The organism is Candidatus Tisiphia endosymbiont of Melanophora roralis (assembly GCF_964026575.1).
GTDB lineage: Bacteria > Pseudomonadota > Alphaproteobacteria > Rickettsiales > Rickettsiaceae > Tisiphia.
Genome location: NZ_OZ032161.1, coordinates 461,371 through 519,041 on the forward strand (window position 1 = coordinate 461,371; position 57,671 = coordinate 519,041).

Here is a 57,671-nt window from a genome sequence, read left to right on the forward strand (position 1 = left end):
TCCTGATATTTGCTTATATAATTTACCCTAATCAGGAGTTTTATCATCCAAATGCTGAGCAGGTAGAACATTTAGTATCATTGTATCCTAATTTTCGATGGTTTATCAAGATAATGGGTAAGTGGAGTTATGCTCTCATGTATATCTGTTCAGAATTATGGAGTGCAGTAATTATTAATCTAATGTTTTGGCAATTTGCTAATAATATTTTTGATACCAGTAAAGCGAAACGTTTCTATCCAATTTTAGGAATGGTAGGTAATGTTGGTCTGATTTTAGCTGGCAATGTATTAGTAGCTTTCTCAAATGTACGAGGGGTAGTCGATGCTCAAGTTATAATAAATGAAGATTTGCAATATAAATCAGAACTAATGCTACAACCTGTTATTTCTATAATAGTGTTTGCCGGTATAATTTCCATGGTATTATTTAGGTTAATTAATTATTTTATTTTGAATGACAAGGTGCTAAAGGCTGATTTCCAAATAGTTCAAATACAGGCAAAAACTTCCTTATCACTTATGGATAGTATAAGGTTGGTTATTAACTCAAAATATATTGGACGCATTGCTTTATTGATAATTTGTTATGCACTACTAATTAATATAGTAGAAGGTCCGTGGAAAGCTAAGGTAAGGGAGCTTAATCCCAATACGTTAGATTATATACATTTTATGGGTAGGTTTAATATTTGGATGGGAATTTCTAGCGTTACTTTTATGATAGTTGGTAGTAATGTGATTAGGAAATTTACTTGGTTAATTTCAGCATTATTAACACCCTTAATGCTTTTTATAACTGGCTTAATGTTTTTTATCTTTGTTATTTTCTCAGAATATATAAGTTTTGGTATAAAGGACTTTAATCCAATTTATGCGGCTGTAATTATCGGAGGAGTACAAAATATTCTAAGTAAATCAACTAAATATTCGTTATTTGATTCAACAAAGGAAATGGCATATATTCCTTTATCATTAGAACTTCGAACAAAAGGTAAAGCTGCTGTTGAGGTTATAGGTATTAAATTTGGTAAGTCTTTAGGAGCTTTTATCCAGTCTTTTATATTTATTATAGTGCCTACTGCCACATGTGATTCAATAGTAGTTTATTTACTAACAATTTTTATTATTATAGTTATTTTGTGGTTTTGGAATATAGTACAACTAAATCGTGAATATGTGAAGTTATGTAATTAGCATGCGAAAAACGTTAATATATATATCAGTTATAATTGCTGTAATCCTATTGATTTATACCATCTCATGGTTGGTAATTGTTACTTCTTTAGCTAATAAGATTAATGGGCAATATAGTAACCGTTATATCGCTGTTAATTCAATAGATAGTGAACAAAGATATTTCATTAAGTTTAATAAAGTTGCTCTCTATGGTTTTCCGTTTAAAATTGCCTTGCAAGTAATTGGTTGGCATGAAGAGGGAGAAAATAGTATAATTGAATTTAATTCCCCGATTTATATAGGTTATGATTTACTGAAACAGGTTTGCTTTGTTAGTTATTTTGGTAACGCAACAGGTCGCTATAAACCTATTGATTTGGGATTTGGTACAAGATTTGAAAGTGGTAATTATTCTTTTATAGCAAAAATTCCTTTAAGCTTTAAGTTACTTAAGGTTTTTATACAAAAAAAAGATCCGTTTGAAATTATAAATTTTATAAAAGAATTGGAATTAACATCTGACAAGACAAAAATTTTTGATTTAGTTGACGGGCAAAAACTATATGATGAAGATCATACAATTATTTCATTTTCACTAGAAAAGAATAAATACTATACTGATATAGAAGATTTTAAAAATAATGTGCCACAAAAATTAAATATCGCTTATTCAACAAAAATATTAGAAAGTAATATTATAAACAGAAGAATACCAGCTGGTCTTTTATTATATAGATTTGCTTGGCCGATGCCTTTTAGTTTTGAAGGTAAGTTTTATATAAAAACTAATAAATCTTTATATAGTGAGTTTGCTAAAGATTTAGAAATAAAAATGATATCAAGCAAGTTCTCAAGTAGTATTCAAGAATCCTTGACTACTTTATTGTATCAAAGTAAAGTAGAAGAAGGTAGCAATGATAGTCATCTTAAGGTTGAATCAAAAATTGATTTGAAGCCAGGATTTTCCGATAATATATTGAATTCTATACAGTACTTATTGTCATATATATCGCTACTCCCTAATAGTTCATCTTTAATAGAAGAATTACAATATATTAACAGTAATAAAGATAAATTCAACTTGACTGAATTAGAGAACCATCAATATATTTTTGATTTAGATATAGATTTTCTTGCTAGAAAACAAGATATAATGAGAGCTCAAATAAATAATCTTAGTTTGTTTTCTAATAATACCGGATTTCGATTATCAAGCGAATGCAGGCTAGATGCATTTAGAAAATTTGATATTAAGGGACTTGTTGTCTTTAATAATTATTTAAAGGCAACGGATATTATAACCAATTATTTCTTTAACTTGGGTAGGTTTAAAACATTCTCAGAAGATAGTCGTATTGTATACAAAGAAGGTACGAAGTATTTTTTAAAAACCATATCAGATCATCCTGATTCTAACTCAGGTGACATAAGTTTTGAGTATAAATTAGATTCAAGTAATATAGAAAAAGGCAAAATAGGTTCCGTAGACTTTAATCAATTTCTGCCATTATATTATCTAGCATTATACAAAAAAGCCTCGGAAAAAATACATATTGGTGATAATGTAACAAAAAGGATACAAGAACTAGTACCTGATTTTAATGAGCATCATTCATTGTTAAAACAATTAATGATCCAGCCTTTTTTGGAGGTTGATAGTGATGTTTGGCAGGAAATCATAAAATAGCATTAGAGATGTAAATTGGATACTATAAAAATAATACATAAAGATTTAGCAGTAGAACTGTCTAGCTTAAATAAACTTATTCTGACCCACTTAGCTGCCAAAGAACCACTAGTTGGCGTAGTAGGTAAATATTTATTGGAATTTGGTGGAAAGAGAATACGGCCATTACTAACAATTTTAACTAGTAAAATGTTTGGTTATGTCGGTGAAGATAATATAAAACTTGCTGGGGCTGTAGAATTTATTCATGCAGCAACTTTACTTCATGACGATGTAGTAGATGAAAGTACAATGAGAAGATCCAAACCTACTGCTAACGTTGTTTGGGGGAGTAAGGCTAGTATTCTAGTTGGAGATTTTTTATTTAGTCAATCATTTCAACTAATGGTAGATACCAAATCTGTTAAAGCTATGAAATCTTTATCAAGAGCTTCAGCAATTATATCAGAAGGTGAAGTTTCTCAGCTTGTGAAATTGAATCAGCGGAGAATTATTGATGAAACAGAATATAATGAAATAATTATGGCTAAAACGGCAGAGTTATTTGGAGTATCTTGTGAAGTAGGAGCAATTATTTCTAGTCAATCTAACGAGATCTGTGAAAGTTTACAAAAATTTGGTAGATATTTAGGAAATATTTTCCAAATTATTGATGATTTATTTGATTATTTAGGAAATAGTCATGATATGGGCAAGAATATAGGTGATGATTTTTTAGAAGGAAAAATAACTCTACCCCTAATCTTTTTATATAAGAAGCTTGATGATACCGGGCAATTAACAGTTCAGAAAATGATTAAGGCGGATAATAGATCTGAGAGTGAATTTGAGATAATACGAAGTTTGATGATACAACATGGTATTAAGCAACAAATTATCGACCATCTAGCAAACATTAAGAATGAGGCTAGTAATTTATTGGAGCAAATCCCTATACAGAATATTTATAAAGATCATTTAGCTTCTTTACTTGAGTTTACGTTAAATAGGTCTTATTAACCTCAGTTTTGGATTAAAATTAAAAATTTTAATCCAAAACTGGTTATAATATCAGAAAAATGCATTCTTGAAGCGGTTCTACGAATGCATTTTAATCTATTATCGCTAATAATCTTATTTTTATTGATATAAAAATAAGATTATTAGCAAATGAAATATTTAACAATCAGGCGTCAAACCGCTTTAAGCCTGATTGTTTACATTCTCATTCCAATTTCGGATTAATGAAATTAATCCGAAATTGAGGTTATTAGGTTATGTTGCCAAGATTTATGCGATAATAATAATTTAACCTGAGTTCGATACAACATTACCGTACCTCATACGTCATACCTAGTTACAATTAAATCTGATCTTCAAACTTTTACGATTAATATGCAAAATATTCCAACCAATATTGAACATCTTTCTGAATCAGAGGTAGAAAACTTACTAAAACAACTGGCAAGTGAGATAGAAAAATATAATAAAGCATATCACCAAGAAGATACTCCTCTGATTTCTGATGCTGAATATGATCAATTATTTAATTTAAATCTTGAACTTGAAAAAAAATTTCCTCATCTTGTGCTGGCAAATAGTCCAACTAAACAAATCGGTAGCCTAGCTGCAGAGAAATTTTCTAAAGTAAAACATATAAATCCAATGTTTTCTCTTAGTAATGCATTTGATAATGAGGATGTATCAGAATTTATAAATAGAATAAAGAATTTCTTACGTCTTGATAGTTTTCAACCTATCTTTTGCGAACCTAAAATAGACGGTCTATCTTTTTCTGCTACCTATAAGAATGGCATACTCACCACTGCTGCGACAAGAGGGGATGGTTTTATTGGAGAAGATATAACTGAAAATATTAAGACTATCAAGAATTTCCCTCATTCAATAGTATCAAGCCCCGAAATTTTGGAAGTACGAGGTGAGGTCTATATTAATAAAAATGATTTCCTATTATTAAATCAAGTACAGGAATTATATGGGAAAGATAAGTTTGCAAATCCACGTAATGCTGCTGCCGGATCATTAAGGCAGTTAGATCCAAACATTACAGCAAGTAGACCACTACAATATTTTGTTTATGCTGTGGGAAATAGTAGTAGCAAAATAGCTGATTCTCAAGATGCTTTATTACATAAACTGAAAGAGCTAGGATTTATTGTTAATAATATAGGAAAATTAGCGTATTCTGAAGATGATCTGAAATTTTTCTACGAATATTTGAATTCATCTAGAGATCAATTGCCTTATGAAATTGATGGTGTTGTGTATAAGTTAAATGATTTTGCTTTGCAGCAAAGAATGGGGTTTATTGCAAGAAGTCCAAGATTTGCTATTGCTCATAAATTCCCTGCAATAGTTGGTCAAACTAAACTAATTAATATTACTCTACAAGTAGGTAGGACAGGTGTATTAACGCCTGTTGCTGAGTTAGAGCCGCTTTCTATTGGGGGAGTTAGGGTATCAAGAGCTACATTACATAATTATCAGGAAATCATAAGGAAAGATATAAGGATCAATGATTATGTATTTTTGCAGAGGGCAGGTGATGTCATACCGCAAATTACTGCCGTAGATTTTACTCGACGTTCTAGTGAATCACAAAAAATCGATATGCCAAAACTTTGCCCATCTTGTGGTTCTCATTTACATTATAATCAAGAGACAATAATAATTCGTTGTGATAATGGGTTAAATTGCCCTGCTCAGAATTATGAACGAATTTGTCATTTTACCTCTAAAAATGCTTTAGATATAGACGGTTTGGGAAAAAAGCAAATAGAATTTCTACTGAAAGAGTCTTTAATAAAAAATCCAGTGGATATTTTTTATTTACAAAATAATAATGAAAAAAGCTTAGTCAAGCTTGAAAATATGATAGGATGGGGGCGAATATCTGTAGAAAACTTATTCGCAAACATCGACAAAGCCAAAAATGTTTCCTTAAACAGATTCATTTATTCCTTAGGAATTAGGCATATTGGCGAACAAAATGCCAAATTACTTGCTCGAGAATTTCAGAATTATGGTAATTTTATAGAAGCTATGGAATCTTTATTAAAAGGTGATCAGCCTATGTACCAAAGGTTAAATGATCTAGAAGGAATAGGAGATAAAATTTTGGTGGATATTATCGACTTCTTTGATATTAAAGAAAATCTACAAATTATTCATCAGCTAAGTAAAATTTTAGAAATTCAAGACTATAGTGGTCAAACCACCAAAACCGCATTAACTGGCAAAGTTGTGGTATTTACCGGTTCTCTACTCACTCTTTCAAGAGCAGAAGCAAAATCTCAGGCAGAGAAGTTAGGAGCTAAAGTAAGTAGTAGTGTTTCGTCTGCTACTGCTTTAGTGGTAGCGGGTAGCGATGCCGGTAGTAAACTCAGAAAAGCTAAGGAGCTTGGAATTAAAATTATTGATGAAGACGAGTGGTTGGAGTTAGTATATACTAATTCTCCCACATCAATCCAATAAAGTACCTAGGGGGATTTGTACCCCACGTATAAATTCTTCAACGTTTAAAGCTTTTCTTCCTTCTTGCTGTAATTTTTTGATAATCAAAGTACCCTTACCACAAGCTATCTCTAAGACACTATTATTAACCACAGTACTAGGAGGTAATTTAACATCTAAATCATTATAATACGCTTCTAGGATCTTTATAACTTTACCTCTATATTCAAAATATATTCCAGGCCATGGATTCATACCGCGAATTCTACAATCTATTTTGTAAGCAGTCTCATACCAATCGATCTTTCCTTCTTCTTTCTTGAGTTTATGAGCATAAGTTACTCCATCTTTATCTTGGACAATCCTTGGTAAGTTATCAATATTATCTAAAGTTTTAACCAATAAATCAGCCCCTATTTCTGCACATTGGTCATGCAAAATTGGTAAAGTTATTCTAGGAGAGAGTGAAAACGAATGCTGCAATATAATATCACCAGTATCCCACCCCTCATCCATCTGCATTATGCATACAGAAGTTTCAGGGTCTCCCTCTATAATAGTACGCTGCAATGGGGCCGCTCCCCTATGACGTGGTAAACTTGAGGGATGGATATTAAGACATCCATATTTTTTGGCTTGTAGGATAGCTTGTGGTATCAAAAACCCATAAGCAACTACTACTATTATATCTGCATCAATTGAATTAATTAAATTGGTTATTTCTTCGGTTCTCAAGGTTTTAGGGGTATAAGTTGGAATATCATATTTTGATGCCAAACTATGGATAGGTGATGCTACCTCATTTAGTCCCCTTCCTTTAGATTTTGCAGCTTGAGTGAATACGGCAACCACTTGGTGATCTTTGCTGTTAATTAAACTCTTAAGAGTAGGTACAGCAAATTCTGGCGTACCCATAAAAATTACTTTCACAAAATATTATTTTTTAGCTTTTTTAATTTACGTAATGCTACGTCCTTTTTTATATCACTTAAATAATCAATTAGTAGCCTACCATCTAAATGATCCATTTCATGTTGAATAACCCTAGCAAGCCAACCATCAGCTTTTAATTCTTGCTGGATATTATTATAATCTAAGAATCTTATAGTTATAGACTCAGACCTTGCTACCTCGACCTGTTGCTCCGGTAAAGATAAACACCCTTCTACTGCCACAACTAATTCTTTAGATTTGTCTATTATCTTCGGGTCAGCGATAAATAATGGATAAAAACCAACAGGTCTTTCTGTATCATCATTATTCTGCAAATCAACTACCAATATACGTTTAGTTATTCCAATCTGAATGGCAGCTAACCCCACACCACGATCATGATACATAGTTTCAACCATGTCATCCATCAACTTTCTTATAGTATCATCGATTATACTTACTGGCAAAGATTTTTGTTTTAATCTTGAATCTGGAGCAGTAACAATAGGTAACACAGACATAGTACTTTAAAACCATAAATTATTTATAATTTTCTGCTTTGAAGAATTGTTTTTTGAAAATATCAGGAACTCGCGTGATAAATGTATACCTAGTTCCATAGTACCCTACATTTTTTATATAACCACTATTAAAATGGCTGCTGATCGTCTATTAGCGAGGAGTCGCGAAAAAGCGGCGACGCGGCAATCCAGGATACGCGAAGCGTTACTCTAAAAAAACAGCTTCGCTGTTTACCTAGATCGCCACGGCATCTAAAGAGCCTTGCTATGACGATTATAGAAAAATGTAGGGTACTATGACCTAGTTCGCTTGTCCCTCATTTTCAAATCCAATTCGTAGGATCATTCGAATATACCAAAACATTTATATTGTACCACAAAATAACCAATGAGTCTAGTGTGAGCCATTTGCTAGCGAACGAAAAAAAGATGTGGGTAATAGTAAGCTACGCAGGGCTGATATCCACAACTGTTGAAAGTTAGTAAATACAGCTTCCTATACGTCACGAGCTACGGAGGCTGTAAGGCCGACGAAGCAATCCAGTAACATCATTTATCTATAGATTGTTTCCTAGATTGCTTCGCTTACGCTCGCTAATAGATGCTGTGGTATAGGTATTTGTAAACTTTCAACAGTTGTGGGCTGATATCCTCCTAATGGGGATGATTACTTGAGCCTAGTATTAACTTGTTACATCGAATACAGGTTAAATTATTAAGAAAGTTTAAAATATTTACACTTTTTTACCCTGAAACTATTAGTACACGCATAAAAATCATTATACTTCTTAGGTTCTGCACGCAGAACTTAATTAAAATCAATATATGGTAATAAATTTATGGTTAACAAAGTAAATATATATAATGTTATTAAATTCCAATCCCCATTTGAACGTCTTAAATCATACACTAATTCACCTGATGTCATCTTACGTAAAGCTATTATTACTCAGGCAATTATTGATGCAACCAATATATCAAAATTCCGCACAGCAAAAAAGCTAGAACAAGAAGCAAAATTATGGATTTTTGGTGGTAGTGAATCTTTTAAAGAAACTTGTCTAGAAGGTGGGATTGAGCCATCTTTTGTAGTAAGAGTAACTAAAGCAATTATAAAGCTACATAAGAATAAATCTAGGCTTAGAAAGTCATCACAACAAAACAGATAGTAAAAACAAAAAAAACATTATTTAGAACAAAATTATAACCTTATTTAAGTTAGCTATAAAATGTTACAATTTAGGTAAAATTACGGTCAAAGAATCGCTTTTTAACTGAAAAATACTTTAAAAGAACAATTTGAAGTAAGCGTTATAAGCTTATATTTTATCTAAAGCAATTATCAAGTCATTATAAAAATTTCAAAATAATGGCTTGAAATTCACATGATTATACATTAGTTGTATAGATAGGTAGTTATACGAATTAGGGATAAGAATTTGTTAATTCTTATATACTCTTCTGCTCCTACGAATTGTTTTTTGAAAATATCATGGATTCGCATGCGTAACTATACTATATGTACGCTACGCCTGCTCACTATTCATTTTCAAATCCAATTCGTAGGATCATTTGAGTATCCCAAATTCGGTGAAATTATCGAAACAATCAGATTTGAGACGACTCTGCATCTGATTATTACATATAATATTTGATTTAACTAAATATAAAGGGGATTTTATGCAAATATCAGTATCAGGTCAACATATTTCTATTGGGAATTCTTTGCAAGACTACGTAAAAAATCGTACTATGCAGGTGTCAGAAAAGTATTTTTGTGATGTAATAATTAGTGCAAATGTGCATTTTTCTAAACAAGGATTCCAATTGGTTTGTGATATTGTCGTGAATGATGGTACAGGCAGACATATGATATTGAAAGGTAACGCTGCTTCAGATGACATATATTCAGCGTTTGATATTGCTCTTGCTAGACTTGAAAAGCAGCTTAGAAAGTATAAATCTAAGCTCAAGGATCGTCATGATAGAGTTAAAATATCCGAAGTAACATCTAAAGCAGTTAAATATACTATAACACCCCATCAATATGAACATGAAGACGAAGATAATGTGGCAGCATATGATAATCCTGTAATTATAGCAGAAAAATCTGTAGAAATATTAACTCTATCAGTAAGTGGAGCAGTGATGAAAATGGATATGGAGAACCTTCCTGCTTTAATGTTTCAAAATAGTCATACTAATCGCATGAATGTAGTTTATTATCGTCGGGATGGGAATATATCTTGGATAGATTCCAAATAAATTTTTGCTGCTTATATACTCTAGAATAGAAAATCAAGAATTGTGTTGACGCCTATGTGCAATGACGATCAGCAGCCATTTTAATAGTGGTTATATAAAAAAGGGTACTATAAGCAGCTATTCACTTGAATATATAACTCTCAACTTCATCAATAATTCCGTGAATTTCAGCTGTTAGGCGAAATAATCTCATGGAGATAATTCTAATCTGATATTGATAATTCCGATAATATAATATGATAAAATCCCCCGGTTGATATTTAATAAAATTTGCTGGCATGATAAATCTTAAAATTTTAGTTTCAGTAGCGGCATTTTTTAGGATTAACCGTCCTAATCTTTCAGCTTCAAGATAAGATAGTATAATAGGTAGTTTTAAGTTAGGAATAGCTCTATGTGAAAGATTCTCACTATTTATTTGGCAGAAGCTATTATTATAATCATCATACCGGTCAATAAAGTTTAGTGCTAGTTTACTAATAATGCTAGTTTTAGAAATTTCTATTTGTTCTAAATAACTATTGCTTGATAGTTTAACCAATATTTTGGGACTAATATGACTAGGGGTAGAATATCCACGTTTGGTGAACTTAATTTGTTCCTGATAGGCTATGATATCAAAGAAATATATAATTCGCAAAAGGTTAATAACATCAATACAAGACAAAGCTTTATTTAATACCAACCCTTCTACAGCTTCATCGAGAGTTGATATATCGATGTTCTTTAATGGAATACCGCATTTATAAGACAATTCGAGAATTATTGCCGCTAAACTACAAGCCCCAAATTTATTATTAACCCAATGCCCTTTTGCCCATAAGTTACCATCTCGCCAAATATTACTATGTGGCCAAGCTGGGTAAGGTCTGGCATCCCAAGTCCATAAAAACATTTGTTCGATATATTCTTGCGTTTGCCAATATTCAATAAAACTTCGGATAGCTTTACGCTGAATAGAAAAATCAACTTCGCCAGTAGAATATCTCGGTACTCCACCATCACTACATAAAGGATCAAAGAATATATTAGGTTGATTAGTTGCTTTATCAATGGAAGGAAAGCCAAATTCCGTAAACCAAATTTTTTTCATTCTTGGTTGCCATTCTGTTGTAACACCATCAGGATTACGATGATAATTCTCCCACCAATATCTTAAATTCTTTCAAGCATAATCGGCAGCTAACTGATGCTTGCCACCATTTTTATCTATAAAGTAATCATATCCTTCACCTGATTGCCAGCCTTTCATGATTTCTTCTGGTAAAATTCCTGAATTTATGCTTCTCGTTACAGGAAAGTAGGCATCAATACCTACAAAATCTATATATTCTGAGGCAAATAATTTGTCTAAATTATACCATCCATCTTGTGTGTGATGATACTCTGACCAATCTGCTGCATAAGTAACAAGTACATTATTACCCACGATTTCTTTGACTAATTTTGCTAATTTTATCAATTGGGTAACAGCGGGAAAATTATTATGTTGATCCTTGACGCTAGTTAAATCTATTAGTTCAGAACCGATTACGAAACCATCAATATGATCTTTAACCAATTTAGCATAATGTAGGATAAAATTATTATAACCCTCATCTTTATTGAAAAAATCTACTATTGAATTTACGCAGCCTGTTAAATGACCACGCCATGGCTTTTGCCAAACATCCAAAAAAAACATTGGATAAAACATAACTTTAAAATTCCTACGTTTTAGTTCCTGTAAGTAACGGATTAAGCTAGCATCATTGACGCTGCCGCCATATTTAGGGAAATCATCTGCATCTCGTGATACTAGCCTTGCCGTATCACGTAAATATTTCCCAACTTGCCATTGTTCTGAATATTCTGTATTTGGGTCATTAAATTCCACAGCAGGTTTAATAGTACAACTTGCAATATCCAAACTATCGCCAAACCAACATACAACTGGTGCAACCCATTTGATGTTAGGGCATATAATTTTCATTTGATTTAGACTATAAAGACTATTAGCAATATTACGGTAATTATTTGAATTTATTGGTTTTTTACTAATGATACCGCCTAAAGAGTTTAGTATAGTTTTGTATTGTACTATAGTGTCGTAAACAAATTCTCCAGATCCTGGAATTATGTCAACAGCCTCAACTAAATCTTCTACACTCCGAAACTGTATCTGAGAGGTAATTTTGTTGTCAGAATCAAGCTCAAAATCCTCACATACGCTAAAGTATGCTCCGGTTTTTTGCTTGATTTTTCCTAAAAATTCCTCTCTCATATACAGTTTCGCAATAGAGCTATTATCGTCGTCAACGTCACCGGGAATATTAGCCTTCCTAGTTACTTCAAAGGAGAAATTAGGCACTGAATTATTAAAATCAGCTAAGGGTAGGTCTTCAAATACAGCATAACTTAATCCACGAAATGCTGGTGCTTGACCTTGAGCTTCAGTTGCAGCAATTAAAGGATCGGGTAATTGTTCTTCTGACCCTAAATAAAGCCTGAATTTATATTGTTCAAGATTGAGTAACTGATCATTAACCCATACTCTACCAATTTCAGCTATTTCGCCTTCACATAAGCTAACTGCAAAGGATAAATAATATTCACATTCCGTTACATTATGGATAGAAGCAGTTTCGGCAGTAGCTGATAAACCTCGTTGTGTAACACTGGTAACTTGTACTTCCTTAATTTGACTTGCCCAAATTATTTTACCATTGACCCTTGCCGTACCAAAAACTAAGGTTATTGGATGTCCATATACAGCTTTTGATAAGGAAAAACTTTCTCTAATATTTTTAAAATGGTAATACTCCTCAGGTTCATAATTTAAATGTTCTAAGTAATCACCGAGTGTCCTACCGGCAAATCGCCCAATAGTGGATAATATACCGCCACCAAAAACACCACCAATGCTACTTCCTATGTTACTTAAAATCTGACCAAACATATTAATGCCTTATATTTATAGTTAATATAAGGCATTATATCATATAACATAGCTGCACTAAGTGTGGGTGGATATTTTTTTAGCAATAGTCATATTTGTTTTCATAATGGGTTTCTATAATTTTATATTCCCTAATTGTGGTCGTTATTGTGGTCGTTCGTGTGTCCCTGTACATTGACAAGGGAAGTGTAAAACGTTGAGTTAGCAACACTATAAGGCAAGGAGAAGGATGGGGGAGAAACTGAATCATCAGAAACTGCATCAAGATTAACAGCAGGATTAACAGCAAGATTATCATCCTCTACTTTTGGTGATTTACTAAAGTAGCTATTAGATGGAAGACTATCAGTCATAAATTTATGCTCATTATTATTAATTAAAGATATAATCTAATAAATGTTAATTAATACAAACTAAATATTACAAAATTATTAAATTATAGCAATTAACTCTTACTAGACGAACATATATACGCATACTTGACCTTTTTGTAAAGCACCGGGTAATTGAATCATCATGTAGAGTTGTCAACTTCTTATTACTCTTATCACGGAAGTTCAATGTAACTTGTTACATCGAATTCAGGTTAATTAGAAAGATTATTACTTTATTAATTGTAAAAATTTATCTAATGTACTTAGTGTTTAGTTATTTTATGTTATTATAATAAAATAATATAAATAGGGAGGTATAACTATGAGTAAATATGTAATGTTTTGTGGTATGAGTTTTGCTGGAAAAAACGAATATAGACAAATGTCTGTAGATTATCTTATGCAAAAAAGAAACGTTAAAGAAGAACTTATCTCGATTGTAGATGATCCAAAAAGTACTGAGTTTGGAGAGAAAATTGTTCAATTTGATAGAGTAGAAGATAAAATTAACAATACAGTAAGTGGAGCATTATATATAAGTGCAAGCTGTAATATCTATGATAATCTAATTAGTAGTGCTTTAGAAAATCATCAGTACATATTTTGTAAAGGAGGGTTTCCAGAAGTAATTGGATACCAAGGGGCTGTTTGTGGAGATCAAGGATTTAGTTGGGAGATGCTAAAAAGACATTATACAGATCAGGTACAAACTACTCATAAGACCGTACAATTTCCTGATATAATATTTATTTGTGTTAATTCTTTTACTAGATCACAAATAATAGCTAAATGTAGTAATAGTAAAAGTTGGGAGGCAAAAATGACTGTAGAAGAGTACGATCATTATTCTAATAAAATGAGAGAGACTTATAAACTTATTGCAGCAGATCGCGAATTTACAGCAAAAACAAAAATATTGCTTATTGATCCTATGGATTGCACAGTTGCTAAAACTTGGGAATCACAAATAAAACCTGAAATAGATCAGCTAATGGGTTAGGTCACAGAGACCTGTGATTTTTAGTGAGTATATACTACTCGTAAATGAAGAGTTGATAGACGAAGATCAAAATTATGAAGTGCTAGGAGTCGAAGGGTCGAGGAGCGGAGCGTACATTTAGTACGTGAGCACCGAAGAACCCTGAAGACGACAACGCAATTCTTAATTTTCATCGAGTATACTCAAATCAATCGAAATTTTTTCTTAAAAGCTTGACCTTTGGTTAAAAACTGATTATGCAAGAGATAAACAACTATAACTATTATTATATAAAATGTTTTTATTAGAATTAAAAAAAATAAACGGAACTCTTGATACGATGCATTTTATAGGTATCGGAGGAATCGGTATGAGTGGCATTGCCGAAATACTCCATAATCTTGGATATAAAGTACAAGGTTCTGATATAGTAGAAAATTATAATACCAAAAGACTAGAAACTAATGGTATTAAGGTTTTCCTTGGTCATCAAGGACAAAATGTCACTAATGTTTCATATGTAGTAGTATCATCAGCTATAAATAAAGATAACCCTGAAATTCAGGAAGCCTTACATAGAAAGATACCAATAATTAGGCGGGCTGAAATGCTGGCTGAATTAATGAGGCTAAAATGCTCTGTAGCAATTTCTGGCTCACATGGCAAGACTACTACAACATCACTCGTTGCTTGTTTATTTGAAGCTGCTGGGCTTTGTCCGACTTTAATTAATGGTGGTATTGTTAATAGTAAATCTACTAATGCCTATCTTGGGTCTGGGAATTATCTGATAGCCGAAGCCGATGAGTCTGATGCAACTTTTATTCGTGTGCCATCAACGATTGCGGCAATAACTAATATCGATCCTGAGCATCTAGATTTTTACCATAATTTTGATAGTTTAATTCAAGCTTTTAGGAGCTTTATAACTAATTTACCATTTTATGGCTTTGCAGTTGCTTGTATTGATCATAAAGTTGTTAGAAATTTAGTAAGTAGCATCTTTGAGCGTAAAATTATAACTTATGGCATAGACTCAAATGATGCTCACATACAAGCCTTTAATTTGAATTTCGATATTACATCATCAACTTTTGATGTGCGAATTAACCTACCTAACGTACATGGTATAACAATTATAGAGCGGATTACCTTACCTACCCCAGGGAGACACAATATCCTTAATGCTCTTGCTGCTATAGCGATAGCTGTGGAACTTGATTTTGGTATTAAAATCATTAAAAATGGATTTAATAGTTTTAAAGGGATCAAACGCAGATTTACTAAGGTAGCCGAATATAACAGTGCTACCATAATTGATGATTATGCTCACCATCCAGAGGAAGTAAAAGCTACACTTGCTACAGCAAGAAACATTGCTAACAAGCAAAATAGTAAGATTATAGCAATCTTCCAACCACATAGGTACACAAGAGTTAAATATTTGTTTGATGATTTTTTGACTTGTTTTGTTGATGCTGACCAGGTGTATATCACGGATATATATGCTGGCGGTGAACAGCCAATAGATGGTATAACAGGAAAAAGTATAGTGGATGAAATCAGCAATACTAAATCTCATCCAATGGCAGCCTTTATCGAGGATCACAAAGATATAGCTAAAATTATTATTAGTGAAGCTATGCCAAATGATATAATAGTAATGATGGGTGCTGGGAGCATTTCTGCTTGGGCCAATGATTTGCATCAGCAATTTACGCGAGAACGTCATTGCGAGGAGCCGCGAAGCTCGAACGAAGCAATAGATAAAAGTGATTAAAAATGGATTGCCACGACCACTACGTGATCTCGCAATGACGTATAGGCGTCAACTTAGGAGCGTAATGATTGAACATGTATAAACAAATTAAACACAGCCGTCATCGCGAGGCATCGTTAGATGCCGTGGCGATCCAGATAAACAGCGAAGCTGTTTTTTAGAGTAACGCTTCGCGTATCTTAGATTGCCGCGTCGCCGCTTGCAGCGGCTTCTCGCAATGACGTTTAGGTTTAATTTACTTATACATGCTCAATCATTACGCTCTTAAGTTGACACCTATGCGCAATGACGTATAGGGAAACTATATTCACTAACTTTCAACAGTTGCGGCATCTAAAGAGCCTTGCTATGATGATTATAGAAAAATGTAGGGTATTATGGTATTAAGGGAGATATTTTATAATTATGAAATTACCTAAGACTGTTGGTGAATATAGAAATAATTACAATTTAAGTCATCTAACTTGGTTTAAAGTTGGTGGATCAGCTGAAGTCTTGTTTAAACCATTAGATGTACAAGATTTAGCAAATTTTGTATCACAAAACCAACAACAGAGGTCAATAACTGTTTTAGGGGCTGGATCAAATATTATCATTAGAGATGGTGGTATAGATGGAGTTGTAGTAAAACTTGGTCAAAATTTTACTAATATAGGATTTCAAGGCGATAACAAATTGTCAGTGGGAGCTGGTTGCCTGAACTATAATTTGGCAAAATTCTGTCAAAGTCAAGCAATTACCGGGTTTGAGTTTTTGGTTGGTATACCGGGTACTATAGGTGGTGGAGTGGTTATGAACGCTGGGGCGTATGGTTCAGAGTTTAAAGATATCATAATAGCAATTGAAGCAATAGACTCTAGAGGAAATTTTATCCTAATCCCTAACGAAAAGATAGGTTTTAAGTATCGTGGTAATAATTTACCAAAAGATTTGATTATAACTAGGGCTATCTTTAAGGCAACTATTGGGGAGCGAGAGATGATCCTAGCAAAAATGGATGAAATAAATAAAAATAGGCTAGCAACCCAGCCGATTAAAGAACGGACGAGCGGCAGTACATTTGCTAATCCAGAAAATCATAAAGCATGGCAACTAATTGACAAGGCTGGTATGAGAGGATACAGAATTGGTGGGGCTTCTATGTCGCAACTACATTGTAATTTTATGATAAACCATGGTAATAGCTCTGCTCGTGATTTAGAAGATCTAGGTGATCTCGTTAAAAAGAATGTATTTGAAGATAGTGGAATTAGTCTAGAATGGGAGATTAAACGAATAGGAAAATATGCATAAATATCATACTAGCTTTATTGCGAATTCTAAGGTTACCATATTGAGTAATAAAGGGAAAAAGCACGTGGCGCTAATAGGTGGCGGTATGTCGGCTGAACGAGAAATTTCTTTAGTATCATCTTCTGCAGTTAATAAAGCTTTGGTAGATAGTGGATATAAAGTTACTTTTATCGATATGGGAGTAGATATTGCATCAGTACTTTTGCAGGTAAAACCTGATGTAGTTTTTAATTGTTTACATGGCACTTATGGTGAAGATGGTTGTCTTCCTGGCTTACTAAATATCCTACGGATTCCTTATACTCACAGTGGCGTTCTTGCTTCTTCTTTAGCATTTAGTAAAACACATGCAAAAGTATGGTTTGTTACCAATGATATTAAGATAGCCAAGAATATTGTAGTTAATAAATCTGATAATATTACCAACGACCCTATGCCAAGACCGTACGTTATAAAACCTATTACACAGGGATCAAGTATTGGTGTTGAGGTGATATTTGTTGAGGATGATTTTAACTTTGCTGATTATGATTTTCCTTATGGTGAAGTAATGATTGAGGAATATATTAAGGGGAGAGAAATGCAGGTCGCCGTTTTAAACGGTGAAGCCTTAGGGGTATTGGAAATAAAACTCCTAAAACGGCGGTTTTATGATTATGATACTAAGTACACAGAAGGGTTAGCACAGCATTTATGCCCAGCTCCATTACCACAGAATATGTATAATAAGTTACTAGAAGAGTCTGAAAGAATATATAAAATCATGCATTGCCGAGGTGCAATTAGAGCAGAGTTTATTTTGGATGAAAGCACAAATGAATTTTTTGCTCTAGAAATTAACACTCATCCTGGTATGACCCCTTTATCGATTGTACCAGAAATAGCTGCTTCACAGGGAATAGATTTTTGCTCGCTAATTGAAAAAATTTTAGAAACAGCAAGCATTGACCCATGAAAAAGAATAAGATGTTTAATAAGAAAAAAAAAGCTAATATACCGCTGCGACGAAAGATTGGAGTGGTGTATGTTAGGGTGGTATTGTTTATTAAAATTATCCTAGTAGTTTTTCTTTCTTTATTTTTCTTCACCAACTATTTTACTTCTGTAAAACAAGAAATTGCCCAATATATTTACGAGTTCACTTCTGATCTTGGTTTTAGGCTTGAAAATGTTTTAATAGAAGGGCAATATAATATTCAGGAAGAAGATATATTGGCTACTTTAAATGCCGATAAGGGTACAGCTATTTTTTCTTTAGATTTGGATTCAATAAAAAGTAATTTAAGACGCAATCCTTGGATTAAAAATGTCTCAATTATTGAGAGAAGATTACCTAATACTCTTTACATAAGACTAATTGAGAGGATACCCATTGCTATTTGGCAGATTAACGGGCAAATTTTTCTTATTGATCAAGAAGGATATAAAATTACCAATAATATAGGTAGTTTCTCTAATCTTTTGCATGTTGTGGGATCGGATGCTAATATTTATACTAGCAAATTAATTCAGGATTTAGCTAAACACCCTGAATTAGCTAAAAAAATTATCTCTTCTGTACGTTATGGAGGAAGACGTTGGGATTTAAATCTAGAGCAAGGTATTACTGTTAAAATGCCGGACTTAGGGTTTGAACATGCTTTAGATTATCTTGCAGGATTGGATATGAAAAATATATTATTTAATCAGAACTATAAAATTATAGATTTACGAGATTCGACTAAAGTTTATATGGAAAAATATTAAAAATTATGAAAGCCAAATTGTCTAACTTTGTTACTCTTGACCTTGGCAGTAGTAAAATAGCTTGCATTGCGGCATATATTGACAAAAGAGAGGAAGCAAAAATAATAAGCCAAAATCTGTATTACTCAAAAGGCATTAAATCAGGAGTTATATTAGATTTAAAAGAGGCAGAAAATAGCATAGTCGGGGCGATTTATGCATTAGAAAAAGATTGCGGTAAAAACATAAAAAAAATAACTATATCACTAACAGGCTATGGCACTAAGTCTTATTACATAAATAATAAAATAAAACTTTCTAATCAGCCAATCTCACAGCAAGATATCAAAAAACTTATCAAAAAAGCCCTATTGGAGTTCAAGCTTAAAGACCAAGAAATTATTCATTATTTTCCTATAGAATTTATTCTTGACGATAATAATGCTATTGAAGATCCAGTTGGGATGTTTGGCAAAGAATTAGGGTGTGAATTACATATTATTACAGCAAATTCTAATATGCTGATGAATATTACCAATTGTTTTGCAAAATGTCATGTTGAAATAAATAATATTATATTAGCAATTTACGCTTCGGGAATTGCTTGTCTTTCAAAAGATGAAAAAACTCTTGGCTCTATTATAATTGATATGGGTGCTAGAACTACCTCATTTGGTGTATTCGTCTCAGGTAAATTACTATATACAAGCTACATAGATATAGGTAGCTTTCATATTACATCTGACATAGCAAAAGTCTTTTCAGTAAGCCTTGATATTGCAGAAAAACTTAAAATTCTTCATGGTAATGCTATGCCATCTTCTTTTGATAAAGATAGTGTTATTAGTTTAGAAGATTCTGAAATGGAGATTCCTGATAGCGGCAGACCAACAATTACTTCAAAATATCTTGCATCTGTTATTAATCCAAGAGTAGAAGAAATATTATTGATGGTTCAAGCAGAATATGACAGAGTTGTTGCAGGCAATATGATCGCTTATCGCATTGTTATTACCGGCGGTGGGGCAATGCTCCGAGGAGTAAAAGAACTGGCAAGCAAAATTTTTGAAAAACAAGTACGAATTGGTAAACCAGAGGTCTTACCAGGTTTTGCTGAAGATTATAATCCCCATATATACTCCACTTCTATAGGTATGGTAAAAAATCAATCTTTAAAAATACAAAAAAATAATTTTAATATTAATGATAATAACGATACTAGTTGGTTTAAAAAATTTCTAATTTGGTTGAAGGAGAATATTTGAAAAGAAAATGCCTAATACTCGATAATCAAGTTTTTTAGAATTATTAAAAAATACGTCTATTAGCGAGGAGGCATGAGCCGACGAAGCAATCCACAAAAAATATAATAAGTAATTTGGATTGCAGTGTCGCCACTAAAGTGGCTTCTCGCAATGACGTTTAACTAAAAGTTGTATGCATCTTACTAATTTTGTGTGCATCGTCTAGGTTAACGGGGTGTTACCCCTGTGGAAACTTTTTAAGAGCTTAAAAAATGATTAAAAATGAAATATTATCTTACCCAGAAGTAAAAAGTTTGAATGGTCAATGTAAAAAGCTTGTTGTATTGTTACATGGGCTTGGTTCAGATGGGCATGACTTAATAAGCTTAGTTCCCTTTATATCTAAGGAATTGCTAGATTGTCATTTTATTTCGCCGCATGGAGTTGAAAAATTTGATAATGCACCGTATGGTAGACAATGGTTTAGTCTAAATGATCGTACTCCTTATGTAATAGGGGAATTAGTTGCTAAAAATAGTGGTTTAGTTACAAAGATAATTCAAAAAAAACAAGCTGAACTAAATTTAACTAATAAAGATACTATCATAATTGGTTTTTCACAAGGCACTATGATGGGACTGTATTTAAATTTGGTACAAAAAGAGCCTTTTGCTTGTGTGGTAGGATTTTCTGGTAAATTAATCGCCCCATTAGAATGTATCAATAAAACTACGCCAGTTTGCGTAATACATGGCGAATTAGACGATGTGGTTGATGTAAGTAGCATGGACGAGATAATAGAATATTTACAGAAATATAATATTGATCATAGTAATTACAAGATACCAAATCTTATGCATTCTATTGATGATAGGGGACTACAATTTGCCGTCAAGTTTATAAATACTAAAGCACAGTAAATTGTAATACAACGTTTTTTTAAGTACTTAATCCCAAGGAATTTAGCGGATGTTTTACTGCTTAGGCAAGTAGCTTAAAACTTCAAATCATTTGAGTATATATGATTAGCTTATTATTGAATTTTTTATATATATTAAGAGTGGTAAGCAAGCAGCAAATACTGACTTATCCTGGTATAATAAGATTACCATCTAGGTTAAAAATTCTTGGCTGGGTGATAACCATAGTAGTTTATCCAATTGGTCTATTTAAAACACCAAAAGATGATTTTGCTATAAGGTTAACTGATTGTTTTAAAAAATTAGGTCCTGTTTATATAAAATTTGGCCAAACTCTTTCCACAAGACCGGATCTTATAGGAGTTAAGATTGCCAGTTATTTGCAGTCTCTTCAAGATAAGTTGCCACCTTTTAGTAGTAGTATAGCACGAAAGATTATTGATGAGTCTTTTGGTCAAAGTACCGATGAGTTATTCTCCGTCTTTGAGGATATACCAATTGCAGCAGCTTCGATTTCTCAAGTACACAGAGCTAAGTTGAAGTCTGGTGAATTCGTTGCAGTAAAAATATTACGCCCGAGAATTCATCATACATATAATAAGGATATTAAACTTTTATATATTCTTGCTAAACTAGTAGCAAGAATATTTATAAAATTTAAAAGACTGCAACCAGTAGCGGTAATAGATGTATTTAATACTACTATGAAATTTGAGCTTGACTTACGTTTAGAAGCGGCGGCAGCTTCAGAACTCTCTGATAATCTGCAAAATGATGTTGATATATATATTCCTAAAGTTTATTGGCAACTGACTCATGAATATATAATAACCACAGAATGGGTAGATGGAATATCAATTTATGCTCGAGATAAGCTTATAGAGCAGGGCTTAGATCTAACTAAAGTAGCCCAAAGATTTGCTACAATATTTTTTAACCAAGTATATAGAGATGGCTTCTTTCATGCAGATTTACACCCCGGCAATATTTTAGTTAGGTCGGATGGTAGCATAGTGTTACTAGATTTTGGTATTATGGGTAGGTTATCTGATAAAGATAGAATGGCAATTGCTGAAAGCCTATTTGGTTTTTTAAGTAGAAACTATAAGTTAGTAGCACTTGTCCATCTTAGGGCTGGTTATATTCCTCAGAATACCGATCTTAATCTTTTTGCTCAAGCGTGTAGAGCGGTGAGTGAACCGATTATGGGATATGTCGTCAAAGATATTTCTATAGGTAGGTTACTTGCACAATTATTTAAAATCACCGAAGATTTTGGCATGGAGGTACAACCACAATTGCTATTATTACAGAAAACTATAGTAGTAGTAGAAGGGGTAGGGCAGCAGCTTGATCCAGAAATTAACGTATGGCAGCTTATAGAACCATGGATCAAGAAATGGGCAGCTAAGAATCTTAGCCCAGAGGCGAAAATTCTAAGAATTTTAAAGCATGTTGTAGTGGAAATATTGGAGAGATTTAATAAATGAAAATAGTAACTTGGAATATTAATTCGGTACGTTTGCGACTTAGTTTGCTCAAAAAGCTAATTGATGAACATCAGCCTGATATTATATCACTGCAGGAGATTAAAACAATTAATGAACTATTCCCTTACCAAGCTATTAATGATATGGGCTACCAGCATATATATTGTTCAGGAGAGAAGTCTTATAATGGAGTAGCAATTTTATCAAAATTTCCTTTTACCAATAAATTCATTCTTGAATTGTATAATAGCAATAAAAGGCATGTAGCAGTAGAAGTTTTAGGTATTGAGATACATAATTTTTATGTACCGGCTGGTGGTGATATAGCTGATGTAAATGTTAATGAAAAATTTAAACATAAATTGGCATACGTAAAATTAATACAAGAATGGTTAACCAATAATCGGAGTAAAGATAGTAAGATTATTATAACGGGAGACCTAAATATTGCCCCTCATGAGCATGATGTATGGTCTAGCCGTCAATTACGTAATGTTGTTAGCCATACAGACATAGAGCGTTCAACTCTGTTGGAATTACAGGCTTCCTTAGGTTTTATCGATAGTAGCCGCTATTTCATACCGTATAATGAAAAATGTTATACTTGGTGGAGTTATAGAAATATAGACTGGCAAAAATCTAATAGGGGACGTAGATTAGATCATATTTGGACTAGTTCTAACTTACAAGATAAGATGCTATCTGTCAGCTCCTTATCAGAAGCTAGGAATTGGCTTATGCCCTCTGATCATGTACCTTATTTTTTAACATTGGGGAGTGTTGGGTAAAAGGTAAATATGATATATAATAAAAAAACAAAAAGTATGGAATTAATAAATGAAAGTTCAGGATTATAAATTTTATAACGATTTAATATCACAGATTGTGGTTGAGGAAGTTTGGTTATTTGGTTCTAGGGCAAGGAACGATAATCAGGATAGAGCAGATATTGATTTAGCTATAGTATGTCATAATGCTACTACTAAGGATTGGTTGAAATTACAAGAAATTGTTGATAATGCTGATACACTCTTAAAAATAGATTGTATAAGGCTTGACGAATTAGAGGATTCATCAGACTTAAAATTATCTATAATACGAGAAGGGGTGAAATTATATGAAAGATCCTAAAATAGAGTTAGGTTTTTCAAAGCTAAGTAGAGCTTTAATATCTTTAGAAGATATTGTATTTAAGCCCGTGCTAGAAGATCGAAGTAATATAGATGCTACCATTCAAAGATTTGAGTTTACAATAGAACTATTTTGGAAATTATTAAGGGTAATTCTTGAAAGCAAAGGAGTAGAAGTGCAATATCCTAAAGATGTTTTAAGAGAAGCATTTAAAGGACATCTGATTGATCATGAACAAGAGTGGTTAAAAATGCTGCTAGATAGAAATATTACCTCTCATACTTATGATGAGCAGCTAGCGGATAAAATTTATAATAATATTAGATCTTACATTCCCACATTAAGAAGTACATTTGATAAGTTGAACTTTCTTAATCACTCACCTTACGCATAATCCCCATGGCAATTTAAAAGTTATAGGAAAAACAGCCTAGCGTCATTGCGAGGAAGCATAAGTCGACGAAGCAACCCATTTTGGTTACTTTTTGGATTGCTTCGTCGACCTACGGTCTTTTCGATAATAGACGTTGACCACATACAACTTTTAAACTGCCCTGCCTAAAACCGCTTCCTCTTCGAACTTTCGACAGTTGTGGATCGTAGGTAACCTCAGTTCGATATAAGAATTAATTAATTCTTATATCGATACTTGCTTTGTTATAAGGAAAAATGCACTCTTGAAGCGGCTGACGCGAGTGCATTTTAACTTTTTTCATCATTCAATATGTGATTTTAATAATTAAAATCACATATTGAATGGAGTATTATATTTTAACAATCAGGTGGGCAGCCGCTTCAAACCTGATTGTTTCTATCTTGTGAAGTGGGGACAAGTATTACTTCAAAAGATTGCCACGACGCCGCTTCTTGCTAATAGACAGTTAAGGAAAAACTTGATTATCGAATTATAAGTATAATATAGTAGGAAAAAGAGTCAAGTAATTTAAATATAAAGAATTTAAAATACGGTAGCACTTCACAAGCTTCTATAGTAGAGTGAGCAAATCTACTCTGTATAAAAAGGTTATTAGTATGTTAAAAAATTATTCGTGTTTAAAGGGAATCGTATCACAGGATTTAGAAGATCATATAAAACACACAATGACTCATCATAATCTTATAGTACAAGCTAATGGATTAGACTATCAAGTAAATATAGATACTCAGTCCGATTCGATATCTAATGTTAAGGTGTACTATACCGATCAGTTTAGTAATGAACTATTAACTAATTTAAATAAACTAGGAAATGAAGGATTGTTTAGTTTGGATAAGTTACCTAGCACTTCTAGGCTTGATTATCTTCGTAGTGGAATTTTAAAAGTAGCTGATTTAAAGAATATACTACCAAAATCATGGCAAGAAATATCAGCTTTGTTAGACCAATATCTTATATGTGGTGCAAAAGTGTGTATTTTAGGTGAATCGTATTATAATAGTGAAACAATACAAGAGATACCTTATGGCTTACATCTAAGACAAACATATAATCATCTACCTCCTAGAGGTATACATGATATACATATGAACCAAGGTACTTCTTTAATGATGTCGCAAAGTAAAAATAATGGTATTTATCAAGATGGAGCTATATTTGTAGAAACGCCTGATAACACAACTATGGCTTTTTTCTTTAAGTTTGCTGAGCAATCTTTAGTTACTGATGATGCAGGCAATCCTTTGAATGAAGAAGGTAAGTCAAAAACTTGGGCAGATGAATAACGCGAATTCGGGATAACAGGTTATCCCAAATTCGGCTGTATATATAGAAACAATCAGGTTTGAAGCGGCTGCCCACCTGATTGTTAAAATATCATTTGCGTTCAATAGATGATTTTAATTATTAAAATCATCTATTGAACGGTAAAAAAGTTAAAATGTACTCGCGTCAGCCGCTTCAAGAGTACATTTTTCTTTATATCACAGCTAATTCGGGATAAGAATTATAATTCTTATCCCGAATTAGGGTGAATAGACTCTTAATACAGATAGGTAGGAAAAGGAAAAGATTGTTATGAAAAATTATAGAATTGAAACTGATTCATTTGGAGAAATTAAAGTAGATGATCAATTTTACTGGGGTGCGGGAACTCAAAGGTCTCTTGAAAATTTTAAGATAGGTAATCAAAAAATGCCTATCCAATTGATTAAGGCACTGGCAATTTTAAAAAAATGTGCAGCAAAGGTCAATAAGGAATTAGGTGATCTTAAGCCTGAAATAGCAGAATCAATAGATCAAGCTACCACTAGAATATTAGATGGGGAATTTGATGTTCAATTTCCTTTAGTAGTATGGCAGACCGGGTCTGGTACACAGACTAATATGAATATGAATGAAGTAATCGCCTCTATTGGTAATGAACAGCTAGTAGGTAAAAAGGGTGGTAAATCACCAATTCACCCCAATGATCACGTGAATATGGCACAATCATCCAACGACTCCTTCCCAACTGCTATGCATATAGCAACCGTACTTGCTAGTAAGCAACAATTGATTCCAGCCTTAACAAGTCTGCATTCGGCGTTAAATACCAAAGCTCAAGCTTGGAATAAAATAGTTAAGATAGGGCGTACTCATCTGCAGGATGCTACACCTATAACTCTTGGACAAGAATTTTCTGGATATGTAGCACAAGTGGCATATGCTATAGAACGGGTTGAAGAATCACTAAAAAGAGTATATTTCTTGGCACAAGGTGGCACTGCAGTAGGTACTGGTATTAATTGCCGTAAAGAATTTGCGATAAAATTTTCTGATAAAGTTGCCTCATATACTAACTATCCGTTCAAAAGTGCTGCTAATAAATTTGAAGCACTAGCTACTCATGACGCATTAGTAGAATTCTCTAGTACCCTAAATACTATAGCGGTAAGTTTAATGAAAATTGCTAATGATATTAGACTGCTCGGATCAGGGCCAAGATGTGGTTTTGGTGAATTACATCTACCAGAAAATGAACCTGGTTCGTCAATTATGCCAGGTAAGGTCAACCCAACACAAATTGAAGCATTAACTATGGTTTGTGTTCAGGTCATGGGAAATAATCTTGCAGTAACTGTAGCCGGATCAAACGGTTGTCTCGAGCTAAATACTTTTAAGCCTGTTATAATATATAATATTTTGCAGTCAATAGACTTAATGTCTTCTAGCATCAATAGTTTTGTTACACACTGTATTGATGGGCTAGTACCCAATATAGAACGTATTAATAAGCTCAGAGAACAATCGCTAATGTTAATAACAGCATTAAATCCACATATAGGCTATGATAATGCAGCAAAGATTGCAAAAAAAGCCTATCAAGAAGGCATAACTTTAAGAGAAGCGGCTATAAAATTAAATTTTTTATCAGGTGAAGAGTTTGATAGCTTAGTGCTAGCAGAAAATATGGTATAATTAGGGTGATGCCTATAAGTATATTTTTTGGTGGAAATTTTTGTATTCTTTACTATACTAACAACAATTTAATTTAACAGGTAGAGTATTATTATGGCTTTACATTTCAAAGCACCAGAGAATATAGTTCTTAAACCAGTTATTACAGTATTTGGTGTTGGGGGAGCTGGTGGTAATGCGGTAAATAATATGGTACTTGCAAAATTACAAGGAGCAAATTTTGTCGTTGCTAATACTGATGCACAATCACTGGAACATTCTTTATGTGATAATAAAATACAGTTAGGAGTTGCTATTACTAAGGGTCTTGGAGCTGGTGCATCTCCAGAGATTGGTGCTTTAGCCGCTGAAGAATCAGCTGACGAGATTAAAGGATACTTAGAGGGTAGCAATATGGTGTTTATCACTGCCGGGATGGGTGGAGGCACTGGTACAGGTGCTTCTCCGGTCGTTGCAAAGATAGCCAAGGAACTAGGAATTCTTACTGTCGGAGTGGTAACTAATCCTTTTCATTTTGAAGGAAAGCATAGGATTAGAACTGCCGAGCAAGGTTTACTAGATTTACAGAAATTTGTTGATACTTTGATAGTAATACCGAATCAAAATTTATTTCGTATAGCAAATGAGAGTACTACATTTGCAGATGCCTTTAAAATGGCAGATGATGTATTACATGCTGGAGTTAGAGGGGTTACTGATTTGATGATCATGCCAGGGCTTATCAATCTAGATTTTGCCGACATTAGAACGGTGATGAGCGAAATGGGTAAAGCTATGATGGGTACTGGGGAATCCTCTGGCGAGGATAGGGCAGTTAAAGCTGCTGAAGCAGCTATCTCTAACCCATTATTAGATCATAACTCAATGCGTGGTGCTAGGGGGGTTTTAATTAACATTACTGGTGGTACGGATATGACATTATTTGAAGTTGATAGTGCTGCTAATAGAATTAGAGAAGAAGTGGGTGATAGCGATGCTAATATTATTTTCGGCTCTACGTTTAATCCAGAATTAAATGGTGTTATTAGAGTATCGGTAGTTGCTACTGGTATTGATGCTGATCACTCAATAAGTAGCAAATCCCAACCTATTGAATTAATAGCAAGTACTACTACGAGTTCTGAACAGATGGATAGTCAGTCCAATTCGATAGAAACAACAATATTAGAAGAAATTCCAGATTTTGCTCAATATACTGGCGAAAAGCCTAGTTTAGTGGATTCTGAAACACAACATTTAAATTTAAGTGTTCAAGCAACATCAATTGATATGCTAAATCAGCAAACTATAAGCAGTAATGATGCAAAATCATCTTTACTAAGTAGAATGTGGAATTCACTCAGATCTAATACTACTCAAACTCAGGAGCAAATAAAAAAGCCTACACCGCCTATTCCTCAGAAGGATAATATAGAAGTTGATATCCATGATATTCCAACCTTTCTAAGGAAACCAAAATAATTTGTTAACATAATTTATTTTTTTATGAGAGATTTTTTAGGGTGGGCTTTTAAATTACCCTACAATTTTTAACAAATATATTTTACTAAAAATATCTATTGTCTATTATCATCAGATTATCCTATAAGTATAGTGTGTAAAATGACAAAACTAGATTTTAGACATATTTCATCTGTAATAGATGATTATGATGTTTTTTTATTTGATCTTTGGGGAGTGGTAGTAGAAGGTAACCAAATTTATCCCGGAGTAGTTGACAATATTAACAAGATACTTAAACAACAAAAGAAAGTTTTTTTTGTTACTAATGCCCCACGCAACACATTTTCCTTATTTACCAAAATTAACAGCTGGGGCATTAACGCAACGAAAGAAATGATTATTAGTTCTGGTGAAGTAGCAATTGATATGATACTAGAAAGTGATAAAAGATTTGGTATAAAAAATCCTATAGTTTATCATCTTGGTCAAGAAAGTAATGATCTTATGGAGGGATTACAGACACCTACCACCACAAACATAAATGAAGCTAATATTTTGCTGTTAACGCTTTATCGTGATGAAGAAAAAAATTTAAATTTAGATGAGTTTGACGATTTATTAAAAACTGCAGTTAAAAGAAACATGATTAGCATATGTGCAAACCCAGATCTTGGAATTAGGCAACAAGGAGTACAGAGATATTGTGCTGGATACTTTGCTGCAAAAATAAAACAATTTGGTGGTGAAGTAATTTTTACCGGCAAACCCTATATAGAAATATATCATAAAGTATTAAACCAATTACCAAATATTGCATTGAAACGTATTCTTATGATAGGCGATACTTTCTATACTGATATTTTAGGGGCAAATAAAGTAGGAATTAATTCAGCTTTAGTATTAACAGGTAATGCTACAAAGTTTCATAACCAGTATCATACTATTGAAGAAAAAATGTACCATTTGGAAATTGCAGCAACTGAGCAAGAAGTAATGCCAAATTTTGTTATTCAATTGACTGCAAATTGACTCGGATACTTGAATACTTTGAAGAATTGGCTCTTGCAAATACTTGCGGGGTATTCGCCCACAACTGTTGAAAGTTAAAAAAAACCGTCTATATGACAAGATTCATGGATTGCCGCGCTCACGTATGTTCGCTCGCTAATAGACGGTTTTTTAACTTTCAACAGTTATGCATTTTACCTAATTCGGGATAAGAATTGACAAATTCTTATCCCGAATTCGCGTATTTTCAAATCCAATTCGTAGGATCATTCGAGTATATATATTGATATTAGTAGAATAATTTGTTATATACACTATTTGGATTAACCAAAATTATTTAGGCTACAGGAATAATTTTATTAAAAACTTATTATTAATTGCGGTCGTGGCGAAATTGGTAGACGCACAGCTTTGAGGGGGCTGTTCTTAACAGAGTGGAAGTTCAAGTCTTCTCGACCGCACCAGTTTTCTATATACTCTCAACTTAGTTGTCTTATAAAACCTAACATGTTAGAATACAAGTGACTCATCCTTCTTGGCTATTGAGGGTACTTTTAGAAAATTCAGTATATATACTCAAATCATTTGAGTATACTCGGTGAACTTCAAGAATTAAGGTCGTCGTATCTAAAAATCGAAGCTGCTCCGTTACTCATGTATGCTCTGCTGCTCGACTTTGCTACTGCCTAGCTCTTCTTGAAGTTGACCTTCGTACTAACTCTTGAAATCATAGCAGTATACTCAAACGAGGAGTTATGCAAAATCAATCAAAAAATATGTTGTCGGTTCATCAAAACCAATTTGACGAAACATTTGAGCATATTAATAATCTTCTGAATAATGATGAATTTGGCAAAGCAATAGAGATTATGAGTAATCTACACTATGCAGATCTTGCAGATGTTTTAGATAATATAAATCAGAAAACATATAAAACAATTCTTCCTTTGTTACAGGATACACTAAAGCCTGAAACTTTAGTACAACTTAGCGTGAACAGTAAACCACTTATAATGCAAATTTTAGGTGTACAGAAAAGTGTACAGCTAATTAATCAACTTGCTATAGAAGATGCTGTTGAAGTTATCGAGGATTTTGATGATCTAACAAAAGAAATGATCTTAAATAATCTCAAAGCAGAAAAAAGACAGCAAATTATAGAAGGCTGTACTTACCCAGAAGATACTGTTGGTAGGGTAATCGAAAGAAATTTTGTGTCATTTCAAGAAGATTGGACAGTAGCCACGGCTATAGATTTTATTAGACACAAACATATAGCACAAGATTTTCATGCTGCTATTGTACTCGACAGTAAATACCGACCTATAGGTAGTATACTTCTAAGCACTTTACTTAAGTATAAAGGGGATAAGTTAGTAAAAGATCTTATGAATCCTGAATTTAAAATTACCGATGTATTTACTAATTTAAGTGAGTTAAGTTTTATTTTTAAACAATATGCTCTAACAATTGTACCAGTGGTGAATAAAAGTGGCAAGTTGATAGGTACTGTTTCAATAGATAGTATGCTTTACATCATTGAACAACAAACAGAAAAAGATATAATGTCACTCGGTGGCGTTCATACTCAAGATACATTTTACAATCTATTTTATACTGTGAGACATAGATTCCCTTGGTTATTTGTCAATTTAATTACTGCTTGTATGACATCGATAATTATTAACCAGTTTAGTACTACAATCTCAAAACTTATAACACTAGCAGCTATTATGCCTATTGTTGCTTCTATGGGAGGGAATGCCGGCACACAAGCCATGACAGTGACAGTGAGAGCACTTGCCAACAAAGATATTCACCATAATAACGTGCTGAGAGTGATTCTTAAAGAAATAGCTGTATGCGGATTTAACGGCTCTATACTGGCCTTAGTTGGGGCGCTATTAAGCTTAGCCATGCTTTCTGATCCAAATCTTAGCTTGATTTTTTCCATAGCCGTTATCCTAACTTTTCTAATTGCTGGTCTTTTTGGCTCAGTAATACCAATTACTCTACATTATTTAAATATTGATCCCGCCACTGGCTCAGGTGTATTCTTAACCACCATAACTGATTCATTTGCATTTTTTACCTTTCTTACTTTAGCTTATACCTTTTTGGTGTAAACTTGCCTTGTGATTATCGAGTTTAATTTAAAGTGCTACAAGAAGTATTGAAGTATTAGTTACTCACACCTTACGCATAACCCCCATGGCAATTTAAAAATTAGACTTCTTTCGAAACTCTACTTCTGCTGGTGATTTGTACGTGATACCGGTACTCTGCTCCTCACGTACATTAGAGTCACACTACTGGACAAAAAGGTTAGGTTGGTTGCACAAAGTGTAACTTAAACAATTTTATGATTAAGGAATCAAAAAATTGCTTAGAACGACTATAAGCTTGTTTAATTGATCTTATACCTAACTGTAGTACAGAATAACTCCTACATCCTAGCGTTTTCTTCATTTTTATCGGTTGCTCTTGCTCTCCAATTGCTCCTATTTTTATTGCCATTGCATATGCTATAAATAAACATTTTATAAAATTCTCTAATCGCACTTTACTCTTTATATGCGTATCTTCCATTCTAAAACCATTACTTTTGCACCCTTTAAAGGCTGCCTCGATATCCCATCTCTTGAACGTATTTAGTCTTGAATCTTTCATCTCAAAATGATTATATAGTAATTCGGCTAGTAACATAGAGTACCACAGATTTTTTTGTGTTCAATCTAAAATACTCTATTTACTAGCTCTTGCAACCACCCCATCTCTTTTGTCCAGTAGTGTGACATTAGAGTACGCTGCGGGTCGAGGTTCCGCGTCTCCTTCAAATCCCTCAGCATAAGCGAGTTTCGAAAGAAGTCTATTGTAGAAAAGTACAAGACGTCTATTAGCGTCACCGCTTTGCGGCTCTTCGTTAATAGACATTTATGCATTTTAAAACAAACTTTTCTATCATTATTTGTGGCTTTTAAATTGCCCTGCTTGAATGCTTATATGATGATGCTTGACAACCAGTAACAACAAATAGATATCTGTGTTAATAATATCAAAAAGAAACGTAAAGTGAAAATATTTTATAATATAGATAACTTTAATAGCTAATAATTATTGATTTACAACATCTATATCTATATCTTTACCTGATAGGCAAGCTATCATTAGCTGAATTAAATTAAACTAACTCACTTAAAGGAAAAATTTATGCACAAAGGTGAATTCATTGATTATATAGCAAACCAACAAAATTGTACTAAAGTTGAAGCTGAAAAGATTATAAATACATTTACCAATGCAGTTACTTCTATTCTTGCTGAAGGTAAAGACGTAATACTGATTGGCTTTGGTAAGTTTTACTCTAGTAAAGTAGCAGCTAGAGCTGGCAAAAATCCTAGAACTGGTCAGCCTCTTAAAATTGAAGCTTACGTTCAACCTAAGTTCTCTGCTGGTGAAAAACTAAAATCTGCCTGCAATGGACGTAAAGACTCAAAACCAAAAACTGCAAAGTAAGTAATATACTAAAACGATTTGAAGAATTGGATTTGAAAATATCATGGGTTCGCATGCTCACCATTCATTTTCAAATCCAACTCGTAGGATCATTTGAGTATACTCTTTTTGAGGTAACCATGATCAAAATGAAACATCGCTTTAATTTGTTACTCATACTTATTAGATTTTATCAATTCTTTATTTCCCCCCTACTTGGTGATAATTGTCGTTTTGATCCATCATGTTCAGAATATGCTAGATCAGCAATAAGAATGCATGGTAATATTAAAGGATTATGGTTATTTATTAAGAGAATAATTAGGTGTAATCCTTTCTGTCAAGGAGGATATGATCCTGTGCCTAATACTACCCAACCTGAAAATTAATTAGAAAAGTATAGAGCTACTCATAAAAACAAAATCTTCACGAAAGCTAATTTTTCAAATCATTTTTGCTCAGTCTTTAATCAAATGTAGTAATTTTTCTTTTGCCTCTTCTTTAGCACGTAGGCTTGCATAAGTGTCTTGCTTACTGTCATCTGTAATATGGTTTACAAATACAATAGTCCTATTATCTTTTTGAATCCAACCAACAAACCATCCTTGCTGGAGGTCTAACTTCTTAGTTCTATTTTTATTAAGCTGAGAACCGTTGCCTGTTTTCCCATAAAGTTTCCAGCCGCTTGGTAGTTCCTCCACAAAGAGTATATTTTTTGTCATTTCATGAGCTTTAAGACTTATTGGTAATTTGTTATCAATAAGATTCTGTAAGAACACGACTTGCTCTTCAGGTGAAATTTCCAACGAACTGGATAGCCATGAATTCGTTAATCCATTGTTTTTACCTTTATCACCTGAAACATTTTGATTCCCATAGTTAAATTTTATAACATAGTCTTTGAATTTACTCATCCCAAGCTTTTGCGTCAAAACTTGAGAATACCAAACACAACTATTTTGCATCCATGTTGTTGGATTGTGGGGTTGTTTCCACCTGTCAAGCCAATCTACATAACCTTCTTTAAATGGTAACTCAGGATGAGTCTCATCAACTAGCAATCCTTCTTCATATCCCATTAAACTAATGGCGATTTTGAACGTTGAGCAAGGTGCATAGCGTGATGCACAATCACCTTCTTGTTTGATAGTTTTATCATTTTCTTTAACCAAAAAGCATTTGGTATCTGCCAGTGAGGATGTATTAAACAATAACCCTATGCTTAAATAGAAAATAAGTTTTTTCATTATACCCTCAAAAATTTAAATTTGTTTCTTCTTTTATTAAGCCAATAAGCCTTATCGGAGCTTCTGTTGCCCCTCTTACCTTAATTGGTAGAGCTAAGATACAGCTTCCTGTTATAGGTAGATTTGCCAAATTAGCAACATTTTCAACAATATATTTGCCATTGCCCAAAAACAATTTATGAACGGGAAATCCATCTGCTGGCCTGTCTGGTGACAAAGTGTCAATACCAAGTCCGCACACACCTCGTTTTGTCAGTATCTCCGCTGCTTCAACTGATATAGAAGGAAAAACGTGATTATTGCTATACTTTCCCGGATCACTCCAAAACTTTTCCCATCCTGTTTTGATCATCACAAAACTTCCCTCATTGATCATTCCGTATTGTTCTTCAAAATGTTCAATGTCCGTTAGGCTTAGACTATAACGCTCATGACAAGAGCTTGATACATCAATAACAACACAAGGAGCAACCAGCTGCGATAATGGTATTTGGTCAATGGTAGTACTACTTGGAATACAGTGTGCTGGTGCATCCATATGTGTACCAATCCCGGCATGCATTTTGAACTGCTGCACGCGAAATTCTTCATTCTGTCGGCAGTCAGAATAATCCAATTTAACCTCAATATTAACCCCACAACCTCCACTCCACGAAGGAATCTGCTCATCAAGAGTGTGTGTAAGATCAATAATTTTGTATGGAAAAATCATGACTATCCCTACTTCAAACTTACCAAAAAGAATCAGTTCGCAATATTCCTATTATAAAGAAAGTAATATAAACAACTATACATAAAACTATATATAAAGTGTAATTAAATACATAACCTGTCTGCGATCTACTCACCAAAAAACCAAAGTAATTTACCGTTTTGGCAAAGCTATTTGGACCAAATCTATCTATCACTCTTTGATCCATCAAATTGCATAACTTACTTAAGTTAGTTACTAATCTTACTATCACAAAGTCATAAACCTCATCAAAATAATATTTATGTACCAACAGCTTTTCTATAAATCCTATTTTTATTTTTTCTTTGATTCTTCTATAAAAATAAATCCCCAAAACAATACCTATTAGTCCCAAAACCATTGGTAATAATTTTATATAAAGAGGAGGATGAATTGTTAGTATTTGGTAAATATGAATATTAAATATACTATCAAGGAAATAACCATTTGGTTTGTCAAAAGACAATATATAATAACCTATCATTCCTGCAAAAAAACTACCTGCCACTAAAAGACTAAGTGGGCCATTCATGATATTGGGTGATTCATGGACATGATTGATGTCAATAGTTAATCTAGTTTTTCCATGAAATACTAATAAGATAATTTTCATAGAATAAATGGCAGTCAGAACTGCAGCAAAAATTCCAAGAATAAACACGATAGTACCGATACCACCGCTACTATATGCTAGCTCTAAAATAGCATCTTTTGAATAAAATCCTGCTAAAGGATAAATACCTATGAGTGCCAGTGATCCAATTAAAAAATTACAATAAGTAATTGGCATCTTATCTTTCAAACCACCAATCTTAAAAATATTTTGTTCGTGACAAGCGTGAATTACACTACCAGCTGATAAAAATAATAAAGCTTTAAAAAATGCATGGGTGACTAAATGAAAAATACCAGCATTATAAGCTGACACACCACAAGCAAGAAACATATAACCAAGTTGGCTACAAGTAGAATAGGCAATAATTTTTTTTATATCATCTTGAACTATGGCAATAGTTGCGGCAAATATACATGTAATACCACCAATAATGGCAATAAAGTGCAATACCCCTATACTATATTCAAATAAATAAGAACATCTAGCTACTAAAAAGACCCCGGCTGTTACCATAGTTGCAGCGTGAATAAGTGCTGAAACTGGAGTTGGACCTTCCATAGCATCTGGTAGCCATATATGCAAGCCAATTTGAGCCGACTTGCCCATGCATCCCAAGAATAATAGCAAACATACCACGTCAATTACTGTTGCTTTAAAACCTAATATACTTAATTGTATATTAGATAATGACTTTGCTTTAGCAAATACACTAGTAAAATCAACTACACCAAAATAAACAATAATGGTAATAATCCCAAGTATAAAAGCAAAATCTCCTACCCTATTTACTATAAAGGCTTTAATTGCTGCTTTATTCGCCGCTTCTTTCTGATACCAAAAACCAATTAACAAATACGAACAGAGACCAACACCTTCCCAACCAAAAAATAATTGTAAAAAATTATCTGCTGATATCAAAGCTAGCATAAAGAAAGTGAATAATGATAAAAATGCTAGAAATTTAGGTAATCCATCATCATCTGCCATATAGCCAAGAGAATAAATATGTACAACAGCTGAAATCCAAGTAACCACTATAAACATAATAGCGGTTAGCTGATCGACGTAAATCGCCCAACTTACTTTCATGTTACCAACTTCTAGCCATTTTGCTAAAATTATATGAATAATGGCTTTGTTTATGCCCACATTGTAAAATATAAACATAGATAATAAGGCCGATAAACTTATAGCAATAGTAGAAATGAAAGCTGCTTGTTTTTTGCTAAAACACTGACAAAACAAACCATTGATGATACCAGAGATTAAAGGTAACATTACTGTAAGTGTTGCTGCCGAAGCTATCATATCAATTAGCCCTTCATCTGATTTATATCACCCACTTCTATTGAGCCTTTATTTCTAAAATAAACTAGTAATATTGCAAGTCCTATTGTGGTCTCGGCAGCTGCTATTGTTAAAATTATTATACTAAAAATTTGCCCAGATATCTCATGTGCATAAGTAGAGAATGCCACAAAATTGATGTTTACAGCCAGCAGCATCAATTCAATCGACATAAGAATTGTTATAATATTCTTACGATGCATAAACAAACCAACCATCCCTATACTAAAAATGAGGGCCGACAAAGTTAAATAATGTTCCAAAGTAATAGTACTAATCATATTTGAGTCCTTCTATCCCCTCATTTAAATGTGGTTTGACCATTAATATGGAATTATCTTTATTTTTAGCATGCTGCTTAGCAATATCCTGCCTTTTAACTCCGCTGCGATGTCGAATAGTTAAGGTAATACAAGATATCATTGCTACAAATAGAATAATACCCGAAATTTGGAAAGGTAAGATATAATCGGTATATAATACTCGTCCAATGGCATGAGTATTAGTGACACCTGATTTTATCTCAAATTGGCTATTATCTAAAATTATATTTTTAGTACCTAACCAAATTATCAGGACAAGATCAGCAAACATAATAAGGGCAACAGCAATACTTATAAATAAGTTTCTTTTAAATTGTACAATAACATCGGTAAAACGAATATTCAACATCATTATAACAAACAAAAATAATACTGCTACTGCCCCAACATATATAACAATCAATATCATTGCTAAAAATTCTGCTCCTAGCAAAACCATTAGCCCCGAACCGTTACAGAAAGTAAAGATCAACCATAAGACAGAATAAACAGGGTTTTTACTGATGACTACCAAACAACTACTTATAACCATTAACCCTGCAAATAAATAAAAAAATATCTCCATAATTATCTATATTTATAATCATCATATAGCTTAATTGCTAATTCTTGTTCCCACATATCACCATTTTTCAGCAATTTTTCTTTGTCATAAAGCAATTCTTCATGGGTAATAGTAGCAAATTCAAAATTAGGGCCTTCCACTATAGCATCAACTGGACACGCCTCCTGACATAAACCACAATAAATGCATTTAGTCATATCAATATCGTACCTAGTGGTACGCCTACTACCATCTTCTCTTTCTTCTGCTTCAATAATAATAGCTTGAGCCGGACAAATTGCTTCACAAAGCTTACAAGCAATACAACGTTCCTCACCATTAGCGTAACGCCTTAATGCATGCTCACCTTTAAATCTTGGGCTTATCCTTCCCTTCTCATAGGGATAATTTATAGTTACTTTAGGTTTGAAGAAATACTTCAAAGTTAGACTAAGCCCTGAGATTATTTCAAATAAAAAAAAAGACTTTAGATAACTAATTATTCTCATTTTATTATACACCAAAAATTTGTAGCACTAAGCATGTTTACAATTTATTTTTTTCTTCCTAGAGAAGGTTTTAGGTATACTACTTAACTTATATAAGTTCTATCTTTTAATAAATCAGCTATTGCCTGATAAGATTTCAGAGCTTTTTCTGGATCACTGGCAATCATTTCTGCTCCAAGTTTCTCATTATTATTCATATTCCATAAACGACAATTATCAGGGCTAATTTCATCAGCCAACATTACCATAAATTCCTCACCATTAAACACTCTGCCAAATTCTAGTTTGCATTCAACAAGCCTTATACCAATACCTGTAAATAATCCACTTAAAAAATCGTATGTTCTTATGGCTTTATGTTTCACTTCATCAATTTCTTGTTTACTTAACCAACCAAAATTTAGTATTTGGTGTTCATTAATTATAGGATGTTTTAACTCACTACTTCTAACTCTAAAATCGATAATTGGATGATCAAACACGTATCCTTCTTCCATAGAGAATTCTTTTACAAACCTACCGCAAGCTACTGTAGAAACCAATATTTGAATGGGGAAAATATCTACAGATTGTATTAATTGCTCACGCATGTTAATTTTTTCAATTAGGTGGTTATCTATTCCTACCATATCAAGTCTGCTCATTATGAAGGACGAAATATTATTATTCAGCACCCCTTTACCCGAAATATCAAAAATCTCTCCGTTTTCTAAAGTAATTTTGTCAGTAAACGCCATAATAAAAGCAAAATCTTCTTGTGACTGATAAAGAGCTTTACTTGATCCTTGATATAACTTTTGTTTCATTTGAAAAAGATTCTATAGTAGCGGCTTTCACCTTTTGTACAAATTTAATATTTATTATATCAGAAGAATAGATTAAATAAATATTTAATACTAATCCAGCTAGCAGAGATTGCTATAAAAGCTATAATAAGTCCAACTATAGAGGTAATAAATCCAAGAACTATAGTTAATCCATCTCGGTTTAAAAGACCTAATGCCATTATTGTAATGCCCAGTGCAGGTATGGCGTTAGTTAGAGGTAAAGGTATTGATATAGCAATAGAGCAAATCAGTGATATTAAACCAATAAATTGTTCACAATATATAGAGGCTGCGAAACTAAATCTTGGTCGTATATATTTTTCTACAAATTTAATCTTTGGTACAATCTTGTCACTTATATTAATAAGTATATCATTGCTAATTTGATAATTATTAATTTTGGATGGTAAAGAAACTTGTCTAAAGCCAAGCAACATCTGCATAGATAGAATCATCAAAGGAATACCTACTATAGTAGTAAAACCTGGAGGATACGGCAGCGGAATTGCAACTGGTATTGCAAAAAAAAGTATCGTTAATAGAAGACCATTTTCATGAAAATCAACTAATAACTCACTAATTCTAGTCTTTTCTTTTTTTTCTTTTTGTCCTAATTTATAAAAAACACTAGATACTGTAGTTCTATCTAGTTGTTTATCTTTTGATGCAATGTTAAACATTTTTACTTAATTTTCTTGTAAATTATACTATATTTTAGATTATTAGAAAATAATTAATAATCAAAGAAATTAATTCCATCAATAATTTTCTTACGTTAGGTTATCTCAAAACTATGATTTTATAGTAATTGAGAAATGCACTACACCCCAATTCGGGATAAGAATTAGTTAATTCTTATCCCGAATTGGCTTTAATACAAGGAAAAATGCATTCTTAAAGCGGCTAACGCGAATGCATTTTAAACCTTTCTAAAGCTAAAAACATGATTTTAATTTTTTAAAATCATGTTTTTAGCAAAATATTAATTTAACAATCAGATGCAGAGCCGTCTCAAATCTGATTGTTTCGATAATTTTACCGAATTTGGGATAAGAATTGACAAATTCTTATCCCAAATTCGCACACTACGGAATGTAGCACAATTGTAATGGATTTAGCAAAGAATATTTACTTTATTATCATTAGACTTCCTGCAGAATTCTACTTTTGCTGGTAATTTGTGCGTGATACCGGTACTCTGCTCCTCACGTACATTTGAGTACGCTGCGGGTCGAGATTCCGTGTCTCCTACAAATTCCTCAGCAAAAGCGAATTCTGCAGGAAGTCTATTAGTGAACTTCAGTTTTGGATTAAAATTAAAAATTTTAATCCAAAACTGGCTAGAATATTCAGAAAAATGCATTCTTGAAGCGGCTGACGCGAGTGCATTTTAACTTTTTTTATCATTCAAGTTGACCATTTTACAAAAAGAGTAAGACCTATGAATAATAATTTACTTGAATTAATATCAATTACACAAAGTTTTACAAAAGATGATCATAGTACGCAAAAAATACTAGATAATGTTACTCTAAAACTAAAACCTAATGAGATAGTTGCGATACTAGGAAAATCTGGATCTGGAAAATCAACATTACTAAGAATTATCGCAGGTTTTACAAAACCAGTTAAAGGTAAAGTAATACTAAATAAAAAACCTGCTTTTCGTGATCGTTGTGATATTAGTATGATTTTCCAAACATTTGCACTTTTTCCATGGTTGACTGTTTTTGAGAATGTTGAGCTAGGTTTAAAAAGTTTCAATATTTCTGAGTATGAACGTCGCAAACGTGCATTAGAGGCCATAGATATGATAGGACTTGATGGTTTTGAGTCAGCATATCCAAAAGAATTATCAGGTGGTATGAAGCAACGAGTAGGTTTTGCTAGAGCATTAGTTCTCAGACCAGAAATTTTACTTATGGATGAAGCTTTTTCTGCTCTTGATGTTCTAACTGCTAATACCTTAAAGAATGATTTTCTTGATCTGTGGAGTAGTGGAAAAACTCAAATGCAGTCGGTGGTATTGGTAACTCATTCGATTGAAGAAGCAGTAACTATGGCTGACAAAGTGTTAATACTTTCATCTAATCCTGGGCGTATTGTATCAGAATTAGCAATTACCCTCCCTCGTTTACGTGATGTTCAAAGTATGGAATTTCGTACTATGGTAGATAAAATTTATGCTCTCATGGTATCAGCCTATGAAAAACCACCTTTGCCTGTTAGTAATAAACAGAAAGCTATTGTTGGCAACATCGATCAAAAAATTCATTTGTCGGTAAATGAACTGATCGGTAGCATTGAGGCACTTTCTGCATCGCCATATAAAGGTTCTGCAAATTTATCAGAATTATCTAAGATTTTTCACATTAACAATATGGGGGAAATTTTACATATTGTTGGAGCTTTACAAATATTAAATTTTGCTAATGTTACTTCTGAGAGTATAAAATTAAATAAACATGGCAAGCTTTTTTTCACAAGTAGTTTAGAAGATAGAAAAAAAATGCTTGCTCAGCATTTACTTGACAATATCCCTCTTGCATCCTACATTTGTGAAATTTTACATCAACGTTTAGATCATAAAGCACCTCTTTCACGTTTTAAGACACAGCTTGAGGATACATTATCTAGTGAAGATGCCACTATAACTTTAAAGTCTATAATAGGTTTAGGAAGATATGCAGAAATCTTCTCCTATGATGATAATAAAAAGGTTTTTAGCTTAGATAATCCAACAGCTTGAAAGTCGAATTGTATATATCGTATTATTTAACCTCAATTTCGGATTAATTTCATTAATCCGAAATTGAGGTTAATAAGGTGATGTTATTGTGTTACAATAGATATCTTCGGCAAACTCTACTTCTGTCGGTAATTTGTGCGTGATACCGGCTACTGCTGCTCCTCACGTACATCATCGTCCGCTGCGGGTCGAGATTCCGTGTCTTCTTTAAATTCCTCAGCATAAGCGAGTTTGCCAAAAAGATATAATATTTATGGTGCCGATAGAGGGAATTGAACCCCCGACCTACGCGTTACGAATGCGTCGCTCTGCCAGCTGAGCTATACCGGCAATAGGTTAGCCCTAGGTTCTTATAATACCATTTCTGAAAACTAATCATCACGTTGTCGTACTTCATGATCTCCGCTCCTCACGTACTAGTTGTACGCGAAGGTAGCCGACACTCGCCGAGTAGCAATTTAGTTTTGGGAAATGGTATAATAACCTGAATTCGATGTAACAAGTTACATCGAATTCGGTATTATATATAGAAACAATCAGGTTTGAAGCGGTTCTACACCTGATTGTTAAAATATAATACTCCATTCAATATGTGATTTTAATAATTAAAATCACATATTGAATGATGAAAAAAGTTAAAATGCACCCGCGTCAGCCGCTTCAAGAGTGCATTTTTCCTTATAATAAAGCCAGTTCGATATAAGAATTATTAATTCTTATATCGAACTGAGGTTATAATATGTTTTTAAGATATAAGAACCTAGTCAATTTAACATTCTTGACCACTCAGGATCAGAAGCATCTTGAGGAGTAAGAATCTCTCTTTCATTATAACCAGTCAAATCAATGGAATATATACGATTTTTACCTGCTGTTTTGTTTCTAGAAGGCCAACCTTTAGCAAACATAATTATCCTACCATTGGGTGACCAACACGGACCTTCAACTAGATAGCCACTAGTTATAATTCTTTCACTATTCTCATCACCATAGGAAAGTGCTTTCATCACTCCAATGGTAAAACCCTCTCCTTTAGAAAGTTTAGTAAAGGCTATATAATCTCCTCTAGGTGACCAACTTGGTGCAGTATACATTCCCCCGGCAAAACTGATACGTTCCACATTTGAACCATCAGAATTCATAATATATAATTGTCTTGTTCCACTTCGATCAGAATTAAAAACTATTTTACTGCCATCCGGTGAATAGCTAGGAGAGGTATTAATACCAACACCATGGGTCAACTGCTTAGTCGCCATATTATTCAGATCAATTTCAAAAATATGAGTAGCTCCATTTCTTGCTATTGACATTATAGCCTTGTCCCCTTGAGGTGAGAATCTTGGGGCAAAGGACATGCCAGGAAAATTACCAACTAGTTTTTCTTTACCTGTTTTAAGATCACGAATGTAAACATGTGGTTTTTGCTTTCGTACATACGATAAATACATAATCTTATCTGCTTGCGGAGAAAATCTTGGAGTAAGAACCAAATTTTTACCATCTGACAGATATTTATGATTAGCACCATCATGATCCATCATAGCTATTTTCTTTACCCGTTTTAGATAAGGTCCACTTTCTGACACATATACTATTTTTGTATCAAAATAACCCGAATCTCCAGTAATTTTCTCATAAATTTTATCAGCTATTTTATGTGCTACTCTACGCCATAAATGTGGTGATGTTTCCAAAATCTCACCTATAAGATCTTTTTCTAAGCTTACATCCCATAATATAAAACTAACCTTTAGCTTGCCAGAAGATAGCTTAGTAACCTCACCATTAATTAGCAGATTAGCATTAATTTGTCGCCAAGCAGCAAAAAGAGGCTTATGTTTTATCCCCACAATTTGTTCTATAAAAGAAGCAGTAGAAATTGGGCGAAACATGCCAGAACTCTTTAGGTCATTAGATACTACGCTAATTATATCAGCACCAATTACACTATTCGCACTATCATCTGCATCAAATTTATTAATAGCTATCGGCATTGGATCAACATGTCCTCGCTCTATAACTATAGTTTCTATGGCATAACTATTGAAGTTAGCAACTAACAACAGTATAACACAAAAATACCTGACCACTAATACCACCTAGATCTTTTTTTAACAATATTTAACATCAATTTGTATTTAGGTTCCGTCGCCAAAAAAAACCTAAATACAAATTGATATTAATATATAATAAAAGTTTGGTGGGCGGTAGTGGATTCGAACCACCGACCTTTACGATGTCAACGTAATGCTCTAACCAACTGAGCTAACCGCCCTTGCTTTTCTGATTTAATTTTATACTTAAAACAACAAAGTATACTCTTTTGCTTTAAAGAATTGCTTTTTCAAATACTTACAGAGTCTATCTCGTACTCACGTAGCAGATGTACACCTAGTCCGGTTACCCCTTGTTTATTGTCCCAATTCTTCAAATCATTTGAAATATATATCAAGTTTTCATGGTAACATGTCTAATCTATAATAGCTTCAATTTCAAGTTTTATTTGCATTATTTTAAATATTCAGCTAGAATTCGGCATAAAATTATAAGTAAATGACCTTAAAATCTCAAGCTTTTAATATTAGCAATAATTTTGTAGTGGCACTGGATGGTCCAGCAGCATCGGGTAAGAGTACAATTGGGCAAATGTTAGCACAAAAACTTAAGCTTACTTACTTTCAATCAAGTATTGTATATAGAAGCCTTGCTATTTCTTGTATAAACCAAAAAATTGATCTTACTGACATAAATGGAATAATTGAATTATCCAAATCTACGGAATATGTACAAAATTCAGAACTTGATAGTGAGATTGTAGGTAATGTAGCATCAAAAATTGCTATTATACCGGAAGTAAGAAATAACCTAGGGAAATATCTAGGAAAATTAATAAAAACAACTCCTAGAATTATAATGGAAGGTAGAGATATTGGAACAGTAGTGGCCCCAAATGCTGACTTAAAGATTTTTATCAGAGCAGATATTGTTATTAGAGCAAAGAGAAGATATAAAGAATTGCAAGAAAAAGGAGGAGAATATATATTTGATACAGTTTTGGAACAACTAAAAATAAGAGACAAACGGGATATAGAGCGTGATATTGCTCCAACTCTTCCCCCACAAGGAGCTTTAGAAATTGATACTTCTTATCTATCACCAAAAGAAGTGATTGATAAGATCATGGAGTTTATTTCAGTTAACGCGAATTCGGGATAAGAATTTGCCAATTCTTATCCCAAATTCGGTAAAATTATAGAAACAATCAGATTTGAGACGGCTCTGCATCTGATTGTTAAATTAATATTTTGCTAAAAACATGATTTTAAAAGATTAAAATCATGTTTTTAGCTTTAGAAAGGTTTAAAATGCATTCGCAAAACTGCTTTAAGAATGCATTTTTCCTTATATTAAAGCCAATTCGGGATAAGAATTGACAAATTCTTATCCCGAATTGGGGTAGTTAGGTAACATCAACATATTTTATGTGCCATAGGTTGTTTTATCTACATTTTATTAACCATTCATAGTTAATTTAGTTGAATTTGATTACTTAAGGCGAAGAACAACTTGCTTATGTAAATTCAGGTCAATTAACTATAATTTTTATACTAGACGGCACAACTAGTATTAGAGAATAATATGCAAAAATTTAAGAAAAAATTTGTTTCTCAACTTGCTGAAATTAGCATTCAATCTCACGAAGATTTTGCACAAATGCTTGAAGCCGTAAGTACTAGTCACGTAAAAGAAGGTACTGTTGTCAAAGGTCAAGTAGTAGGGATTGCTAAAGGCATTATCATAGTTGATGTTGGATTAAAGAATGAAGGCAGAGTTCCTATAGAAGAATTTGCTCTAGCTAGTAATCAACCTTTACCAGAAGTTGGCGAGATAGTTGATGTATATATTGAGAAAATTGAAGGACGTAACGGTAGAACTATATTAAGTCGTGAAAAGGCCATTAGAGAAGAATCATGGGGACATTTAGAAATTGCATGTGCCAATAAACAGTTTGTTGATGGTATAATATTCGGACGTGTTAAAGGTGGATTTACTGTTGACGTATCAGGGGTTGTTGCCTTCTTACCTGGAAGTCAGGTAGATGTTAGACCAATAAAAGATATTGCTTCGTTAATGGGTATCAAGCAGCCATTCCAAATTTTAAAGATGGATAAGAAACTTGGTAATATCGTAGTTTCTAGAAGAGCCATACTTGAAGAATCAAGATCTGAGGCTAGAGATGAAATGTTATCGAAAATTAAGGAAGGAATAATATTAGATGGTACAGTAAAAAATATCACTGATTACGGTGCGTTTATTGCTTTAGGTAATTCAGGTAATGTAGACGGTCTATTGCACGTTACTGATATTTCATGGAGCAGAATAAATCACCCTTCTGAAGTTTTATCTCTAGATCAAAAGGTTAGGGTTATAGTTATAAAATTTAATGAAGAAACTAAGAGAATTTCACTTGGTATGAAGCAACTTGATCATAATCCATGGCAAAGTATAAAAGAAGAATTCCCAGTTGGCAAAGTAATGACTGGCAAAGTAACAAATATTGCTGATTATGGGGTATTTATTGAATTAAAAGATGGTATTGAAGGACTCGTTCATTCAAGTGAAATTAGCTGGGTAAAATCAAATCAACATCCTAAGAAAATGCTTACTATTGGTCAAGAAGTTCAATTTACAATTTTAGAAGTTGATACCGATAAACATAGAATATCTCTAAGTATTAAACAGTGTCAAGATAACCCAATTATTGGGTTTGCACATAGTCATCCAATAGGTAGTATAATTAAAGCACCAATACGAAATATCACTGACTTTGGTATGTTTGTAGCACTTAATGACAACATTGATGGTATGATTCATGAAACAGATATAAGTTGGGAAGGCAATGGTACTGAGCTGTTAAAAACATATAAAAAGAATGATCAAATAGAGTGTAAAGTCTTATCAATTGATATTGAAAAGGAACGTATAAGCTTAGGTATTAAACAACTAAGCTTTGACCCCCAGCAAGATGAATTTGACATGTACAAAAAAAATATGGTAGTTACTTGCTCAGTTACTGAAGTTAAAGATGATGGGATAGAAGTTATTTTAGACGACAAAATACCGGGTTTCATCAAAAAAGCTGATCTTTCTAGTGAAAAAGCTGATCAAAAAACTGAAAGATTTGTCCCTAATGACAGAATTGATGCAAAAATCATTACCATTGATAAGGCATCTCGTAAAGTTACTTTGTCAATAAAAGCACTTGAAATAGAAAAGAGAGAAAAAGCTATCAAAGAATATGGTTCTGCTGATAGCGCTGCTAGTCTAGGGGACATACTTGGAACAGCTCTTGACAATAAAGGAGACAAAAACAGTAAAACTTGATATTTATTAGATGTCTTTGGCAAACTCGCTTATGCTGAGGAATTTAAAGAAGCCACGGAATATCGACCCGCAGCGGACGATGATGTACGTGAGGAGCAGCAGTAGCCGGTAGCACGAATAAGTTGTACCATTTCCGAAAACTAATCATCACGTCGTCGTACTTTATGATCTCCGCTCCTCACGTACTAGTTGTACGCGAAGGTAGCCGACACTCGTACTCCGAGTAGCAATTTAGTTTTGGGAAATGGTATTACCAGCAGAAGTAGAGTTTGCCAAAGATCTCTATTATTGTTTTGTAGCAAAATCGAAGGCCTTTACTTCAATTTTGCTACTCAATTTTTACCTAAAAACTTGAAAAGTAGTAAACTAATTTTCAAGTTTTTGTAAGTAATATATAGGATTTTTCCATGGACAGTTTGATAATTAAAGGCGGTATCCCTCTTGAAGGTAGTATTAGCATTAGTGGGGCTAAAAATTCGGCCCTACCAATTATGACTGCAGCACTACTTACAGATAAGCTTAGTATTAACAATGTTCCAAAGCTTACTGATATTCTCACAATGAAAAAATTACTTGAGAATTTAGGTAGTGTTGTTACTGTAACTGATCATCAAGATCGATTGAGTATGGATATCGACAGCAGCAATATTAATAATTTTACTGCCCCATATGATATAGTACGTAAAATGCGTGCTTCTATTTGGGTTCTAGGACCTCTACTTTCTAGATTTTCTAAAGCTAAGGTTTCCTTACCTGGAGGATGTGCTATAGGTGCTCGACAAGTTGATCTACATGTAGCAGTTCTACAAGCTATGGGAGCAAATGTTGACGTCGATCATGGTTATATTAATGCTACAATTAAAGGTAGATTAAAAGCTGTACATTTTGTTTTTAATAAAATATCTGTTGGAGCAACAATTAATGCCATAATGGCTGCTACTTTGGCTGAAGGAGAAACAATATTATTTAACTGTGCTAGAGAACCAGAAATCATTGATCTGTGCCATTGTCTTAGCAAAATGGGTGCAGAAATAGATGGAATTGCTACAAATGAAATAAGAATAATTGGTAGATCTCATTTAAAAAATGTCAATTATTCAATTATGCCGGATCGTATTGAAGCTGGTACTTACATGATTGCTGCTGCTATTACTAAAGGCAATTTAAACATTTATGGAATCAGCAATAATATCGTTGAAAATATAGTATTAAAGCTTATTGAAGCTGGTATAGAAATTTTACCTATTGATAATGGTTTAAGAGTTTCTTACGTAGGTAAATTAAACCCTGTGGACATCCATACAAATCCATATCCAGGGTTTGCAACAGACTTACAAGCTCAGTTTATGAGCCTTATGACTCTTTGCAAAGGTTCTTCTATAATTACAGAAAACATTTTTGAGAATCGCTTTATGCATGTTCCTGAATTATGCAGAATGGGGGCAAATATAACAATTAACGGAAAGAGTGCTATAATACGGGGTGTACCTTTTTTGACAGGAGCAGAAGTAATGGCAAGTGACCTCAGAGCATCAGTATCCCTAGTATTAGCTGGACTTGCCGCCAACGATACAACAAGAATACACCGAATCTACCACTTAGACCGTGGATACCAAACATTGGAGAAAAAACTAACCAGTTGCGGGGCAAATATAGTACGAATTACTGGAGGTAATGTTTAAATAAATTCGTTATATTTAGGTAGAACTTCAAGAATTAAGATTTCCGCGACCTAAAGATCGAAACTACTCCGTTACTCATGTACGTTACGCTGCTCGACTTTGCTACTGCCTAGCTCTTCTTGAAGTTATACTATCGTCTATCAATTCTTGAAATCATAGCAGTGTATCACCTTGGAAAAATGAGTTTCCAATTTACGCAGCGAGCTTATCTCTCAATACTTCAATTAATTTATTAATTGCTTCGTCAGGATTTATATTCTCAAGAATTGCAAGTTCCCCAGCTAGCCTATTTAAGGCTGATTCATAAATAGTCCTTTCACTATAAGATCGATCACTATCAACATTCTTATAGAGATCTCGTACCACTTCTGCTACAGATACTACATTACCAGAATTTATTTTACCCTCATATTCTTGTGCTCTTCTACTCCACATCCTATTACCTTGCTTAGCTTTACCCTGAAGTGTTGAATATATTAAAGCTAAATCAGTTTTACTAACAAGTTTTCTAAGACCCGAAATAGCAGCTCTGTTTACCGGTACTTTCAAAGTCATTTTGTCTTGAGGGAACGATATTACATAAACCTTAATATCAGCACCAGCTATGATTTGGTGTTCTACATTTACTATCTCTCCAACTCCATGAGATGGATATACAATTCTTTCTCCTACTTTAAATTCAGACGATGTTGACATGCTTACTCCTTTCCATTATAAAAACTTAGACCATGGTCAATTGATTTGAATTTGTGTCAGTGAGTTGCAAATAATTAAATCCTAACTATAGATATTTTGCAAATCACAATACTAAAGATAACACTCCCTAAATATACTTGAATGTGACTCCGAATTAAATTTGAAAATGAGGAAAGAACACACTAGACGTACATTATGGTACGGGAGTCCTTGATATTTTCAAATAACAATTCTTCGAAACAGAATTAGTATACAATACAGACTAATTTTACTCTGTGGTAGTATAGCATATTTTAGAAGGATAACAAAGTATAAGTTATAAAAAAATATTACCCTAACCTGAATTCGATGTAACAAGTTACATCGAATTCAGTATTATATATAGAAACAATCAGGTTTGAAGCGGTTCTACACCTGATTATTAAAATATAACACTCCATTCAACATGTGATTTTAATAATTAAAATCACATGTTGAATGATGAAAAAAGTTAAAATGCACTCGCGTCAGCCGCTTTAAGAGTGCATTTTTCCTTATAACAAAGCCAGTTCGATATAAGAATTATTAATTCTTATATCGAACTGAGGTTACCCTGCCTAAAACAAAAGAAAAATAAGTTGCCTTTTGCTCTAATATTGGTTAGTATTCAAAGCCTTTAGGCTAGGTAGCAAAGTGGTAATGCCGTGGACTGCAAATCCTCAATGCGCCGGTTCGATTCCGGCCCTGGCCTCCATTAAAACAAACTGTACATAATATGGTAGAGTTTATCGAACAATTCCTAGAAATGATGATAGCGGAGCGTGGTGTAGCTAATAATTCCGTACTTGGCTACAAAGGTGATCTGTTAGATTTTCAGAAATTTTTATCACAGAATAACTTGTTAGAGCTGAATATTAAAGCTGAAAATATTAGAGACTGGATAGAATATTTATCAGGAAATGGCTTGCAGGCAAGATCAATCAACCGGAAAATATCCACTATAAAAAACTATTATGAATTTTTAATTAGCGAAAAGCATACCAATTATAATCCTGCTTTGATGGTAGATCTACCAAGATATCAAACTAAACTTCCTTCTACATTATCAATTGATAAAATCAAAGATTTACTTTTCTATTGTGATCAAGACAAAAATCCTGATTCCATACGCCTAAAAGCAATGATTCATTTATTATATGCAAGTGGGTTACGTGTTTCTGAGCTTGTCAGTATAAGGTTAACTGATATTTTAGTAAATCAAATGTCCCAAAATATTAGAAAAATATTTTCAATAATCGGTAAAGGTAATAAAGAAAGAATGGTAATAATCAATGAACAGGCTACCATGAGTTTGTCCGATTATTTAACTATTCGTAGTAAATTTATAAGCAAAAAACACCCTAAAAGTCAAATTTATTTATTTTGTTCTTCTTCAGCTAGTGGTCATATGACTAGGCAGAATTTTGCAATTCTGTTAAAACAAGCATCTATTAAGGCTGGGCTAGACCCAAGTAATATCTCCCCACATACTTTACGTCACAGTTTTGCAAGCCATTTGCTAGAAGGCGGTGCAGATCTTAGGGTAATTCAAGAACTACTTGGACATGCTGATATTAGTACTACCCAAATTTACACACATATACAAACAAAGCATCTAAAACAGGCTTTAGATCATCATCCGCTTAAATCATCTATACTCAAATGATGTAAAGAATTAATGGTATACTCAGGTAGAACTTCAAGAATTAAGATTCCCGCGACCAAAGATCGAAGCTGCTCACGTCTCATCTTCGAGATAAATATGAGCAGAAATTATGCTATAGAACGTGAGTATTATGCGACGAGTGGAGTGTAGAATTAAATTCTCGTTACTGACTACATTTTTTCACCTGTGGAATTTTATAATAAAGAAATACTGATAAAAGTGTACTTTAATGACAAGAGTTTTTATTTGAAACAAAACAATGGTAATACACATAAGAAGCATTATGTTGACTAATTTTTAGTATGTCAAGTAGAAAAGTGATGTTTACATGACTACAAACTTCATTCCAAAACCACTACGAACCTGATTCTTTAGACGTTTCAAGCACTTTTTCGTCTCGAAGATGAGTCACGTACTAATGTACGCCTAGCAGCTCGACTTTGCTACTGCCTAGCTCTTCTTGAAGTTATACTATCGTCTACCAACTCTTCATTTACGAGTAGTATATTATATAATACATATGAGTAATTTCATTGGTCATGATGATCAAAATCACCTAATGGTTTCATTATATCATCTTGGTGAATTATTTCATCTGTCAAACCAGTTCCTGGATTAGAAATAGGTGTTTCAGATGATAAATTGTTAACAAAACTTCTTACAGAAATTTTCATTTTTTCTGTCAGTTGTTCCGAGGCATCTAGTCCATCCATGAATGGAAAGTGGTCTTCGTCCCAGTTAAAGAGTCTAGAAGGGTTATCTAATATATGGAAAATACGACAAAATTCAGCTTTATCTCCATCATTAGGTAATTCTTTGTGCTCAGAAACATAACGAAATGTTTCTACAAATTTCTTTATTTTTTCTTCAAGACATTTGGCTTCTTTTAATATTTCTTCATTATCCAATTTTGCTAATTTCTCCATGACGTTTTCTATCTCACAAACATTAGCATAATTTTTAAGTAGTACCATTACTGTTTCAGGGTGTTCATGTTCTATTGCTATTTCTAAGGGATATTGCTTATCATGAGGCCACCTTTCATCTAAATACTCTTGTACATTAGCTAAAGAAGGATCATCTTTTCTACAACAGTAGAAAATCCTGCCCGTATTGCAGTATGTATAGCGTGATAATAATAGTGACCATTGTTAAAAAAAACATTTACTGATGCATGATGATCTATTAGTGTATGGGCTGTATTAATATAGTCCTCCTTTTGTTCTGAATTCTTTGTAATATCACTATTATCTTCTATATCAGAATCTACTTTAGGGTCTGTATCAGGTATGTCGTCAGGGTTTGCATCATATATATCTTGATATTTGGCAACCCATAGATCCAACACATTAAATAATGGTGTATTATATAATTCTCCTTTGTCCTTAAATCTTGTAATGTCTTTACCCCAACCCTTACTATCCACTTGAGCTCCGTGATCAAGTAATATCTCTACTGCCTGATATTTAGTGTTCAATGCTGCTTCATGTAAAGCTGTCCTTTTTTCATAACCTAACACATCTACCGTAGCACCAGACTTAATTAATAACTCTATTATATCAGTAAACCCTTCTTTTGCCGCTATACGTAATGGAGTTCTGCCATTTTTATCTTTGGCATTAATATCAAGGTTAGGCAATTCTAATATTTTTCTTACTTCCTCAATATTTCCACTCTTAACTGCCACATGTAGTTGCATAGTGCTAGCTACATCTTTATCTTTACTCATCTGATCCTCTTTTATATAATCATTATAGTTGAATTATATCATATTCTTCCTACCCGCTAAGCATATTTATGAAAAAATTTATACAACAAGATTAGAAAATATTGCATCTTTTTAAAAATAAAAAGTAGTAAATGCTTTAAGTAATCAGAATTTTAGTTTATAATAACTTTATAATTAAAATATCATGGTTTCTTATGGAAGATGTTAATAACTATTGGGATAATTCAAAATACCAGTATTGTGCATATGCTGAGAGGTTGCTTAATGAGTTAATTTTGCTAAATAAAAAAGTAAAGCAACCAATAGACATGTATGAAGTCAAAAAAGGCATCTACTATGCTAAAAAATATCATGGCAGTCAAATGAGACAATCTGGTGAGCCTTATTATTCTCATCCGATTGAAGTGGCGTATATGCTTGCCCAGTACACAGCCCTAGAAATTCCAAAATATTTCAGAACTGACATGATTGTGACTGCATTACTACACGACACCATCGAGGATACAAAACTTACCGAAAAGATGATTGCTTACATCTTTGGCAGTCAAGTGGCTAGTCAAGTAGAAGACTTAACTAGGGTTAAACCTAGTGGCAAGATTAGCTCGGCGGAAATGGTCGAAATGTTATATAAAGAAAAAAAACATGATGTGCTTTTAGTTAAGTTATTTGACAGATTACATAATATACAAACGGTTAGTGCTAAATCACCGGAAAAAGCTAAAAAGATTATAGAAGAGACCTTACGTTATTTCGTAGTTTTAGCAGAATATTTAGGGTTACCTAGCGTATCAAAATTAATACACACATATACTACTATTAATGTATTGACAGACATTGATTTAAATGCAACTAATTTTTCTTATCAAAATAATTACCAGCCGCTTTCTCTAATCTACCAAAATGCATTACACCAAAACTATAACTTATAACCACAGGTATCATTATAATTAATAATCCTATATAGCCAAAAAACTCAACTAAATACACCAGTCCGAATGAAGTTATTATATACATTATAACACGTGATAAAGCATAAGAAAAAGATGAATGAGTAAAACGTCGGAAAATTGATATATGCGTATATGTTATTGGTCTTGCTGGCACATAGTCACAGGCAAATAGCATTATACAACATTGAATAAAAAATATAGTATAATGACTAGATGTTTTTGTTATTAACATTGGGGTAAGTAACATAACAATTATAAACAAGCATAGTTTAGCTTTGATGATTTTTGGTGGATAAACTTTATAACTTAAAAAAGTCAATACTAACATTCCTATTAATTGAATTATTGAAACAATAAAATTTTGATGAATGATTTGTTCTGAGCTGAATCCAAAATCTTGCTTAAGAATATTACCACAATAAACATAAGCAAAGTAAAAACATACTGGCCAAGCACAATCCATAAAAAACAAAGCTATTATGTTTTTCCTATCACTATTTTTTTCTACAATTCCTTTCCATATAGGATTAGATTTTAAGTCTTTTTTTGAGTCACCTAAAATATTTTTTATCCGTCTTTTTGCGTCAGCAAAATCAGTAGTTTCCTTTAAAGTTGTTCGTGCTATAACACCTATTATAGCTACCCCTGCTCCAAACCAAAATGCTATACGCCAATTTAAATTATGTAAGGTTGTAAAAGATGCAATAGCTAATGCAAATGTACCACCTAATATAGAAAAGACAGAGGTTAATGCTACTACTGGGTATTGGATAGGTGGTTTTGTTATTTCAGTTAAGTATAATTGTGCACCTATAAATTCTCCCATAGATGATAAGCCTTGAAGAATTCGACATATTGTAACTAATATAGTAGCAATGAGTCCAACTTCAGCATAAGTTGGAAGATTAGCCATCACAAAACAGGATAAAGCCATCATAAAAGTTGTAATAATAACAGTTGCCTTACGTCCAATATTATCTCCTATCCAGCCAAATAGCAAAGCCCCAAATGGTCTTAATAAATAAGTAGAACAAAAAGCAAAAGCAGCATAAATTGCTGCAGTATGAGGGTCAGATTTTGGAAAAAACAACTCATTCAACAATACCGCCATATGAACATAAAGCATCAGATCAAAATACTCTAGGAAAGTCCCTATTGAAAGCAATCCAACAGCTTCTTTTTGTTCTTTCGTTAGGCTTCTTTGTTCCTGCTGATATCCTATCATTTATTCACCTTAAATATATTTATTAGTATTTATAAATACTGAAGATTTGGTTAATTAATAGCAAGAAAATTATAGTATCGAAAATTGAAATAATAAATCTTGGTTGTAACAATATCACGGTTCTATAAACAAATTACTCACCTTACGCATAATCCCCATGGCAATTTAAAAGTCATAGGAAAAACAGCCTAGCGTCTATTAGCGAGGAGCTGCAACGCAGCGACGAAGCAATTGAATGAATGTGGATTGCCACGACCACTACGTGGTTTCGCAATGACATCTTGTACTTTCCTACAATTTTTAAATGCCATACATAAGGTGAACAAATTAGAAGGGGGAAAAAAGATATTTGGTAAAAATATAGGCTGAGATCAACGAGATGTTGATTATCAAAATCGTATCGCATACGAGTAGAATATTGGATATTGTTTATATATGAAAAACTAATTAATTTTTTTATTAAAAATTAAGTTGACTATTATTTTAGAATTGATTCTAATTAAAATATTGCAACATAAATCAACCTAATAGCATGGCAAAATATAAAATGGCTGATGATTTTGATGATAGGGATAAAGGTAACGGGAAGGAAGAAGACAAGGTAAGTCTTGATCTGTTTAAGAGTGCAGTTTAGGAATATTTAAGAAGGATGCTACACGAGTCTATACTGATGTTTTTTCAGAGGTGGGGCAATGGGTTAATGCTATTAAGACAATCACTACAATATCCTAACAAGAATGCAGAAATTTCTGTGTCTGCTGCAGTTTGGGCTGATAAACAATTAGAATCGCATTGTCAACAATTTCACTCATATCAGGGGGCATCTTCTTCCCAGCATAATGCTTCGTACGAAACTTGCCCTAGTACATCTGACTCGGAAGACGATACAGCACTAGCTGAAACTGTTAAACTCCATATGTGTTGTGAAATTATGTAGTATCAATTCCATAAATCGTCATCCCCTATGCCAATTGGTATAGGGAGTTTTTAACACAATTATATATAACTCTAGATAACATGTAACTTAAGGGTTTAAACACTAATATGAGCAAATTTGTACAAGCAGATGGCAGGGTTATCTATCCCCAGACCAGCCTAACGAGAGAACAAAAAGAAGCCGTCGGATTACTTTCAATTGGGACGTTCTTAGAATACTTTGACTTAATGCTTTACGTTCATATGGCAGTACTTCTTAATGAGATTTTTTTTGAGACCACTGATTCTCACACAGCCTCTTTAATGGCGGCTTTTGCCTTTTGTTCAACCTACGTTTTTCGACCTATTGGGGCATTAGTATTTGGTTGGTTGGGCGATAATATAGGACGTAAATCTACCGTTATCATCACAACTTTTATGATGGCTGTATCATGTCTTGTCATGGCTAATCTTCCTACCTATACCCAGATAGGGGTTGCAGCGGCTTGGATAGTAACAATCTGCCGCATTGTGCAAGGTATATCTTCTATGGGAGAGATAGTAGGTGCTGAACTTTATATAACGGAAACGATTAACCCACCAGCCCAATATGCAATTGTCGGATCATTAGGAGTTTCTGCTTCCCTAGGAGCATTAGGTGCTTTAGCTATTGCCTCACTTGTTACTTCTTATGGCTTTAACTGGCGTGCAGCATTTTGGATAGGTGCAGTAATTGCATTGATTGGTTTTATTGCAAGAACGAAGCTACGAGAAACGCCTGAATTTGCTGATGCCAAACGTCAACTAAAAGAAGTTTTTGCACAAACTAATACAGATACCAGTACTTTAGTAAAAAATCCTATTTGGACAGAAAAAGTTAATAAAAAAACAATATTAGCTCTTTTTTTCTTACAATGTGCTTTACCTGTAGGTTTTTATTTTATTTATATATATTGTAGTAATATTTTACAAACTAACTTTGGTTATACAATTGCTGAGGTTATTCATCATAATTTTATTCTATGTCTAATACAGCTCTTGGTCGTATCAATATTATCTTATTTAAGTTACAAAATATATCCACTATTAACCATGAAAATTATACTCATAATATGTTCTATTTTTATCATATTTTGTCCATATTTTTTGAATAATCTTCATTCTCCGTTTGAGTTATTTTTAATTCAACTCTTTATCATTTTATTTAACGAATGTTTAGGTCCTGCTATGCCAATTATTTATAAACATTTTCC

General features: G+C 33.1%; 51 protein-coding genes, 4 tRNA genes and 2 pseudogenes (2 of these 57 only partly in view). 34 read left to right on the forward strand and 23 right to left on the reverse strand.

Going from position 1 to position 57,671, the window contains the following annotated elements:
- The 4 genes from AAGD53_RS02275 to ligA all read left to right on the forward strand — a co-directional run.
- On the forward strand, window positions 1-1,196 hold the 3' portion of the coding sequence (locus AAGD53_RS02275; RefSeq protein ID WP_341763120.1) for an Npt1/Npt2 family nucleotide transporter. 307 nt of this gene lie to the left of the window's left edge; only the last 1,196 of its 1,503 coding nucleotides appear in the window; its start codon lies off the left edge, out of view; it ends in the stop codon at window positions 1,194-1,196.
- Between the two features lies 1 nt (window position 1,197).
- Complete coding sequence (locus tag AAGD53_RS02280; protein WP_341763121.1) at window positions 1,198-2,865, forward strand: hypothetical protein; 1,668 nt, start codon at window positions 1,198-1,200, stop codon at window positions 2,863-2,865.
- 15 nt (window positions 2,866-2,880) lie between these two features.
- A complete protein-coding gene (locus tag AAGD53_RS02285) occupies window positions 2,881-3,864 on the forward strand; it encodes a polyprenyl synthetase family protein (protein WP_341763122.1) in 984 nt (327 codons plus the stop codon).
- A gap of 375 nt (window positions 3,865-4,239) precedes the next feature.
- Complete coding sequence (gene ligA / locus AAGD53_RS02290) at window positions 4,240-6,339, forward strand: NAD-dependent DNA ligase LigA (protein WP_341763123.1); 2,100 nt, start codon at window positions 4,240-4,242, stop codon at window positions 6,337-6,339.
- On the opposite strand, the gene fmt is transcribed toward ligA, so the two are convergent.
- A complete protein-coding gene (fmt, locus tag AAGD53_RS02295) occupies window positions 6,328-7,248 on the reverse strand; it encodes a methionyl-tRNA formyltransferase (protein WP_341763124.1) in 921 nt (306 codons plus the stop codon). The genes ligA and fmt overlap by 12 nt on opposite strands.
- Window positions 7,245-7,772: a peptide deformylase gene (gene def, locus AAGD53_RS02300; RefSeq protein ID WP_341763125.1), complete on the reverse strand. Its 528-nt coding sequence runs from the start codon at window positions 7,770-7,772 to the stop codon at window positions 7,245-7,247. Before def ends, fmt begins: the two co-directional genes overlap by 4 nt.
- A gap of 839 nt (window positions 7,773-8,611) precedes the next feature.
- Between def and AAGD53_RS02305 the strand changes: the two genes are divergently transcribed.
- Together AAGD53_RS02305 and hpf are read left to right on the forward strand one after the other, a co-directional pair.
- Window positions 8,612-8,941, forward strand: coding sequence for a hypothetical protein (locus AAGD53_RS02305; RefSeq protein WP_341763126.1), 330 nt, complete (start codon window positions 8,612-8,614; stop codon window positions 8,939-8,941).
- A 511-nt stretch (window positions 8,942-9,452) separates the two neighbouring features.
- Window positions 9,453-10,037: a ribosome hibernation-promoting factor, HPF/YfiA family gene (hpf, locus tag AAGD53_RS02310; protein WP_341762089.1), complete on the forward strand. Its 585-nt coding sequence runs from the start codon at window positions 9,453-9,455 to the stop codon at window positions 10,035-10,037.
- A gap of 121 nt (window positions 10,038-10,158) precedes the next feature.
- Here the strand turns inward: hpf and AAGD53_RS02315 are convergent, their stop codons facing one another.
- From AAGD53_RS02315 to AAGD53_RS02325, 3 genes and pseudogenes are all read right to left on the reverse strand, one after another.
- On the reverse strand, window positions 10,159-10,932 hold the full coding sequence (locus AAGD53_RS02315; protein ID WP_341763388.1) for a phage tail protein: 774 nt from the start codon (window positions 10,930-10,932) through the stop codon (window positions 10,159-10,161).
- A 15-nt stretch (window positions 10,933-10,947) separates the two neighbouring features.
- Window positions 10,948-12,975: pseudogene (locus tag AAGD53_RS02320) on the reverse strand (glycoside hydrolase TIM-barrel-like domain-containing protein); the annotation flags it as partial.
- 131 nt (window positions 12,976-13,106) lie between these two features.
- Window positions 13,107-13,328: a hypothetical protein gene (locus tag AAGD53_RS02325; RefSeq protein WP_341763127.1), complete on the reverse strand. Its 222-nt coding sequence runs from the start codon at window positions 13,326-13,328 to the stop codon at window positions 13,107-13,109.
- Between the two features lie 343 nt (window positions 13,329-13,671).
- Between AAGD53_RS02325 and AAGD53_RS02330 the strand changes: the two genes are divergently transcribed.
- The 17 genes and pseudogenes from AAGD53_RS02330 (at window position 13,672) to mgtE (ending at window position 31,885) form a co-directional block, all read left to right on the forward strand.
- Window positions 13,672-14,349 (forward strand): hypothetical protein, encoded by a 678-nt coding sequence (locus tag AAGD53_RS02330; RefSeq protein ID WP_341763128.1) that lies wholly within the window; start codon window positions 13,672-13,674, stop codon window positions 14,347-14,349.
- Between the two features lie 274 nt (window positions 14,350-14,623).
- On the forward strand, window positions 14,624-16,108 hold the full coding sequence (murC, locus tag AAGD53_RS02335) for a UDP-N-acetylmuramate--L-alanine ligase (protein WP_341763129.1): 1,485 nt from the start codon (window positions 14,624-14,626) through the stop codon (window positions 16,106-16,108).
- 405 nt (window positions 16,109-16,513) lie between these two features.
- Window positions 16,514-17,401 carry a UDP-N-acetylmuramate dehydrogenase gene (murB, locus tag AAGD53_RS02340; RefSeq protein ID WP_410521113.1) on the forward strand — a complete coding sequence of 296 codons (888 nt, stop codon included), beginning with the start codon at window positions 16,514-16,516 and terminating at the stop codon, window positions 17,399-17,401.
- Window positions 17,394-18,356: a D-alanine--D-alanine ligase gene (locus AAGD53_RS02345; protein ID WP_341763130.1), complete on the forward strand. Its 963-nt coding sequence runs from the start codon at window positions 17,394-17,396 to the stop codon at window positions 18,354-18,356. Before murB ends, AAGD53_RS02345 begins: the two co-directional genes overlap by 8 nt.
- On the forward strand, window positions 18,353-19,147 hold the full coding sequence (locus AAGD53_RS02350; protein WP_341763131.1) for a cell division protein FtsQ/DivIB: 795 nt from the start codon (window positions 18,353-18,355) through the stop codon (window positions 19,145-19,147). The genes AAGD53_RS02345 and AAGD53_RS02350 overlap by 4 nt, the downstream gene beginning before the upstream one ends.
- 5 nt (window positions 19,148-19,152) lie before the next feature.
- On the forward strand, window positions 19,153-20,391 hold the full coding sequence (ftsA, locus tag AAGD53_RS02355) for a cell division protein FtsA (protein ID WP_341763132.1): 1,239 nt from the start codon (window positions 19,153-19,155) through the stop codon (window positions 20,389-20,391).
- Between the two features lie 251 nt (window positions 20,392-20,642).
- A complete protein-coding gene (locus AAGD53_RS02360) occupies window positions 20,643-21,290 on the forward strand; it encodes a dienelactone hydrolase family protein (protein WP_341763133.1) in 648 nt (215 codons plus the stop codon).
- A 101-nt stretch (window positions 21,291-21,391) separates the two neighbouring features.
- A complete protein-coding gene (gene ubiB / locus AAGD53_RS02365; protein WP_341763134.1) occupies window positions 21,392-22,780 on the forward strand; it encodes a 2-polyprenylphenol 6-hydroxylase in 1,389 nt (462 codons plus the stop codon).
- Window positions 22,777-23,568, forward strand: a complete 792-nt coding sequence (gene xth / locus AAGD53_RS02370; RefSeq protein WP_341762101.1) for an exodeoxyribonuclease III — start codon at window positions 22,777-22,779, stop codon at window positions 23,566-23,568. Before ubiB ends, xth begins: the two co-directional genes overlap by 4 nt.
- Before the next feature lie 49 nt (window positions 23,569-23,617).
- Window positions 23,618-23,911 (forward strand): nucleotidyltransferase domain-containing protein, encoded by a 294-nt coding sequence (locus tag AAGD53_RS02375; protein ID WP_341747307.1) that lies wholly within the window; start codon window positions 23,618-23,620, stop codon window positions 23,909-23,911.
- On the forward strand, window positions 23,898-24,305 hold the full coding sequence (locus AAGD53_RS02380) for an HI0074 family nucleotidyltransferase substrate-binding subunit (protein WP_341762103.1): 408 nt from the start codon (window positions 23,898-23,900) through the stop codon (window positions 24,303-24,305). The genes AAGD53_RS02375 and AAGD53_RS02380 overlap by 14 nt, the downstream gene beginning before the upstream one ends.
- A 638-nt stretch (window positions 24,306-24,943) precedes the next feature.
- Window positions 24,944-25,633 carry a DUF2278 family protein gene (locus AAGD53_RS02385; RefSeq protein WP_341763135.1) on the forward strand — a complete coding sequence of 230 codons (690 nt, stop codon included), beginning with the start codon at window positions 24,944-24,946 and terminating at the stop codon, window positions 25,631-25,633.
- A 292-nt stretch (window positions 25,634-25,925) separates the two neighbouring features.
- Window positions 25,926-27,308 (forward strand): class II fumarate hydratase, encoded by a 1,383-nt coding sequence (fumC, locus tag AAGD53_RS02390; protein ID WP_341763136.1) that lies wholly within the window; start codon window positions 25,926-25,928, stop codon window positions 27,306-27,308.
- A 93-nt stretch (window positions 27,309-27,401) separates the two neighbouring features.
- A pseudogene (gene ftsZ, locus AAGD53_RS02395) lies at window positions 27,402-28,374 on the forward strand (cell division protein FtsZ); the annotation flags it as partial.
- Window positions 28,375-28,910: 536 nt separating this feature from the next.
- A complete protein-coding gene (locus AAGD53_RS02400) occupies window positions 28,911-29,780 on the forward strand; it encodes a TIGR01459 family HAD-type hydrolase (protein ID WP_341763138.1) in 870 nt (289 codons plus the stop codon).
- Between the two features lie 358 nt (window positions 29,781-30,138).
- Window positions 30,139-30,223, forward strand: a tRNA-Leu gene (locus AAGD53_RS02405).
- Window positions 30,224-30,514: 291 nt separating this feature from the next.
- Window positions 30,515-31,885 carry a magnesium transporter gene (gene mgtE / locus AAGD53_RS02410; RefSeq protein ID WP_341763139.1) on the forward strand — a complete coding sequence of 457 codons (1,371 nt, stop codon included), beginning with the start codon at window positions 30,515-30,517 and terminating at the stop codon, window positions 31,883-31,885.
- 199 nt (window positions 31,886-32,084) lie between these two features.
- Here mgtE and AAGD53_RS02415 read toward each other — a convergent pair whose 3' ends face one another.
- Entirely contained in the window at window positions 32,085-32,465 is a 381-nt protein-coding gene (locus tag AAGD53_RS02415; protein ID WP_341762580.1) for a hypothetical protein, read from the reverse strand.
- Window positions 32,466-32,504: 39 nt separating this feature from the next.
- Window positions 32,505-32,693 (reverse strand): hypothetical protein, encoded by a 189-nt coding sequence (locus AAGD53_RS02420; RefSeq protein ID WP_341763140.1) that lies wholly within the window; start codon window positions 32,691-32,693, stop codon window positions 32,505-32,507.
- Window positions 32,694-32,969: 276 nt separating this feature from the next.
- Between AAGD53_RS02420 and AAGD53_RS02425 the strand changes: the two genes are divergently transcribed.
- A complete protein-coding gene (locus AAGD53_RS02425) occupies window positions 32,970-33,275 on the forward strand; it encodes an HU family DNA-binding protein (protein ID WP_341752074.1) in 306 nt (101 codons plus the stop codon).
- 128 nt (window positions 33,276-33,403) lie between these two features.
- Window positions 33,404-33,643, forward strand: coding sequence for a membrane protein insertion efficiency factor YidD (yidD, locus tag AAGD53_RS02430; RefSeq protein ID WP_341762207.1), 240 nt, complete (start codon window positions 33,404-33,406; stop codon window positions 33,641-33,643).
- Between the two features lie 69 nt (window positions 33,644-33,712).
- Here the strand turns inward: yidD and blaOXA are convergent, their stop codons facing one another.
- The 9 genes from blaOXA to AAGD53_RS02475 form a co-directional block, all read right to left on the reverse strand.
- Window positions 33,713-34,501, reverse strand: coding sequence for a class D beta-lactamase (blaOXA, locus tag AAGD53_RS02435; protein ID WP_341763141.1), 789 nt, complete (start codon window positions 34,499-34,501; stop codon window positions 33,713-33,715).
- Between the two features lie 7 nt (window positions 34,502-34,508).
- Window positions 34,509-35,213, reverse strand: coding sequence for a cyclase family protein (locus tag AAGD53_RS02440; protein WP_341763142.1), 705 nt, complete (start codon window positions 35,211-35,213; stop codon window positions 34,509-34,511).
- Window positions 35,214-35,232: 19 nt separating this feature from the next.
- Window positions 35,233-37,158 (reverse strand): NADH-quinone oxidoreductase subunit L, encoded by a 1,926-nt coding sequence (nuoL, locus tag AAGD53_RS02445; RefSeq protein ID WP_341763143.1) that lies wholly within the window; start codon window positions 37,156-37,158, stop codon window positions 35,233-35,235.
- Between the two features lie 5 nt (window positions 37,159-37,163).
- A complete protein-coding gene (gene nuoK, locus AAGD53_RS02450) occupies window positions 37,164-37,478 on the reverse strand; it encodes an NADH-quinone oxidoreductase subunit NuoK (RefSeq protein WP_341763144.1) in 315 nt (104 codons plus the stop codon).
- The gene (locus AAGD53_RS02455; RefSeq protein WP_341762115.1) at window positions 37,471-38,085 is read right to left on the reverse strand and encodes an NADH-quinone oxidoreductase subunit J; all 615 of its coding nucleotides are present in this window, start codon (window positions 38,083-38,085) and stop codon (window positions 37,471-37,473) included. Before AAGD53_RS02455 ends, nuoK begins: the two co-directional genes overlap by 8 nt.
- Before the next feature lie 2 nt (window positions 38,086-38,087).
- Complete coding sequence (nuoI, locus tag AAGD53_RS02460) at window positions 38,088-38,567, reverse strand: NADH-quinone oxidoreductase subunit NuoI (RefSeq protein WP_341763390.1); 480 nt, start codon at window positions 38,565-38,567, stop codon at window positions 38,088-38,090.
- Between the two features lie 89 nt (window positions 38,568-38,656).
- Window positions 38,657-39,379, reverse strand: coding sequence for a phosphoribosylaminoimidazolesuccinocarboxamide synthase (locus AAGD53_RS02465; protein WP_341763145.1), 723 nt, complete (start codon window positions 39,377-39,379; stop codon window positions 38,657-38,659).
- Between the two features lie 59 nt (window positions 39,380-39,438).
- Window positions 39,439-40,080 carry an exopolysaccharide biosynthesis protein gene (locus tag AAGD53_RS02470; protein ID WP_341762117.1) on the reverse strand — a complete coding sequence of 214 codons (642 nt, stop codon included), beginning with the start codon at window positions 40,078-40,080 and terminating at the stop codon, window positions 39,439-39,441.
- Window positions 40,081-40,514: 434 nt separating this feature from the next.
- A complete protein-coding gene (locus AAGD53_RS02475; protein WP_341763146.1) occupies window positions 40,515-40,763 on the reverse strand; it encodes a palindromic element RPE1 domain-containing protein in 249 nt (82 codons plus the stop codon).
- Window positions 40,764-40,841: 78 nt separating this feature from the next.
- Here AAGD53_RS02475 and AAGD53_RS02480 point away from each other — a divergent pair, with 78 nt between their 5' ends.
- Complete coding sequence (locus AAGD53_RS02480; protein WP_341763147.1) at window positions 40,842-42,149, forward strand: nitrate/sulfonate/bicarbonate ABC transporter ATP-binding protein; 1,308 nt, start codon at window positions 40,842-40,844, stop codon at window positions 42,147-42,149.
- Window positions 42,150-42,403: 254 nt separating this feature from the next.
- Here the strand turns inward: AAGD53_RS02480 and AAGD53_RS02485 are convergent.
- The 3 genes from AAGD53_RS02485 to AAGD53_RS02495 form a co-directional block, all read right to left on the reverse strand.
- Window positions 42,404-42,479: transfer RNA gene (locus AAGD53_RS02485), tRNA-Thr, on the reverse strand.
- A gap of 434 nt (window positions 42,480-42,913) precedes the next feature.
- Window positions 42,914-44,146 carry a Tol-Pal system beta propeller repeat protein TolB gene (tolB, locus tag AAGD53_RS02490; RefSeq protein WP_341763391.1) on the reverse strand — a complete coding sequence of 411 codons (1,233 nt, stop codon included), beginning with the start codon at window positions 44,144-44,146 and terminating at the stop codon, window positions 42,914-42,916.
- A gap of 204 nt (window positions 44,147-44,350) precedes the next feature.
- Window positions 44,351-44,427 (reverse strand) — tRNA-Val (locus AAGD53_RS02495).
- 278 nt (window positions 44,428-44,705) lie between these two features.
- On the opposite strand from AAGD53_RS02495, the gene cmk reads away from it, so the two are divergent.
- The 3 genes from cmk (at window position 44,706) to murA (ending at window position 49,219) form a co-directional block, all read left to right on the forward strand.
- Window positions 44,706-45,368 (forward strand): (d)CMP kinase, encoded by a 663-nt coding sequence (cmk, locus tag AAGD53_RS02500; protein ID WP_341763148.1) that lies wholly within the window; start codon window positions 44,706-44,708, stop codon window positions 45,366-45,368.
- 423 nt (window positions 45,369-45,791) lie between these two features.
- Window positions 45,792-47,537 (forward strand): 30S ribosomal protein S1, encoded by a 1,746-nt coding sequence (locus tag AAGD53_RS02505; protein WP_341763149.1) that lies wholly within the window; start codon window positions 45,792-45,794, stop codon window positions 47,535-47,537.
- Window positions 47,538-47,944: 407 nt separating this feature from the next.
- Window positions 47,945-49,219, forward strand: a complete 1,275-nt coding sequence (gene murA, locus AAGD53_RS02510) for a UDP-N-acetylglucosamine 1-carboxyvinyltransferase (RefSeq protein WP_341763150.1) — start codon at window positions 47,945-47,947, stop codon at window positions 49,217-49,219.
- A 192-nt stretch (window positions 49,220-49,411) separates the two neighbouring features.
- Here murA and AAGD53_RS02515 read toward each other — a convergent pair whose 3' ends face one another.
- Window positions 49,412-49,915 carry a CarD family transcriptional regulator gene (locus AAGD53_RS02515; RefSeq protein ID WP_341762124.1) on the reverse strand — a complete coding sequence of 168 codons (504 nt, stop codon included), beginning with the start codon at window positions 49,913-49,915 and terminating at the stop codon, window positions 49,412-49,414.
- A 658-nt stretch (window positions 49,916-50,573) separates the two neighbouring features.
- Here AAGD53_RS02515 and AAGD53_RS02520 point away from each other — a divergent pair.
- A tRNA-Cys gene (locus tag AAGD53_RS02520) sits at window positions 50,574-50,648 on the forward strand.
- 21 nt (window positions 50,649-50,669) lie between these two features.
- On the forward strand, window positions 50,670-51,599 hold the full coding sequence (locus tag AAGD53_RS02525; protein ID WP_341763151.1) for a site-specific tyrosine recombinase XerD: 930 nt from the start codon (window positions 50,670-50,672) through the stop codon (window positions 51,597-51,599).
- A 530-nt stretch (window positions 51,600-52,129) separates the two neighbouring features.
- Here the strand turns inward: AAGD53_RS02525 and AAGD53_RS02530 are convergent.
- Together AAGD53_RS02530 and AAGD53_RS02535 are read right to left on the reverse strand one after the other, a co-directional pair.
- Window positions 52,130-52,573 (reverse strand): hypothetical protein, encoded by a 444-nt coding sequence (locus AAGD53_RS02530; RefSeq protein ID WP_341763152.1) that lies wholly within the window; start codon window positions 52,571-52,573, stop codon window positions 52,130-52,132.
- 92 nt (window positions 52,574-52,665) lie between these two features.
- Window positions 52,666-53,328, reverse strand: a complete 663-nt coding sequence (locus tag AAGD53_RS02535) for an ankyrin repeat domain-containing protein (protein ID WP_341763153.1) — start codon at window positions 53,326-53,328, stop codon at window positions 52,666-52,668.
- Between the two features lie 194 nt (window positions 53,329-53,522).
- Here AAGD53_RS02535 and AAGD53_RS02540 point away from each other — a divergent pair, with 194 nt between their 5' ends.
- Window positions 53,523-54,257 carry an HD domain-containing protein gene (locus AAGD53_RS02540; protein ID WP_341763154.1) on the forward strand — a complete coding sequence of 245 codons (735 nt, stop codon included), beginning with the start codon at window positions 53,523-53,525 and terminating at the stop codon, window positions 54,255-54,257.
- Here the strand turns inward: AAGD53_RS02540 and AAGD53_RS02545 are convergent.
- The gene (locus AAGD53_RS02545; RefSeq protein WP_341763155.1) at window positions 54,178-55,503 is read right to left on the reverse strand and encodes an MFS transporter; all 1,326 of its coding nucleotides are present in this window, start codon (window positions 55,501-55,503) and stop codon (window positions 54,178-54,180) included. The two genes, AAGD53_RS02540 and AAGD53_RS02545, sit on opposite strands and share 80 nt — an antisense overlap.
- A 649-nt stretch (window positions 55,504-56,152) precedes the next feature.
- On the opposite strand from AAGD53_RS02545, the gene AAGD53_RS02550 reads away from it, so the two are divergent.
- Both AAGD53_RS02550 and AAGD53_RS02555 read left to right on the forward strand, forming a co-directional pair.
- Window positions 56,153-56,440 (forward strand): hypothetical protein, encoded by a 288-nt coding sequence (locus AAGD53_RS02550; RefSeq protein ID WP_341763156.1) that lies wholly within the window; start codon window positions 56,153-56,155, stop codon window positions 56,438-56,440.
- Window positions 56,441-56,547: 107 nt separating this feature from the next.
- Window positions 56,548-57,671 carry the 5' portion of an MFS transporter gene (locus AAGD53_RS02555; RefSeq protein WP_341763157.1) on the forward strand. Its footprint extends 208 nt past the window's final position, so the window shows 1,124 of its 1,332 coding nt (coding positions 1-1,124); its start codon is at window positions 56,548-56,550; its stop codon lies beyond the right edge, outside the window.

Coding starts and splice junctions, on each gene's coding strand:
- murC (WP_341763129.1), top strand. CDS start 14,624: ATGTTTTTATTAGAATTAAAAAAAATAAACGGAACTCTTGATACGATG.
- yidD (WP_341762207.1), top strand. CDS start 33,404: ATGAAACATCGCTTTAATTTGTTACTCATACTTATTAGATTTTATCAA.
- AAGD53_RS02330 (WP_341763128.1), top strand. CDS start 13,672: ATGAGTAAATATGTAATGTTTTGTGGTATGAGTTTTGCTGGAAAAAAC.
- AAGD53_RS02535 (WP_341763153.1), bottom strand. CDS start 53,328: ATGAGTAAAGATAAAGATGTAGCTAGCACTATGCAACTACATGTGGCA.
- AAGD53_RS02305 (WP_341763126.1), top strand. CDS start 8,612: ATGGTTAACAAAGTAAATATATATAATGTTATTAAATTCCAATCCCCA.
- AAGD53_RS02540 (WP_341763154.1), top strand. CDS start 53,523: ATGGAAGATGTTAATAACTATTGGGATAATTCAAAATACCAGTATTGT.
- AAGD53_RS02425 (WP_341752074.1), top strand. CDS start 32,970: ATGCACAAAGGTGAATTCATTGATTATATAGCAAACCAACAAAATTGT.
- AAGD53_RS02470 (WP_341762117.1), bottom strand. CDS start 40,080: ATGTTTAACATTGCATCAAAAGATAAACAACTAGATAGAACTACAGTA.
- murA (WP_341763150.1), top strand. CDS start 47,945: ATGGACAGTTTGATAATTAAAGGCGGTATCCCTCTTGAAGGTAGTATT.
- AAGD53_RS02515 (WP_341762124.1), bottom strand. CDS start 49,915: ATGTCAACATCGTCTGAATTTAAAGTAGGAGAAAGAATTGTATATCCA.
- ftsA (WP_341763132.1), top strand. CDS start 19,153: ATGAAAGCCAAATTGTCTAACTTTGTTACTCTTGACCTTGGCAGTAGT.
- xth (WP_341762101.1), top strand. CDS start 22,777: ATGAAAATAGTAACTTGGAATATTAATTCGGTACGTTTGCGACTTAGT.
- AAGD53_RS02375 (WP_341747307.1), top strand. CDS start 23,618: ATGAAAGTTCAGGATTATAAATTTTATAACGATTTAATATCACAGATT.
- AAGD53_RS02440 (WP_341763142.1), bottom strand. CDS start 35,213: ATGATTTTTCCATACAAAATTATTGATCTTACACACACTCTTGATGAG.
- hpf (WP_341762089.1), top strand. CDS start 9,453: ATGCAAATATCAGTATCAGGTCAACATATTTCTATTGGGAATTCTTTG.
- nuoK (WP_341763144.1), bottom strand. CDS start 37,478: ATGATTAGTACTATTACTTTGGAACATTATTTAACTTTGTCGGCCCTC.
- murB (WP_410521113.1), top strand. CDS start 16,514: ATGAAATTACCTAAGACTGTTGGTGAATATAGAAATAATTACAATTTA.
- def (WP_341763125.1), bottom strand. CDS start 7,772: ATGTCTGTGTTACCTATTGTTACTGCTCCAGATTCAAGATTAAAACAA.
- blaOXA (WP_341763141.1), bottom strand. CDS start 34,501: ATGAAAAAACTTATTTTCTATTTAAGCATAGGGTTATTGTTTAATACA.
- AAGD53_RS02465 (WP_341763145.1), bottom strand. CDS start 39,379: ATGAAACAAAAGTTATATCAAGGATCAAGTAAAGCTCTTTATCAGTCA.
- AAGD53_RS02360 (WP_341763133.1), top strand. CDS start 20,643: ATGATTAAAAATGAAATATTATCTTACCCAGAAGTAAAAAGTTTGAAT.
- AAGD53_RS02350 (WP_341763131.1), top strand. CDS start 18,353: ATGAAAAAGAATAAGATGTTTAATAAGAAAAAAAAAGCTAATATACCG.
- mgtE (WP_341763139.1), top strand. CDS start 30,515: ATGCAAAATCAATCAAAAAATATGTTGTCGGTTCATCAAAACCAATTT.
- AAGD53_RS02400 (WP_341763138.1), top strand. CDS start 28,911: ATGACAAAACTAGATTTTAGACATATTTCATCTGTAATAGATGATTAT.
- AAGD53_RS02345 (WP_341763130.1), top strand. CDS start 17,394: ATGCATAAATATCATACTAGCTTTATTGCGAATTCTAAGGTTACCATA.
- AAGD53_RS02480 (WP_341763147.1), top strand. CDS start 40,842: ATGAATAATAATTTACTTGAATTAATATCAATTACACAAAGTTTTACA.
- AAGD53_RS02380 (WP_341762103.1), top strand. CDS start 23,898: ATGAAAGATCCTAAAATAGAGTTAGGTTTTTCAAAGCTAAGTAGAGCT.
- AAGD53_RS02385 (WP_341763135.1), top strand. CDS start 24,944: ATGTTAAAAAATTATTCGTGTTTAAAGGGAATCGTATCACAGGATTTA.
- AAGD53_RS02550 (WP_341763156.1), top strand. CDS start 56,153: ATGCTACACGAGTCTATACTGATGTTTTTTCAGAGGTGGGGCAATGGG.
- AAGD53_RS02475 (WP_341763146.1), bottom strand. CDS start 40,763: ATGCATTTTTCTGAATATTCTAGCCAGTTTTGGATTAAAATTTTTAAT.
- AAGD53_RS02415 (WP_341762580.1), bottom strand. CDS start 32,465: ATGTTACTAGCCGAATTACTATATAATCATTTTGAGATGAAAGATTCA.
- cmk (WP_341763148.1), top strand. CDS start 44,706: ATGACCTTAAAATCTCAAGCTTTTAATATTAGCAATAATTTTGTAGTG.
- AAGD53_RS02420 (WP_341763140.1), bottom strand. CDS start 32,693: ATGTCTATTAACGAAGAGCCGCAAAGCGGTGACGCTAATAGACGTCTT.
- AAGD53_RS02325 (WP_341763127.1), bottom strand. CDS start 13,328: ATGACTGATAGTCTTCCATCTAATAGCTACTTTAGTAAATCACCAAAA.
- AAGD53_RS02505 (WP_341763149.1), top strand. CDS start 45,792: ATGCAAAAATTTAAGAAAAAATTTGTTTCTCAACTTGCTGAAATTAGC.
- nuoL (WP_341763143.1), bottom strand. CDS start 37,158: ATGATAGCTTCGGCAGCAACACTTACAGTAATGTTACCTTTAATCTCT.
- AAGD53_RS02315 (WP_341763388.1), bottom strand. CDS start 10,932: ATGTTTTTATGGACTTGGGATGCCAGACCTTACCCAGCTTGGCCACAT.
- ubiB (WP_341763134.1), top strand. CDS start 21,392: ATGATTAGCTTATTATTGAATTTTTTATATATATTAAGAGTGGTAAGC.
- AAGD53_RS02545 (WP_341763155.1), bottom strand. CDS start 55,503: ATGATAGGATATCAGCAGGAACAAAGAAGCCTAACGAAAGAACAAAAA.
- AAGD53_RS02280 (WP_341763121.1), top strand. CDS start 1,198: ATGCGAAAAACGTTAATATATATATCAGTTATAATTGCTGTAATCCTA.
- fumC (WP_341763136.1), top strand. CDS start 25,926: ATGAAAAATTATAGAATTGAAACTGATTCATTTGGAGAAATTAAAGTA.
- AAGD53_RS02525 (WP_341763151.1), top strand. CDS start 50,670: ATGGTAGAGTTTATCGAACAATTCCTAGAAATGATGATAGCGGAGCGT.
- AAGD53_RS02530 (WP_341763152.1), bottom strand. CDS start 52,573: ATGGTACTACTTAAAAATTATGCTAATGTTTGTGAGATAGAAAACGTC.
- AAGD53_RS02455 (WP_341762115.1), bottom strand. CDS start 38,085: ATGGAGATATTTTTTTATTTATTTGCAGGGTTAATGGTTATAAGTAGT.
- ligA (WP_341763123.1), top strand. CDS start 4,240: ATGCAAAATATTCCAACCAATATTGAACATCTTTCTGAATCAGAGGTA.
- tolB (WP_341763391.1), bottom strand. CDS start 44,146: ATGCCGATAGCTATTAATAAATTTGATGCAGATGATAGTGCGAATAGT.